Here is a 57,671-nt window from a genome sequence, read left to right on the forward strand (position 1 = left end):
CAGATACAAATGCTGCCCTGGCTGTTTTATCCTATATTTATCCCGTTATCTAAACACCCGATAGTAAAAAATCTGGATGGCATCAGCAGTGAATTTGCCAGTACCATTGATCTCTTGGATACTAAAGATGTCAAGAAAACAATCCTGCTTACCTCGTCGCCCTATAATAAAAAGATGAGCGCACCGCATATGCTGTCGTTACAGGCATTGGAGCAGGAACCCAATCCCAAAGATTTTCAGGGTACACCCAAAACAGTAGGGGTATTGTTGGAAGGTAAATTTGTATCCGACTGGCGCAATCGTCCGTTGCCCGAAGGGCTTACGGAGCAGGTGGCTATACAGCCTGAAAGTGTACCTACTAAAATGATTGTGATCAGCGATGGGGATATCTTGAAAAACCAGGTAGGTAGTGATGGTTCGCCATACCCCTTGGGATATGATCACTATACCCAGCAAACGTACGGCAATAAAAACCTGCTGCTAAATATTGCCGATTATATGACCGACGACTCGGGCCTGATAGCCTTGCGTACCAAGGAAATCAAGCTACGCCTGCTTAACCGTGCCCGTATCCGCAACGAAAAAATGTACTGGCAGCTGGTAAATACAGTTGGGCCTTTGCTTTTAGTGTTAATATGTGCTATTTTTCAACATTACATCCGTAAACGAAAGTATGCGCATTAAATTTTATATTTTTGATTGATTAAATACACCCATATGAGATTTATTGTTTCTACATCAACATTACTCAAACAACTGCAGGCTGTAAGCGGAGCTTTAAGCAATAGCACTGTTTTGCCTATACTGGAAAACTTTTTGTTCGAGATAAAGGATGGAAACTTAACCATTTCTGCAACCGATCTGCAAACCAGCATGACCACATCATTAGCTGTTGAGGCTAAAGAGAATGGCCGTATTGCCATACCATCGCGTATATTGTTAGAGACCTTAAAATCGCTACCAGAGCAGCCGGTGGCTTTTTCTGTAGATGATACTACGTTTGCTATAGAAATAAACGCGGGCGACGGAAAGTACAAATTGAGTGGCGAAAATGGCGAGGATTTCCCGAAGATACCAGTGGTAGAGAACGCGTCGTCGGTAAATTTACCGGCATCAGTTTTAGCCGAAGCGATCAACAAAACAATTTTCGCGGTAAGTAACGACGAGTTGCGCCCTGCCATGACCGGCGTATATTGCCAGTTAAGTACTCAGCATCTTACTTTTGTGGCTACCGATGCGCATAAGCTGGTACGCTATCGCCGTAAAGATGCCAAAGCTGCAAGCACTACTTCATTTATATTGCCCAAAAAAGCATTAACGCTGTTAAAATCGTCATTACCAACCGATGATGTGAATGTATCGGTAGAGTATAACTCCACCAGCGCGTTCTTTAAATTTGGTAATATTAACCTGGTATGCCGCTTAATTGATGAGCGCTATCCGGACTATGAGGCGGTTATACCTCAAGTGAATCCAAATAAATTAAGTATCGACAGGCTTACTTTCCTGGGTTCATTGAATCGTGTGGCTATTTATGCCAACAAAACTACCCACCAGGTAAGGCTTAAAATAAGCGGCAGCGAGCTCAATATATCATCAGAAGATATTGACTTTGCCAATGAAGCGCATGAGCGTTTAAGCTGCCAGTACGAGGGCGAAGACATCGAAATTGGCTTCAATGCACGTTTTTTAATAGAAATGTTGAAGAATTTAAGTTGCGAAGAAGTATCTTTGGAAATGTCGACACCAAACCGTGCCGGATTATTGTTGCCTCAGGGCGGCGATGAAAATGAAGATGTGCTGATGTTGGTTATGCCGGTGATGCTCAATAGCTATGCTTAAGTGTAAACTTAAATTATAAATCCAAAACTAAGTCCGGCTTTAAAAACCGGACTTTTTTGTTCTCCGCAGATAACAAAAATCGCAGGAAACAGTTATATAGATTAATTTTTAGTTAGTGAATTAGTGATTGGGATATCTTTACTCACTAAATCACTAAATCACTAATTTGCCCATATGAATATCAGGATCAAAGCTTTTACTTTTATTATAGCCGCAGCGGCATGCTGGGCATCCTGTAAAAAAAATAATGATAAGCCCACAATTCTGCCCACTGCAAGCCTTAGGGTGATCAACGCAACAAATGATATTATTAATTTTTACCAGAACGGTACCTTGGTCAATAATACATCAACTTATTTTCCGGGTGGTACATTAAGTAGTTTATTAACAGTAAAGGCTGGCTTGCAAAATTATCAGGTTAAGTTAGCGAGCCCGTCAACTCCTAATGCTTTATTTACCACGCCTATTACACTTGATTCTGGAAAGGTGTATTCATTATATGTAAGCAGTCGAGCAGCAGACGGAATTTTTTTTACCAACGATACCGCAACTGCACCTACGAATGGTAGCGCCAAGCTCAGATTTGTAAATGCATCGCCGGATGCCGGGCCTCTCGTGCTTGCTTTTGTAACTCCCGTAACTCAGGTAAGTACCCCGCAGTTTAGTAATATAGCTTATAAAACAACAACAGATTTTTTGAATGTTACGCCAAGTACAACAGCTACACCAGGTACAACACTTGCAGCTGGTTCGCTTATTTTAAGTGTTTACCAGGCTGGGTCTGACATAAGCACCGCCAGAAAGGATACGGTAACAATCAGTACCGGCAGGATTTATACTGTAGTTGGTTATGGCACTATAGGGTCCGGGGGCAACCAGGCACTTGGTACCAGTTTAATAGTTAATCAGTAAATTGAAATTAATGACTAAACCCAATAAAAACAGCTTCCTCGTTTCTTTTCTTTTGGTTATCGTTGGTACCATGTTACTGCCTTTCGTTTCATCATGCGGTAAAGGCGCCAATGCTAATCCCACCGGATTAAATACGCAACTACAGATTGTTAATTTAAGCCCGGATATACAGCCGGTAAATTTATATCTCAATTTTATTAAGGAAAATACAACCAATTATACGTACCCCACTAATTCAGGCTATTTTTTTATATCCACCCTAGTACCACCCTTGCAGTTACGTTCGGTAGGGGTGGCCCCGGTAAACCTGCTTACTATTAATAGCGCATTTAAAGCTAACTCCAAATATACCTTGTTTATTACAGGTTTCAAGAGTGATAGTTCTATAAAAAAATCTATTCTGGTGTTGGATACGGCCACCATTCCTCCACTAGGGAGGGGTATAGTACGGTTTGTTCATTGCTCGCCAACCTCTGCTCCGCTTGATCTGAGAGCTAATGACAGTACAGCAAAACAGTGGAAATCAATCGCTTTTGATTCGGTATCAAAATATGTTCAGTTGCCCGTGGGTAATTACAATTTTACCATTAACTTAAGTAGCTCTCCAGGCAATATTCAATTCCAGCTACCCAATGTTACCATACAGGATGGCCGTGCTTATACCATTTATACACAGGGAATAGTAGGCCGTACAGACTCAGTTGCATTTGGCGCAGCAATCCTTACCAATAATTTATTGTTGAAGACTACGCAGTAGGAAGGCAAAGAATCGAGATCTTAGAGTCAAGAATCAAGAAAAGATTTAAATGGGCTTAACTCTTAACTCTTGGTTCTTAGCTCTTGATTCTGATTTATATTCCTATTTTTGGCCAAAATTTAAATACTGTGGAAGTAATAAAAAGCATTATCGACTTTATACTGCATATTGATGTGCATCTGAGCCAGATTACCAGCGATTACAAGGGCTGGACATATCTCATACTGTTTGCAATCATCTTTGCCGAAACCGGTTTTGTGGTTACTCCCTTTTTACCCGGCGACTCCCTGCTGTTTGCCGCAGGCGCTCTTATCGCTAATGGTAAAACCAGTTTAGATATAGCCTTGGTGGCCATTTTATTGGTTATAGCTGCCTTTACAGGTAATACGGTAAATTACTTGCTGGGTAATTATTTAGGTCCCAAGGTTTTTAAAGAAGATAACAAAATATTAAAACTGGAATATTACCTCAACACCAAAGCGTTTTTTGACAAGCACGGTGGTAAAGCAGTTATCTTCAGCCGGTTTTTGCCTATTATCAGAACCATTGCTCCTTTTGTGGCCGGTGTAGGGCGTATGCCGTTTTTGCGCTATAGTCTGTATAATATTGTCGGAGGCGCTTCATGGGTGCTGAGTTTTTTATTTATCGGTTTCTTTTTTGGCAACATCCCGGTGATCAAACAAAACTTTACCCTGGTGGTGATGGCTATTATACTGATATCTGTAGTTCCGCCAATTTACGCAGCCATCAAGAGCAGGGGAAGTAAAAAAGCCACCACAGAATAATACACCTGAATAAGTTCCCGGGCTTATTTCGTTGTTTGATAAATACATTTTCCGGTTTTGTACATGGCCTCTTCGTGCTGCAGGTTAATGCGCTCTTCTGAACTTAAGGGTTGCGCTATTAGTTTGTTCAGATCGGGCTGCCCGGCATCTACCCAGGCCGAATACCAGAAACTTCCAACCGAGCGTATCGATGCCCGCATTTGCCGCTCTACCATGCCTTTCAGCATTTTATGATAAGCATGGCTGTAAGCCACGGAGTAATCATTGAGTTTTCTTTTACCCCGCATAACCGGGCTGTATTTTTTATCCGGTAGGAAATTTTTGTTGACGATCCGCTCAAATCGTAATACAGAGTCAACACTTTTGAAGGATACCTGGCAAATTTTAAATGCCTCGGTCAGTGGATTATCAATGTAATGGGCATGACCTGCAAAAAGGTTATATTGTTTAATAAACAACTCCGGCAGGCGGGTTTCCCAGAGGCCATGTATGCCAATCTGATCGGTCAATTGTCCATCGTAATTTAAGGTAAGATGAAGCGGTACATGCGCGTCGGCAACATAGTGACCAAGATTAGCGGATGTGTTGAGTATGGCTATGGTGTCATGCGCCTTAAATGCCCTCACCAGCTTATAATATTGGTATTGGATAGTCCAGGGAACGGTGCCGTATTTGTCTAGTGTATCGGCAGAGTATTTGGTGGCGGCATCAGCCCATCGCCGGGGCATAGCAGCAAATGGTTTTTTGCCATAATGATCGGCATCAAAAAAATGATGGGGGATCTCGGTAGAGTCTACATAGCGGCGTTTGTCGGCGCTCACAGCGTGTTCTGTAATATAATCGACGTTGGTCTTGTAAAAACCGGCCATACCCTTAGGGAGCGTAAAAACCGCTAGCCTGTTAATGCGATAATGAGCAAAGAACCCCCAGGATGAACATAGCAGCATTAAACCAATGCCCGATAAACTTAAAATAATGCGGCGCCTTATTAAGTAATGGGTTTTGAGTGATGTGTTTGAAGTTTTTTTATTGCCGGGCATGCTTAATGATTTTGAAATATTACAAGTTGTACTTATCGCGCAGCTGTATGCTTACCTTGTTTGCTTCATCAATAATACTTTCCGGAAAGCCTAGCCCTTTTAAAACAGCTATGCCATTCTTGTTTTTGAGTAAACCTTCTTTGATCTTATAATCAAATATTAGCTGGTCATCACCCATCAATTCTTCGAACGAAAATACTTTGTAATCAATGCCCAACAGTTCGGCAAGTTCCAGATCATGGGTTGATACAAATACAAAGCTTTTGTTTTCAATAAAGTAAGATAACACAGCCTTTGCAGCTGCTATTCTTTCAATAGTATTGGTTCCTCTGAAAATTTCATCAATAATAACCAGGCTGTTAACCGGTTTGCTGGCAGTGGCCTCCATGATAATATTTTTCACCGATGTAGCCTCGGCCTGAAAATAACTTTTATGACCGCCCAGGTCATCGCTCATATTAATACTGGTAAATATTTTTAATGGAGGAGCGCAGTACTCGCTGGCAAAACTGGTATTGATGGTTTGCGATAATAACGCGTTTATAGCCACCGACCTGATAAATGTTGTTTTGCCAGACATGTTTGATCCTGTTACCAGAACACCTTGTTTATTATCAATATTCATAGAGTTGGCTACACAATTTTCAATAAGCGGGTGGTACAGGTTTTTTATCGTGATTCGGTCACCATCGGTCAAAAAGCGCGGTATGCAATACTGTGTCGATCCTGCCCGTACCGATAGTATGGATATGGCCATGTCAACCCGGGCGACAGCCTCATAGAGTATCTTAATATCCTCCAGGTATTTGTTAACACGGCTTATCGAAAAAATGAATATCAGCGGCTCTATCAGCAGGAACATTTTTAACCATTCGCTGAAAAGGAACGTGATGTCTGTAGGGTCGGCAGCGGTTTTGTTTTGCAGGTTAATAAAGCCTAATGATTTTTTTAATTTATCTACGTTAGTCAGGCTTTGGTTAATGTGGTGATCATTTTCAAATAATTGATGGTCGGCCAGCCATTTGGCTACATTGTTTAAAATTAAAAGCTGCGGTAAGGAGTGAGTATAGCTCATTACTTTGGTTTTATTGCCAAAGTGGATAACGACATTGGCAATAAGCAATGCGAAAAGAAACAGAAGGGCAAACTGGTTAGGTACTATGAACAAACTTGCAATAAATAGCAGCGTTAAAAATGGGGCTATCCGAATATATAGTGTGGTTAAGGGATCAAATAATGAACTGTGCACTTTGCCAAATACTTCGGGTAGATAATAGGCGTCGTTGCTGTTTAAGGCTGATAATTTGAATTCGGCAAGTTCCCTTAAAGACGAATCTTTGCTTATCAGTTGGTGTTTTTGTTCGAGGATGTTAAAATAGCTTTCTGAGAGCTCGGGTGCGTGCAGTTTTTTGTATAAATACTGCTGACCGGGTTTGGAGTTGGTACGGTCAATAAAGTTAAATAGATCATCAACATCAAGATCAGCGGAGGTATCGGCCGAAATATAACTTTGGCTATCAGCGGCGGTTAAATAGGTGGCAATGAGTTTAAAATTTCGCTGAGTTATTTTAGGCTTACCCCATTGTTCCTTAATTTCCGAGAGTCGCTTCTTTTTTAAATGACGGCCTTTTAAATAGTCGGCTATTATAAACAGTATGATAAGGGTAAATAAAGCGGATAGCCAGTAATACATATTTAAAAGTAGCATTAAAATTAATAGAAGCGATACCTGTTTAAAAGGAATTAGTTTTTACTTTTAAAGTTCTTGAACAACCTACTTATGAAAGCTCTTAAAGCATTATTATTTGATCTTGACGGTACTCTTATTGATTCGGAGTTTTTTCATTTTGAATGCTGGAACGAAATTTTAGCGGAATTTGATGTACAGTTAACTTATGCCGACTGGCTGAAAACCTATGCAGGTGTACCTCTGCCCACCAATGCCGCCCGCCTGGTCGAAAAATATGATATTATCGCACCATTACCACAAATTATTGATAAAAGGGAAAGGTTAATATTGGAGCGCCTTAAAACAAAAGATGTAAACCTGATGCCGCATGTGGCCGAAGTATTAGAGTATTTTAAAAGTAAAAATCTAACGCTGGCCCTGGTAACTTCGAGCCCGCGGCAGGATGTGGATGCTGTATTTGAAAGGAATGGTTTGGGTAGGTACTTTAAACTGATCATCACCCGTACTGAGGTTACCAAAAGTAAACCCGATCCGGAAAGCTACCTGGTATGTGTTGAAAAGTTGGGCGTACTGAAAAAGGAATGCCTTGTTTTTGAAGATACTATAAATGGTGTGAAATCGGCAAAAGCTGCAGGACTTATCTGTTTTGCCATTCAAAGTAATACCGATGAGCATCATAAACTAACCATTGCCGATAAACTGTTTCTTGATTTTAAAGCAGCAAAAGATCATTTAATTGAACAAGGGTTCATCGCATAATTGCTATAAGCGTCCTACATAAACTTTAGTATCGTAATGAATAGTGATCACACCATCTTGCTGATAACGGTTAAAAAGTTCCTGCAAATCTTTGATCATGGCTGCATATCCAGCATCCACTTTGGTTGGTGCGTACGACGAGGAAAGCAGGCGGCCTTTTAGTCCGTCAAAATTAAAAATCTGTTGGTTTTCAAATACACGTACCGCAAAAGGCTCAGGATCATAAAATGCGCCGATGTGGTCGTAGTCGATATTCCGGTGACCAACTTTTACATAGTCTTGCCCATGTGTGATGATTAATTGATCATATTCCTTTTCAAATGCTGAAGCTGTTTTTCTTTCATTCCAGATTAGTGCCACGATGCCGCCGGGTTTCAGGATACGTTTAAACTCTGCACGGGCGTTTTGTGCATTAAACCAATGGAAAGCCTGTCCCGCAATAACGGCATCAACGCTTTCGCTGGCTAACCTGGTATTTTCCGCGGTACCATCTACGGCTGCAAAGCCTGGGTATGAGTTCAATAGTTCAATAGCTTTATCCCGCATTTCGGCATTAGGCTCCACAGCGGTGGCATGATAGCCGGCATCTAAAAACAATTGAGTGGATATTCCCGTACCTGCACCAATATCTGCAATACGCTTATCGATGGTCAATTGATAGCTTTCCAGTAAAAAGGTAATGATAGCTGTAGGATAGTGAGGGCGGTATTTGACATAATCGGCCACCCGGTTGCTGAATCTTTTAGTGTTGTCCATGGTTTGAAATAGGTTGTTGCTAAATTAACACTTGTGCTGTAGTTTAGTTGCTTTATGAAGTGCAATATTCAATCGCTGGGCTTAAATAAGTTGAGTGAGCACTATTGGTTAAATAGGGCTTTAAAACTTTAATAAAAAAGCACTTGCATATTTAAATTTATCGGCATATATTTGCAGTCCTTAAAATAATAGAAAAAAGAATAACAAAGCTATACAATGGCAAATCATAAATCGTCTTTAAAAAGAATCAGATCAAACGCTGCGAAGCGTCTGCGCAACAGGTACCAGGCTAAAACAACCAGGAACGCTATTAAGAAATTAAGAAACACTACTACTAAAGCTGATGCAAGTGCACTGTTGGGTAAGGTGATCTCTATGTTAGACCGTTTAGCTAAAAAGAATGTTATTCACAAAAACAAAGCTTCGAACAATAAATCAAAGCTTACTAAATTTGTTAATGGCTTAAGCTAATCGCTTAACTAAAAATATATAAAAAGGATCGTACCTAACAGTACGATCCTTTTTTGTTTGGTTTGAAATCCATTATTACACGCGTCATTGCTGAGGTACGAAGCAATCTCTATGCTGTACAGAGCGGATCTGCTTATCGGGGATTGCTTCGTACCTCGCAATGACGCGTGGAGAAAAAGACGCTTACCACACCCACGTCGGTGAGTCGGATACCCTGCCACAATTTTTTTTGTTTGATAGTTTTCTCCATATTTGAATACCGTGGAAAACTACAACGAAAAGATTAGTATTAAATCATGGGCCGAGGAAGACCGCCCGCGCGAAAAGCTGAGCACCCAGGGGCGCCGCGCACTTACCGATGCCGAGCTGATCGCCATCCTAATCGGATCGGGCAGTCGTAGCGAAACCGCTGTTGAACTCAGCAAGCGCATCCTGCACCATTATGAAAACGATCTGAATAAGCTGGGTAAAGCTTCTATCGGCGAACTTTCCAAATTTAAAGGGATAGGAGAGGCCAAGGCTATATCCATTATCGCTGCGCTGGAAATCGGTCGACGCCGCAACGATAGCGAAACCAAAGCCATCGAATACATCAACAGCAGCCGTGATGCCTATAATATTATGCGTCGCCACTTGATGGATCTAAATCATGAAGAATTTTGGATACTGCTGGTTGGCCGTTCGCAAAAAGTACTGGCCAAGGAACTGGTGAGCAAAGGTGGATTATCGGCCACAGTAGCCGATCCCAAGATCATCTTCTATATGGCGCTGCAACAACAGGCCAGCGGTATTATATTAGTTCATAATCACCCCTCTGGTAACCTGAAACCCAGTCACCAGGATATCGATCTCACCAAAAAAATAAGTGCTGCCGGTCGTTTGCTGGATATCAATGTGCTTGACCACCTCATTATCACTGACAATGGGTATTACAGCTTTGGCGATGAGGGAGTGATTTAGGGATTTCGGATTTTAGGAGATTTGTAATTTTTGATTTTGAGAAAAAAAATGTTCGATAAATAAATCCGAAATAGAAATTCCCAAATCCGAAATGCAATTTAAATCCCAAATCCCAAATCCGACTTCCGAAATCTTTATATCTTTGCCGATTATCATTTCTGAATAATGAAGATATCATATAATTGGCTTAAAGAATTTATAGATACAGATAAAACTCCACAGGAAATCTCCATTATCCTTACCGGTACCGGTTTGGAGGTAGAGAGCCTGGAAAAAGTACAAGCAATCCCCGGCGGACTGGAAGGTCTGGTAATTGGTTATGTAAAGGAATGTACCGACCATGCCAATTCCGATCACCTGCACGTAACTAAGGTTGATGTAGGCGGTCCGGAAGATCTGCAGATTGTTTGCGGTGCTGCTAACGTAGCTGCCGGACAAAAAGTAGTAGTAGCCGTGGTTGGTACTACCGTTTATCCCGTTACCGGTGAGCCATTCGCGATCAAGAAATCAAAAATACGTGGTGAAGCATCCGAAGGAATGATCTGCGCCGAAGATGAAATAGGTTTGGGTACCAATCACGATGGTATTATGGTATTGGATGCCGATGCCCCGGTTGGCGCTTTAGCCAAAGACTATTTTAAGGTGAATGACGACTATATGTACGAGATAGGTTTAACACCAAATCGTGCTGATGCCGCGTCGCACCTGGGTACCGCCCGCGATATCGCCGCCTTTTTAAAGATCGCTGTTACCAGGCCAGATGTAAGCGCATTCAAAATTGCCAATACCAACAGAGCTGTTGAAGTTGTGGTAGAGAACGAGCTGGCAAGTCCGCGTTATTCGGGTTTAACCATGACTGGTCTGGAAGTAAAAGAATCACCGAAATGGTTAAAAGAAAGATTGGCTGTTATCGGCATCCGCTCTATCAATAATATTGTGGATGTAACCAACTACGTATTACATGAGCTGGGACAGCCACTGCATGCTTTTGATGCCGACGAAATAAAGGGCAACAAAGTGCTGGTGAAAAACTATCCGGAAGGAACGCTTTTTAAAACTCTGGATGAAGTAGACCGCAAACTATCGGAAAACGATTTGATGATAGGTAACGCCGAAGAACCTATGTGTATTGCCGGTGTGTTTGGCGGTATCACTTCGGGTGTTAAGGCGTCAACCACCAGCATCTTTTTGGAGAGCGCCTATTTTAACTCTGTATCGGTACGTAAAACGGCTAAGAGACATGGCCTAAAAACCGATGCATCGTTCCGATTTGAGCGTGGTACCGATCCGGATATGACTGTTTTTGCCTTGAAACGTGCCGCCTTGCTGATACAACAGGTAGCCGGCGGCGAGGTATCGTCAGAAATTTTTGATCACTACCCTGCACCTGTTGCGCCGTTTGCCTTTGAGGTAAGCTATAAAAATATTCACAGGCTCATAGGTAAAGCCATCCCGCATGCCGAGATCAAAGCCATTATTGAGGCATTGGATATTAAGGTGGTTAATGAAACGGAGGAAACACTTTCGTTACAAGTGCCTCCATACCGTGTTGACGTTACCCGTGAGGTGGACGTTGTAGAGGAGATACTGCGTATTTATGGCTATAACAATATCGAGATACCAACCCAGATCAGGGCATCATTAAATAACTCGCAACGTGCTGAGAAAGATACCGTGCAAAACCAACTGTCGGACTTGCTTACTGCCAATGGTTTTAATGAGATCTTATCAAATTCCTTAACCAAATCGGCATATTCAGATAACCTGGATGCTGCCGTAAAAATACTGAACCCGCTAAGCAGCGACCTGGATGTGATGCGCCAAACCATGCTGTACTCTGGCCTGGAAGCTATTACCTACAACCAGAACCGCCGTGCTGCCGACCTGAAGTTTTACGAGTTTGGCAAGGTTTACAGCGTAAAGGATGATAAATATAATGAGGTACAACGTTTCTCGGTGTTTTTAACCGGGGCAACTACTACCGAGCAATGGAACCAAAAGCCGAAGCCGGTATCGTTCTACAACCTGAAAGCTATTGTTGATAGTATTTTAGAACGCCTGAATATAACAGGTTACGTTGTGGAAGACGCTACCTGCAAAAAAATGGCTTACGGCCTACAATATATGCTGAACGGCAAACAGCTGGTTAAATTTGGCGCGGTTGTCGGCGAAGCTTTGAAAAAGGTTGATGTAGACAAGGGAGTATTTTATGCCGACTTTAATTTCGACCTGATTTTAGCTGCCGTGCGTAAAAATAAGATCGTTTACCAGGAGGTTTCTAAATTCCCGGCGGTAAGGCGCGACTTGTCTATGCTGATAGATAAGGCGGTTACTTTTGGTCAGTTAAAGCAAATTGCCCAGAGAACGGAGCGTAAGCTACTGAAAGAAGTTAGTGTATTTGACGTTTACGAGGGAGATAAACTGCCGGCCGGTAAAAAATCATACGCTTTAAGTTTTATCATCCAGGATATCGAGAAAACACTTACCGATAAAGCGATTGATGCCATTATGCAGAAATTAATTTATAACTTAGGTAAAGAAGCCGGAGCGGAGATCAGAAAATAATTTTGATTTCGGATTTCGGAATTTTGATTTCGGATTTAGAGTTTAAAATTTTAGAATTATAATTCGGTGGCCTACTAATTAAAAAGTCATTAATTCACTAAATCGCTAATTCAATAATTCACTAAATAAAAAATGCCTTCTGTAGCAGAACAGTTAAATAAAATTGTAGATAAAACCGAAAGGTTAATTGAGCTTTGCGCTGCCTTACAGGAGGAAAATGATCTGTTAAAACTGGAAAGCGAGGCTTTAACCGTAGCCTTGGATGCCAGTAAAAACAAGACAAAAGAGTTGGAAGAAAAGCTTCGTGTATTGAAGCTTGCCAAATCATTTTCAGAAACAAATGAGAAAAGTCTTGACATAAAGCAAAAAATTAACGATTTTGTGCAGGAAATAGATAAGTGTATTGTATTATTGAAGAAATAATACAAAAAGTGAAAAGCTCAATGGGAGAAATCTCAATAAAAATAAATATTGCTGACAGAGTTTACCCTTTAAAGGTAAACATGGAGGAGGAAGAAATAATACGCAGGGCGGCTAAACTGATTAATGACCGGATAAAGGAATATCAGGAAAACTACGCGGTAAGAGATAAGCAGGATCTGCTTTCGATGGCGGTGTTGCATTATGCTACATCATCATTAAAAGCCGAGAAGAAAGTTACCGTTGAAGATACCGATGTTGCTGAACAGGTTTACAAGTTGGATCATTTGCTGTCTGAATTTTTCTCGAAGTAATTTACGTTCTTACATAACATACAGAGCACAATTAAGATTTAACCGCAGTTAAATTTTAGGTTTCACTATTAAAAACTTAACGCTTCAATATTAAGCGGATCAAAGAGGCATGCGTTGCTATTTATATTAACGTAACCATGGTCCCAATATCCGAAATGAAGTTTTTAAATACATGATACTTGAAAATTAGTTGCGGTTTTTTTTATTATATAACCTTACACCCTAAAAGAAGATGGACATATTATTATACATTATTATCGGGCTTCTTGTTGGTGCCATTGTTGGCATCGTCATCGGCCGCTTCCTGTTACGGAAGCTTTTTAAAGACCAGGAAACATCGGCGCAGAATAAAGTAAAAAAGATCCTGAAGGATGCTGAAAACAATGCCGAGATCCTGAAGAAAAATAAACTGCTGGAAGCCAAAGAGAAGTTTTTACAAATGAAGGCTGAGCATGAGCAGGAAGTAAATAACAAGAACAATGCGATAAACCAGCGCGACAACGGTGTTAAACAAAAAGAACAATCGTTAAATCAGCGTCTGGAAAACATGAACCGCAAGGAAAGCGAGCTGGACAATTCCCGTAAAAACCTGGAGAAACAAACAGAAATTGTTGTTAAAAAACAGGAAGAGGTGGAAGTACTGAAAAACTCGCACGTACAGCAACTGGAAACCATTGCCGGCTTATCTGCCGATGATGCCCGTAATCAACTGGTGGATACGCTGCGCGAAGAGGCCCGTACCAAAGCCATGATCCAGATTAAGGATATTGTTGACGAAGCTAAACTCACCGCAACCAAAGAAGCTAAAAAGATAGTTATTCAAACCATACAGCGTACTGCTACTGAAAGCGCTATTGAAAACACAGTTTCGATATTTAACATCGAAAATGACGAGATCAAAGGCCGTATCATCGGTCGTGAGGGTAGGAATATTCGTGCACTGGAAGCAGCAACCGGTATTGAGATCATTGTTGATGATACCCCTGAGGCTATCATCCTATCGGGCTTTGACCCGGTAAGGCGTGAGATTGCCCGCTTGGCTATGCACCGCCTGGTAACCGACGGCCGTATACACCCGGCCCGTATTGAAGAGGTGGTTGCTAAAACCAAAAAACAAATTGAAGAAGAAATAGTAGAAATAGGTGAGCGTACCGTGATTGACCTCGGTATTCATGGTTTACATCCGGAGCTGATCCGTATGGTTGGCCGTATGCGTTACCGTTCATCATACGGGCAAAACCTGTTACAGCACTCACGGGAGGTAGCCAACTTCTGCGCTACTATGGCAGCTGAGTTGGGTCTGAATGTGAAAATGGCTAAACGTGCCGGCCTATTACATGATATTGGTAAAGTACCTGATGATAACCCAGAGCTGCCACACGCTATTTTGGGTATGCAACTGGCCGAAAAATATAAAGAGCACCCTGAAGTTTGTAACGCTATAGGTGCCCACCACGATGAAATTGAGATGACCTCGATGTTATCACCCATCATCCAGGCTTGTGATGCCATATCCGGTGCACGTCCGGGAGCACGCCGTGAGGTGGTTGAAAGCTACATTAAACGTTTGAAAGAGCTGGAGGAATTAGCGCTTTCATACCCAGGTGTCGAAAAAACCTTCGCTATACAGGCTGGCCGCGAGCTGCGTGTAGTAGTGGAGAGCGAAAAAATAACCGATGCACAGTCTGAAGTACTGGCAGCGGATATCTCTAACCGTATTCAAACTGAAATGACCTACCCAGGTCAGATCAAAGTTACCGTGATCAGGGAAACCCGCTCGGTAGCGTTTGCTAAGTAAGAAAACCACTTAAGCCCTCTCCCTTCTCAGGGAGGGCTTTTTTTAATCTTTCCCTCCCCGTGCTACTGTGAACACATCTTTTTACATTAAAAAGTCCTTATTATAGTTAAATTAAATGAAAAAGGATGTCATTTCGAACGAGGTACGAGGAGAAATCTTTTGCGACTTCCGATACGAACTTTGCACGCCAAACACACATAGCGGAGAAGATTTCTCCTCTCTCTGCGCATGAGCACACTCTTGTTCGTTCGAAATGATATTTTTCAGAAAGATTCCTTAACCGGGATCATTTCCGTTTCAACAGAAAACGTTTTTTTAGCCATTCGCGAACAGGTTCGTCATAAAGTTTAAGGGATGCATAAGCGATAGCAATGCTAACCATAAACAATAACAGTCCAACCCAGAGACCTTGATTCGCAGGTACCTTATTTTTTACTACCCACCCGGTATACAGATAGATTAGCGGATAATGGGTAATATAAAGGGGGTATGAAATATCCCCAAAAAACTTGCATACTTTCATCGCAAATTTTCCGGTTATGTTCCCTCCCGCACCAATTGAAACAATTAGCGGGAAAAGAATAATGATACTGAATGATTCATACAAGCCGTTCATCCAAAGATGTTCGCTGCCGCCTATCCTCGGAATAAACAGAATAATGATAATCAGCAAGCTACTCACCGCAAAAGCGTTTTTAATATGGATCAGCTTGCCCATGCGACAAAGCAATACGCCTGCAAAGAACGGATATAGCAAACGGGCAAAGCCTATATGAAGCTGGGGCGCGTTAAGGCTCCAGCCCCCGATAACATCGCCTTGCGAACCCATTATTAAGAAATGGATAAGGAGCAGGGCGGATAGCACTACAAACACAGTAAGCAATTTTTTAGAAAACTTACGAATGAAAAGAGCATAGAGAATGTTGGCAACATATTCAAAAAACAATGACCAGGCAGGGCCGTCAAGCGGGTGCATTTCCTGCCAGCCACGGATATCCATGGATACAGGTATGGGAAGCACCGTAAAACCGACTAGCATAACCAGCAGCATTTGCCAAACGGGTGTTGTACTGATTAGTGGAAACACGGGAGAGGCCTGGAAGTAAAATAGCGCAGCCCCGATAAGCGTACCTATAATAACCATTGGCTGCAAACGAATGAGCCTGCGTTTATAAAAATCCCATTGGGTCATCTTTTCCCAACGGTCGTCATAGGCATAAGCCACAACAAAGCCCGATAACAGGAAAAAGAAGTCAACAGCTAAATAGCCATGATTGATGACCTGGTGAAAACGGTCGCCGGAATAGGCTTCTAAAACATGAAAGGCTACTACTATAAGAGAAGCTACGCCACGCAGCCCATCCAGGATCTCATAATGGCTTTTGGATTCGAGGTACTCGGGCGTTTTATTCATAAACTAAAAAAAATAACTGGATATGGTAATGGTTTTATTTGGTTTACAATTTTGTTTGCATTGGCAAACGTTGATTGAAGCGACAAGATGCTTTAATTTTATTGGAAATGCAATAGAAAAACCTCAAATCCTTGCAACCGAAGCTTTCAAATTATCTATCTAAAACAATAGCCTTCGATTTAAAACTTTATTCCGGGGTACAACTGATGCCCTGCTTTTTGATCTGGGCCATTTTCACGTTGTTATATTTGTTTTGTGTTGAGGGGAGCTGCACCCGTTTAAAGGGGGACTTGACGCTTGATTCTTTTCTCCATATATTAGATTAAATTATGGCCTCCACTAATATATCAAATACACCACAAAATGGTACCGGCGGTGCTAACAACATCCGATTGGTGGATGTTTATTTTGCTAAATACGCCGAAAGCCACCGGAACGGAACCAATGAAGCCATACATTTTATCTGTATTCCTCTTATAGTATTCAGCTTGCTGGGTTTGATTTGGTCTATCCCGTTTCCATACTTAAAGTTTCTGGGTAGTTATAATGGTGTTTTTAACTGGGCGTCCTTTTTAATTGCCTTCAGTATTTACTATTATTTGAAATTGTCGCCGGTGCTATCATACATTATGTTGCTGATATTATTTGGCTTTAGTTATGCTATTATACAGCTGGAACACTGGCACCAGGCAGGTGGTCCGGCGCTATGGTTGGTTTCACTCATTATCTTCTTTATATCCTGGGTAGGACAAATTATCGGGCATAAAATTGAAGGTAAAAAGCCATCATTTTTAGATGATATTAAATTTCTGCTCATTGGCCCTATCTACCTGCTTCACCTCGTACTTAAAAAGTTATCAGTTAAGTATTAATTACCCACTTTCACTTAATGTTAACAATTGGGGTTAAAAATAATCTCTTGTTAACATACTGTTAATATTGTAGCCGAACCTTTGTGTTTTAAATAAACACACATGAAAAAGCTTTACTTTATCCTTTTATCAGTGCTTATTATTGGGGTTGCTAATGTTGCTAAAGCGCAAATTACAACTTCTTTAATAAGTGGAAAAGTTACCGACCAAAAGGGGATCACCCTGCCTGGCGTAACTGTAACTGCGCTGAACACCAGTACAGGAACACGTTACGGCGCCCAGACTAACTCTGATGGTCGTTTCACTATCGCCAACATTAACCCAGGTGGCCCTTATACTATTTCGGCTTCTTTTGTTGGGTTTAAAAAAGACGAAAGACCAAATATTACTTTAAGTCTCGGAACCACTACATTTAATTTTGCCCTGGCAGACGAAACTACAACCTTAAAGGAAGTAAAAGTTAAGGCTACTGCAGGTGGTACCAGAACAGGTGCAAGCACCCGCATCAACCAAAATCAAATCCGTACAGCACCTTCTATTAACCGCAGCTTGCAGGATTTAACCAGGAACACACCTCAAAGTAATAACAACTCTTTTCAAGGTACCAACTACCGTTACAATAACGTAACGCTGGACGGTGCTATTAATAACGACGCGATTGGTTTTAGCCCATCATTAGGTGGTCAGAACAACGCATCGGGACAAGTAGGTAGCAGCACTCGTACCAGCCCGGTATCATTAGATGCGATACAGGATATCCAGGTATTGGTTGCTCCTTATGACATTAAAATTGGTAACGTGCTGGGTGGTAGTATCAACGCTGTAACCCGCAGCGGTACCAATGATTTTACCGGTTCGGTATACGGATTTGGCCGTGGCTCATTCATGGTAGGGCCAAACAATGCTCCCGTTGCCTCTGGTGGTGATGGTTCAAAACTTTCTGATTTTCATGATTACCAAACAGGTATTCGTATAGGTTTCCCGATCATCAAAAACAAATTATTCTTCTTTACCAACGAAGAAATTGCCCGCAGACAAGATCCTGTGATCGCTGCGGCAGGTACCGCAGGTTCATCAAAGATCTTAAGCTTACAGGATGCACAGAACTTAGCAGCTGCATTTACCAAATACTCAGGTCAGGATCCTGGTACTTATGGTAATACAAACATTTTCTCCAACTCCAACAAGTTCTTTAACCGTTTGGACTGGAATATTGATGATCATAACCAGTTAACTATTCGTAACAATACCATTATTTCGAAAGCCACCAACTTAGAACGTGATCAGCAAAACTTCCGTTTCAGCGGTATCGATTATACCTCACATAACAACTCAACCTCAACTGTGGCGGAGTTAAAATCAAGGCTCTCTAACAACGTGAGCAATAGTTTGGTATTAGGTTACTCAAGCGTGCATGATTACCGTGACCCTAACTCTAACCCGTCACTGCCGCAAATTGAGATCACTGGCCGTACTCCTGGTACAACCATCTTCATGGGTACCGACCGTGAGGCCGCTATATTTGATATGCACCAGAAAACTGCTGAGTTTACCGATAACTTAACCTGGACAACAGGTAAGCATACTTTTACCTTCGGTACACACAATGAGTTTTACAATATCACTTATAACTTCGTAAACGCATGGAATGGTCGTATTGCTTATAATAGCATCGAAGACTTCCTGAACAATAACCCGGCTCGTGTACGTGCTAACTTTAACTATACTAATAATACACGTGATTACATCTTAGCTAATCCATCAGCCAAGTTTAATGTTAACCTGTTGAGTTTATATGGTCAGGACGAAATTCAGTTAACTGATAATTTTAAACTGACTTTAGCCTTACGTGCCGATTATGCAGATGTGCCAAACAAACAACCATTGAGCAGCAAAACTACGAATGCTCCGGTTGATCCTAACTATGGTACTACCTATACTTATACCAAACCAAAAGACATCAAACAAAACTATCTGGGTAACATCGAGTGGAATCCGCGCGTAGCATTTAACTATGATGTACTCGGCGACCAAAGCGTTATTTTACGCGGCGGTAGCGGTTTCTTTACCGGTCGTGTTCCGTTTGCATGGTTCGGTTACGCATTTTACAACAATGGTGTAACTTATGGTGCTTATGATGTTAAAGCACCAAGTAGTGGTAAATCAGGTCAGGTAGCGGGTACTAATCCTGTACAAGTTGCTCCAAATGGCGGTTTAAATTATGTTAATCAACAAAATTTTAATACTACTCCTAATGGTGCTACCCAGGTGGATATGATTGATAATAACTTCAAAATGCCACAGGTATGGAGAAGCAGCTTAGCGGTTGATTACACTACTGATGACCAGTGGAAATTTACTGCCGAAGGTATCTATACCAAAGTTATTCATGATTTGAAATTTCAACAGGTAAATACTACTGATCAGGTTACCTATTATCCATATGATACCCAGCATCAGCAGCCAATATTTGTTAACAGCAAGATAAACTCTGCTTATACAAATGCTTATTTATTATCAAACACGAGCCAGGGCTACCGTTATAGCGCAACTGCACAGGTAGCTAAATTTACTCAATTTGATCCAAAAAATGCTTTAAACGCTTCAGTTGCCTACACTTATGGACATTCAAAAGATGTGACCAACGGTATTCGTAACTCTATGGAATCAAACTGGCAGTTAAACCAGGCTTTAAATCCTAACAGCCCAGGTTTAGCTAATTCAAACTTTGATATCCGTAGCCGTATCGTATCGAACGTCAACTTCAAACATGATTGGGATTCAAATCATAACTACCCTGCAAACTTTACTTTCTTCTTTAGTGCACAAAGCGGTAACCCATATACCTTTGATACTTATCCTAATGCTATCGACGGAACAGGTCAGCAGTTGAGCTTAGCTTATATTCCGAAGCGTGGCGAAACCGTGAATTTCTTCTCTGATATAGTAGGTGGTCAAACAGCAGCTCAACAAGCTGCAGCCTTTGATGCCTTTATTGATAAAAATTCATATCTGTCATCTCGTCGTGGTAACTTTACTGAGCGTAATGCAGCATTTACACCATGGAATAATCAGCTTGATTTCCGTTTTACTCAGGACTTTAAATTTGGTAATGGTAAACACAAACAGATGATCACTTTTACTTATGATATCATCAACCTAACCAATTTGTTGAATAAAAAATGGGGTCAGTATTATTACTCGGCAAACACATTTAACTCTTCGGCAAGCGTTGGTTTAACGCCAGCTAAAGGCGGTACACCATCATTTGCTAATGCGCCAACAACCTATCCAAAATATACATTTACGGATCCAGGAGTACCATACTCTGTTGATTTGTTCGCATCGCGCTGGCAAATGCAGTTTGGTATACGTTACAGCTGGTAACACCAAACAAAACTCAACTAAAACAATAAATAAACACCCTGCCGGTAAAACGGCAGGGTGTTTTGTTTTATAGCCCTGTTTTAACTTGATTCAGGCAAAAATTTCGTATCTTTATATCAACAAACAGCCCGGCTCTCTAATAAAGGAGAGCCGGGCTGTTTAGTTAAAGGATAAAAGAGGCGAAAATCGATCGTTTTTTTATGTAGTTATTTTATATTTAGATATTTAAAACTTTTTAAACCTTTCAAAACCCATCAAAAATTTGTTAAAAAGTGTTAAAATGGCGTTAAAATTTAGTTAAAGTGGGTAATTATCGAGCTCTTTTGCTCTGTTTTTGACTAAAAAGTGTTAAAATTTGAGGTTTAAAAAGTTTTTTGAGCCATTGTTAACTACAGATTTTTGCCCAGTTTTTCCAAAATATCCTGGGGTACTTTCTCCAGGTCGAGCACCAGGAAACCATCCAGACAATCGGCAAATTTAGGGTCGATATTAAAACTGATGATCTTGGCATTTAGCGCAATGTACTGACGGAGTAATACCGGAACTTTCATATTGCGGGTTTCCACCTCTGATATGAGGTTATCGAGCCCCTTGAAGGTATCCTCGCCGGCCATGAGCAGGTCGGTGTCTATCTTGGCAAAATCAACCTTGAATTTCTTGCGCGGTTTTACATATTGCGCCATTTCATGGTCAAAGTGGTTGCGGTTAATGTAGTCAACAATAAGCGATTTAGAAAATTTGGAGAATGAGTTACTGATACTTACTGGTCCGATAAGGTAGCGGTATCTTGGATTATCGATTAGGAATTTTAGGATGCCTTTCCATAATAAAAACAAGGGAAGGGGTTTAGTCTGATACTCCTTACGGATCCATGAACGGCCTAATTCGAGGCTCTTGCGCAATACCGGTGTAAACTGAGTTTTAAGCTTGAACAGTTCGGTAATATAAAAACCGTTTTTACCCACACTGTAAAATATTTCATCGCCTAAACCTATCCGGTAGGCGCCTACGATCATTTTAGCTTCAACATCCCATATAAACAAGTGGTTATAATAAATATCATATTCATCAAGGTCAATGGCTTTGTTGGTACCTTCGCCAACCTCTCTGAAAGTAATTTCGCGGAGGCGACCTATCTCCCGTATAACATTCGGGATGGTTGAAGTAGGTACAATAAATACCTCATAGTTCTTTTCGGTCCATATCCTATAGTTTTCGCGCAGAGGTTCTATTTCTTTATCCAATACAGCCGAATCTATTTCGGGGGCCACAGCTTCTGGTAGTCGTTTTATTTTAAATAGGTTACGCGGGCTGAATAACTTTTTTTCCTCTTCGAGTCCAGTGCCCAGGGCATAGGTACGGGCACGTAAAAAGTTAAGCAGTTTAGCACTGTTGTTATGATCAGGTATGTCCTCTACATTAATAGGTTTGCCAATGCGCAGTTTAATAGTGTGGCCATGCTTGTTAAACAACTCCGATGGTAATTTGGCCGTACGTAGCGCAGGATGTATGAGACTAAGTAAATTAAATAGCAGGCCATTATTGCCATGAAAATAAATGGGTACTACCGGCACTTTCGCTTTAGCTATTATTTTACCTACAACCGGATGCCAGAGGCGATCAGTTACCTGCTTTTGCTCAACTTTAAAGGTAGATACTTCGCCAGCAGGGAAAATACCGATAGGGGTACCGTTATTTAAAAGCTCCAGTGTGTTTTTTAAACCGCTTATGCTGGATGAATGCTCCACATTTTCAAACGGATTAACGGCTATAAAATAATCACTTAAGTTGGGGATTTTTTTGAGCAGGAAGTTGGCCATCAGTTTAGCATCAGGCCTTACCATGCATAATATTTTTAAAAGTACCATACCCTCAATACCACCATAAGGGTGATTGGCTATGGCAACAAATGCTCCGGTTTTAGGGATGTTTCGTAACTCGCGTTCGTCAAATTCAATATCAATACCGCAGCCCTCTAAAATGGCGTCAACAAACTCAGGGCCTTCTTTGGGCTGGGCCTGCGCAAAAAGTTCATTGACCTGATTAATTTTCATGAGCTCCATCAATAAAGCGGCCAGGCCCGGCATTTTCAACTTATCCAGTTTGGTGGCTTTGGCAAACTCTTCGGTGGTTATTACTTTCATTTTTTATAAAAGAGGTGTTTTAATTAACTTATAAATATCCTGAAAATTTATTTATTTTAACAATCGATAAACGCTATAAATGAAGTCATATTTTAAAAACTACCTGTCTGTAACCAAAAAAGAGTGGAACGGAATGGTGGTGGTTATTATTTTGATGGCTTTGATTTTAGCAGCGCCTTATGTTTATCAAACAATCCGCAAAGATAATATAATAAATTTTAATGAGTTTGACAAAGCCGTTGCCCTGCTAAGTAAGGGCAAAAAAGCAACTGCCACGAGTAACACCTGGGCCAATGAGTCAAAAACGGCAAATGCGGTAATGTTTACCTTCAACCCGAATGAATTATCTGATGCAGGGTGGCAGAAATTGGGTTTAAGTGAACGTCAGATTAAAGTGATCAAAAACTATGAGGAAAAAGGCGGCCGGTTTTATACCAGGACCGATGTAAAAAAAATATACTCCATTACCGATGCCGACTATCAGCGCCTGGAGCCCTATATCAATATCCCGGATACCTATCATCGCACTGAAAAAGCTGCGCCAGGTGAAGTGATTGAGGTGAATAGTGCCGATTCTGTAAAGTTAACCCGTATCAGGGGGATAGGGCCTGCGTTTGCTATGCGCATTATCAGATACCGGGAACGTGTTGGGGGTTTTTACAATAAAGAACAACTAAAAGAAGTGTTTGGTATTGATGAAGCTAAGTACACCGAAATAAAAAGTGGCCTCACTGTAGATAACAAACACATTAACAAAATGAATGTGAACGCAGCTTCTTTGAATGATCTCCGACGTTTCCCCTATTTAAGTTTCAAACAAGCCAACGCTATTTTGGAATATCATAATCAGCATGGTGATTATACATCCATTGCCGATATGAAAAATATTGCCATACTTGATGATGGAATTTTGCGTAAAATTGAGCCATATTTAACTTTCAAATGATAACCCAGCAAATAAAGTCTGCCATTCGCGATATTCCCGATTTTCCGAAACCCGGAATTATTTTTAAAGATATAACTCCTATACTAAAAGATCCTGTTTTGTGCGAGAACATTGTTAACGCCTTTGTTGAGCAATTAAAAGGTAAACGGATAGATGTGATAGCCGGAATCGAAAGCCGGGGGTTCTTATTCGGACTTACACTGGCTACTAAGCTGGGTGTTCCTTTTGTGCCGATCCGCAAGGCAGGTAAGTTACCCTTCACCATTAAGCAGAAGGCCTATAAACTGGAGTATGGTACTGCCATAATCGAATGTCATATAGATGCTTTTGAACCAGGACAGCACGTATTGATTCATGACGATCTGCTGGCGACCGGCGGTACCGTAACCGCTGCAAGTGAACTGATCAAAGAGATGGGTTGCGAAATAGCCGGTTTCTGCTTTGTGGTTGAACTTGGCTTTTTAGAAGGGCGCCAACGGATAGCCCCTATTAGCGATACGTTGGTAGTGCTGGCTGAGTATTAAGATATAAAGTCCCTAAACATGTGAGCCATTTTGTTGCAAAAGTGGGTTTACATGGTTTACACTTTTTATGGTTAACATTGCTTTAATTAATTGATAATCAGTTGTTTTTATTGAATTTGCAATGAAATAGTGTAAACCATGATTTGTCCTATTTTAAGCTTCCAAGGAGCTTGTGCGAGAGAACCCGAGGGGACTCTTTGATTTCGATATTGGAAATTCAGAATTCATTATTCGATATTAATTCCCTTTTCCTTCGGGTTATATCAACAAACGCAATAATTTGTCTAATTCTGAAAAATAATTTCCGCCCTTCTTTTCGTTCCAAAAACAACCCTATTCAAACTAAACCTATAATTTATACCAGATACCACTTCGTACTTTTTTTCGGCCCCAATCCGGGTAAAACTATCTTGATAATTAATCCGTTACTTTGCTAATAACCAATTATAAAACATGGATTCTTTATTAACAGACAGCCCCGTAGGGTTTGATTTTTCTATTAACGATAACCAACGCATGGTGGGCCAGATGGCCAGGGATTTTGCCGAAAAAAATATCAAGCCATATGTGATGGAATGGGATGAGGCACAACATTTTCCGCTTGAATTATTTAAACAAATGGGTGAACTGGGTATGATGGGCGTTGTTGTACCTGAACAGTACGGCGGCTCAGGCTTTGGGTATGCCGAGTATGTAACTGTAATATCAGAGATAGCCAGAGTATGCGGCTCCATAGGTTTGTCGCTGGCTGCACATAATTCTTTATGCACAGGCCATATACTAGCTTTTGGTAACGAAGAACAAAAACAAAAATGGTTACCCAAGCTGGCTACTGCCGAGTGGCTGGGAGCTTGGGGCCTTACCGAATCGAACACCGGATCTGACGCTATGGGTATGGGCACTACAGCCGTATTGGATGGCGATCATTATATAGTAAATGGTTCAAAAAACTTTATAACGCACGGCAAATCGGGTAATGTGGCCGTAGTGATGGTACGGACAGGGGAAAAGGGCGACTCAAAAGGTATATCAGCCTTAGTTATTGAAAAAGGTACGCCAGGTTTTACCCATGGCAAAAAGGAAAATAAAATGGGTATGCGTGCCTCAGAAACTACCGAGCTCATTTTTGATAATTGCCGCGTACCGAAAGAAAACTTATTGGGTAAGCAGGGCGAGGGCTTTAAGCAAGCTATGACTATATTAGATGGAGGCCGTATTTCTATAGCTGCTTTATCTTTGGGTATTGCAAAAGGCGCGTTTGATGCCGCAGTGGCCTACTCTAAAGAGCGTAAACAATTCGGGCAGTCTATTAGTAATTTTCAAGGTATAGCCTTTAAGCTGGCTGATATGGCTACCGAGATTGAAGCCGCCGAGCTTTTGGTGATGCAGGCTGCTGATCTGAAAACCAGGCATCTGCCGGTAACCAAACAATCGGCCATGGCTAAGTATTATGCATCAGAGGTAGCTGTTCGTACGGCTAATGAAGCTGTGCAGATATTTGGCGGGTATGGTTATACCAAAGATTTTCCTGTAGAGAAATACTATCGCGATGCCAAGTTGTGTACTATAGGTGAAGGAACGTCTGAGATACAGAAGATTGTAATCAGTCGGGAAGTATTGAGAGGGTAATGATAGAATTTGTTCTTATTTGCTTTGTATTTTAAGCGCCTGTTTGTCAGTAAGTTGTGATTTGTCATGCTTGCTGACAAACTGGCAATTTTTACCATTCAATGACCAAGTAAAAGAATTCCCTAAACTTTAGGACTTATTTCGACAGAAAAATGAAAAATTAAGGATCGCTTGATTGCTGCCCTTGTTTAATCGTAAAATCTTTTTTTTTAACTTTTTGATTTTAAGTGACTTTACGGGTTCTGTCAGATTTTATTCACGTAAACACTCGTGTTTTTTAATAGATTCAGGATTTATTGCTTTTAAAAAGCCATTTTTTATCGCTTTTTATCAAAAGGTAGTCTTAAAATTAAATAACTCGTCTTTTTTCTGATTGATTTTTAAATTTCAACAAAATCAAAAATTACTCGATTTTCTGATCAACGCAGCTTTTTGGCTATGGCATGTTTTTAGCCGCAATGAATGCGGAAAAGAATTAAATATTAATCAAAAAAATTAAAGTTATGTTAGTTGTATTAGAAGTTGTTGCCTTTTTAGCTGTTATTATATTACCATTGATTCCGGCAAAAAAGTTGCAAAATAAGTAAACAGTATATTCCAAATAAAACAAGAAAAGGATGGGGAAACCCATCCTTTTCTTGTTTTATATTTTTATGAATTAATCTCTGTATAACTGATAGTTACAAAAATAAAGGGAGAAAATACCTCGCGTATTTTCTCCCTTTTTAATTAACTAAATTAACTGTCTTATTATTAACTGAATGAATCAGTAATAGGGGTATAACGAACAAAAAAATAATTTGTTTTCCAATTGCTGAAAATAATAGTCGGTTATAGTTAAAAAAATGTTTGTAAAAGAAATGTTACACAATTTGATTTGTTTTTTTGACCAGTGTAATTAGTTTTACCAGCTTAACTATTAACTAATTTCTTTTCTATGGAAAAAAGAATACTCCTCGTTTTGTGCTGTATCTTATTGGCTGTTACACAGCTTTTTGCGCAAAGCCGAACCATTACTGGTACAGTAACGGCTAAAGAAGATGGGTTACCCTTGCCTGGTGTAACTGTAAAAGTAAAAGGAACAAGTGCCGGTACCCAAACCGGTGTCAACGGTAAGTTTTCCTTAAATGCTCCCCCTAATGCAATTTTATTATTTAGTTTTATTGGTTATACCACTCTGGATGTTCCGGTGGGTAACAACAGTCAGCTAAATGTTGTTTTGGTATCATCAAGCAAAGGCTTAAATGAAGTAATTGTAACGGCTCTTGGTATTTCGCGTCAGCAAAAATCATTGGGTTATGCTGCTCAGGCAGTTAAAGGCGATGATTTAACGGTAACCAAACAATCCGATTTGAATACTGCACTGGCGGGTAAAATTGCCGGTGTGCAGGTATTGGGCGGTTCAGGCGCTAAATTCGGTACTTCAACCATCCGTATTCGTGGTATTAACTCCTTATCAGGTGGTAACCCGATTTATGTGGTTAATGGTGTTATTACAGATCCGAATGCGGTTAATAATGATGATATTGAATCACTTACCGTATTGAAGGGCCCGGCGGCTACGGCTTTATATGGCCAACGGGCATCTGAAGGTGCGGTTGTTATTCAACTTAAAAAAGGTGTTGATAAAGGTATCGGTGTCTCCCTTAATCAATCAACTACTTTTGAAAAAGTTTATCAGCTACCTGATTATCAAAATGAATATGGTGGTGGTACGAGTATTAAATGGAAACCATATGTATATAATCCAGGATCATCGCCGGCAATAAACGCTCAATTTGCAGGTGTAAATACTTATAATTACGGGGTTGATGAAAGTTGGGGCCCTAAAATGGATGGTACTCTGTATGCCCCTTGGTATTTTTGGGATCCTACAAATCCAGGTTTTGGAAAATTAGTGCCATTTGTACCTCAGCCAAACAACGTTCGTGATTTTTACAGAACAGGGGTTACTTATAATACTAATGCTGCGTTTTCAAAAGCGGCCGACAATTATAATTTCCGCGTATCATATACCAATATTGATCGTACGGGTATTACACCAAACACTGATCAAAAGCGTAATAATGTAGGTTTGAATGGTGAGTTAAAGCTTACTAAGAAATTAACGGTAAGTGCAAATGCCAATTTCTCACAAATTAACTCAAACAATATACCTGCGGAAGGTTACGGAACTCAAACTGCCGGTTCATTTAGCCAGTGGTTTCACCGGGATATTGATATGAGTAAACTTAAAAATTACCAGAGAGCTGATGGTACTTTTACTTCATGGAATATTACCAGTCCTGATGATTTAACACCTCACTATTGGGATAACCCTTATACAGAGGTTTATGAAAATACTTCTAAATCAAACAGCAATCGTATATACGGTAATTTGACATTATCTTATCAGATCACTAATGATTTATCTGCATCGATAATTGCAAGAGAAGACCTTTTGAACCGCGATGATAATTCGCAGGTAGGTTCAGGAACGCTTAACCTGGATAAATACAGTCAAAGCCAGTATACTTATAAAGAAAATAACTATGTAGCCAACGTTACTTATAATCATCTTTTCGGTGATCTGTCGGTAAAAGCTGGTGTATACGCCGAAAGTCGCCAGGATCGTTATTTGTATACCGGTGGTAATACCAATGGTGGTTTGGCCATACCTGACCTTTACACATTAGGTAATTCATCAAACGCACCAACATCGATTAGTTATAATGGCTTACAACGCGTAAATAGTTATTACGGATATACTTCATTTGGATATAAGGATTTCTTATATCTTGATTTTAACGTACGTAATGACAATTCGTCAACATTACCTATAAATAATAATTCATACTGGTATGGTGGCCTTTCGGGTTCATTTGTATTTTCGGAGTTAATGCCGAAGAATGATATATTTACTTTTGGTAAATTAAGATTATCAGCAGCTAAGTTAGGTTCAGATGCAGGGCTATATCAAATTTATCAAACATATACGCTGAGCTCAACTCCTTACGGCTTATCGCCTGTACAAACAGTGCCAAATGCCTTGCCAAATGCAAATTTAAAACCATCCCTTTCTACCTCTTATGAAGTAGGTACAGAATTACATTTCATAAATGACAGGGTTAAGTTTGACTTTAATTACTATACCCGTACTCAAAAAGACCAGATATTAGCATTGCCGGTTAACGGAACTTCTGGTTATTCAAGCGCGACAGTAAATGCAGGTTCGATCAGAAACAATGGTATAGAAATTTCTCTTGGCGGTACACCTGTTAAGTCAAAGGATTTTATCTGGAATGCTGATTTCAACATTGCATTTAATCGTAACAAAATTTTATCACTATATCCAGGTACAACTACCTTACCGGTTGCTCCTGATAACCAACCCGCTTATAACTTATCAGGTGGCAATCAACCAGCTGGTGCAACAGGTTTCGGCTTTGTTGGTTCGCCAAGCTTTGGTGTTAATGGTGTAGTTGGTGGCTCATACGGTCAAATCATTGGCTCAGGCTTTACCCGGGATAAAAGTGGCAATATAGTAGTTGACGATACAGGTATGCCAATTGTAAATAACAATGTTAATTTGGGTAGCATGTTGCCAAGTTATACTGGTGGTTTTACCAACTCCTTTAATTATAAAGGGTTTACGCTGGCATTCTCTCTTGATTTTCAAAAAGGAGGCAAATTTGTGTCGGTTACTCAGCAAAACCTAAATGGTTCAGGTCTTGGTGCTGAAACTGTTGGTAATAACGCCAAAGGTAACCCGGTACGTAATGCTGTAGCAGACGGTGGTGGTACCCTGGTAGCAGGTGTTCATGCAGATGGAACGCCAAACACCACTTATGTAGAAACACGTCAGTTATATGAGCAGGTATATAGCTTAATATGGGAAAAATGGACTTATGATGCTTCATACGTTAAATTAAGGGAAGTAAGTATTGGTTACACATTTCCTAAAAAAATGTTGGCTAAAACTCCATTCCAATCTGCGTATTTTGGCATAACCTCTCAAAATCCATGGATGATCTATTCCAAAGTTAAAGGTGTTGATCCGTCTCAACTGCAAACGTCCTTTTATGAAGGCGGGCAGTTACCAAACACAAGAAACTTAGGTTTCAACATTAAGCTAACGTTCTAATAAGTCAGAAATCATGAAAAAAAACTCTTTTTTTAGTAAATATATTATTGGAGCCTGTGTAGTTATTCTGGCTTCATGTAAGGTGGGAGGTGATGTGAACGTTAGCCCCAACCAATCGCCTAATGTTCAAACGGGTTATATGTTAACCAGCGCCATACAGTTTATAGGTGGCATCAATGGTGCGGGTGCAACAACTAATATTAACTCTTTTTGCGGTGAGTTGTATTCGCAGTATATGTCAGAAACATTTTATACTAATGAATCATTGTTTTCATTAAAACAATATGATTATGGAACGTATTATACTGGCCCGTTACAAGATTTGAAAACTATTATAGCCACTAATACCGATCCGGCAAAGAAAAGTTTGTCATCAACTACTAAATTTGGTTCGAATGCTAACCAGATAGCATCTGCGCGTATTCTTACCGCTTTTATCTATCTGACCATCACTGACAGATGGGGAGACATACCATATTCACAGGCTTTAAATGGTGCAGCTAATTTCTCTCCGGCGTTTGATGCTCAAAAAGATATATATACCGCTTTGATGAAAGAGTTGGATGAGGCCCAGGCGCAATTTGACGGCGGGGCAGCATTAACCGGAGATATTTTATTTAGCGGCGATAATACAAAATGGAAACATTGGGCCAATTCTTTACACGCCGTTATGGCTTTAAGGCTTTCAAAAGTTGATCCAACTACCGGAAAAACAGAATATGCTAAAGCTGTAGCGGGCGGCTTAATGACGTCTAATGATGATAACGCGTCCTATGCCTATCTGGGTGCCTCAACTAACGAAAACCCGTACTATACTAATTATCGTAACGGTCGTTATGACTATGCCGTGAGCAGTTTACTGGTAAATACCCTTAGCGGTCTTAATGACCCAAGGTTACCGGTTTATGCAGCTCCAACTGCGTCAACTACGTTTGTAGGTTTACCTTATGGTACTTATGGTGATGCACTGGGTGCCTATGATAAAGGTACGCGTGCTAAGCCTGGGAATATATCATTGATCGGGCTGGCGGTTTCTAACCAAAGTTCACCAACCGTGTGGACATCATATGCTCAAATACTATTTACGCAGGCAGAAGCCGCTCATTTAGGCTGGATATCAGGTGGTGATGGTACTGCTGCTGATTTTTACAATCAAGGCGTATTAGCTTCATTAAATCAAAATGGTGTGGCGCCAGTTGATGCCAGCACTTATGCAGCACAAGCTTCTATACAATTCTCTGCAAGCACCGCTTTAGAGCAAATTCATTTACAAAAATGGATAGCTGGATTTTTAGGAGATGGTTGGGAGTCATGGGCAGAGTACCGTAGAACCGGTTTGCCTAAACTGCTTGATCCGGTACCTGGATCATTAAGCCCAGGCCAGAATATTCCGCGCAGGCAACAGTACCCTCAAACCGAAGTTAATCAAAATCAGGCTAACTACAACGCTGTAATAGCGCGTCAGGGCCCCGATGTGATGAATACCAGGATATACTGGGATAAACAGTAATAAAGCATTATAACGCACAAAGGCCACCATTAGTGGCCTTTGTGCGTTATAATGAATGGTAGACAGATTAGAAAATTTGCGATAAAAAAATACACATCCTGTTTGATTTTCAAATAATTGTACTTACCTTTGACCCTCCTTGAAAGGAGGTATTTTAGGAATTATGATCATTATCAACGTAAAAGAAGGCGAATCATTAGATAAAGCATTGAAACGCTTCAAGAAAAAATTTGAGAAAACAGGTGTGTTGAGAGAACTTCGCAGCCGTCAGGCATTCGAGAAAAAATCTGTAACTCGTCGTCATGTTGTTAAACATGCAATCTACAAGCAAAATATGAATCAGGAAACTGTTTAATTCTTGTAAAAGAATTTTTCAAATTTCTTAACACTATATTAAAACTATTTGTACATTCAATCTCTGGATGTTCAAATAGTTTTTATGTTTTTAGAGCGTTTTATCCAATATATTAAGTTCGAAAAGCGATACTCTCCTCATACAGTATCAGCTTATAAATCGGACCTGGATCAGTTTATGCGCTTTTTAAACAATGCGGGGGAGGCTGGTGGTATCCCAGAGTCTATTATTACCCATCCTAATCAGATAAGCTATCAGGACATCCGTAACTGGTTGGTTGAGCTCATGGGTCAAAAAATTATTGCCCGATCTGTAAACCGCAAAATGGCCACGCTGCGTAAGTACTTTAAATTTTTGTTGCAGGAAGGTATTATTACTGATAATCCAACCTCCAAAATACGGTCGCAAAAGATACCCAAGAACCTTCCAACGGTTGTTGAGGGTGCCCGTTTGACCCAAATGCTGGATGATAACGAAATATTTACAAATGATTTTATAGGTCAGCGTGATAAGTTGGTTGTTGAAATGTTGTTCGGTACCGGTATGCGCCTTGCCGAATTACTTGGCCTTAAAGATCAGGATATTAACGAATACGAAGGCACACTAAAGGTTTTGGGTAAACGCAATAAAGAGCGCATTATACCCGTGAACACCGAACTGCGTATATTGCTGGGTAAATACCTGGACTTAAAGAAAAATCAAAATTTTGATAACAATTCGCTAACATTAATCGTTACAAATAAAGGAGCTGACGCTTATCCAAAACTAATATATTTAATAGTGCATAAATACCTCTCCAACATATCAACCCAGGATAAAAAGAGCCCTCACGTACTCAGGCATACGTTTGCAACAAGTTTGCTCAACAACGGAGCCGATTTAAATTCGATAAAAGAACTTTTGGGCCATGCTAATTTAAGCGCAACCCAAATTTACACACACAATTCAGTTGAAAGATTAAAGTCTATTTACAAACAAGCCCATCCAAAGGCGTAATTCAAGGAGGAAACATGAAAATTACAGTGCAATCAATTCATTTTACCGCAGACAAGAGATTATTAGATTTTATTCAGAAAAAGGCAGATAAGCTTGATACTTTTTATGATCAAATAATTAGCGGGGAAGTTTATTTAAAACTGGAAAATGTAGAAGATGAGGCAAATAAAATAACGGAGATAAAATTGTTGCTTCCGGGTAACCAGATTTTTGCAAAAGAGAAATGCAAAAGTTTTGAAGAAGCCACGGATCTGGCCATGGAAAGCCTTCGTAAGCAGATAGAAAAGCATAAACAGAAGAAAACCATTGCCGACACCGCCGCCAAAAAGGCTATGTTGATGACGGCCGAGGACGATCTATAGTATAAAAAAGCCCTTTTTTAAGCAAAAATCGACGAGTTTTACACTCGTCGATTTTTTTTGATAAAAAATTTTGTGGGGGTTTAATTTTTTGTAGATTTGCAATCCCTTTCAGAGAGGTGCTAAGCACTGAAAAAAAAGTTGGGATTGTTCTTTAAAATATAAAAAAGCTTATTAGTTTTGCCGCTCTCAATTTTGAAACCTATTTAAGGTTTTAAAATAAGAAAAGCTAAATAAATATAAGCCTCCTTAGCTCAGCTGGTAGAGCGACTGACTTGTAATCAGTAGGTCATTGGTTCGATCCCGATAGGAGGCTCAGTTTTTTTCGGATTGAAGTGTTTAGCTTCAACTTTGGACATTTTAAATCCGGAATTAACTAATGGGGGGATACCAGAGCGGTCAAATGGGGCGGACTGTAAATCCGCTGCTTCGGCTACGAAGGTTCGAATCCTTCTCCCCCCACTGGAAATTCCAGAACAAGCTAAATTCTAAATTCTAAATCAATTAGAGTTTAGAGTTTAGTTTTTGGAGTTTAAAAAAGCGGAAGTAGCTCAGTTGGTAGAGCGATAGCCTTCCAAGCTATAGGTCGCGAGTTCGAACCTCGTCTTCCGCTCAAAAGGATATCGGATTTCGAAATTTCGATTTCGGATTTGAGAAATTGGATTACGAGTGTTTGCTTTCAATAAATCCGAAATCAAACATCCGAAATCAAATAATAAGCCGACGTAGCTCAGGGGTAGAGCACTTCCTTGGTAAGGAAGAGGTCATGGGTTCAAATCCCATTGTTGGCTCAATAAAACAAAGAGTAAAACAGAATACATTTTTAAGTATAAATTAACCTACAAAATAATTATAAATCATGGCAAAAGAAAAGTTTGACCGCAGTAAACCGCACTTAAACATCGGTACAATCGGTCACGTTGACCACGGCAAAACAACCCTTACTGCAGCTATCACTAAAGTATTAGCTGATGCAGGTTTATCAGAAGCTCGTTCATTTGATTCAATTGACTCAGCTCCTGAAGAAAAAGAGCGTGGTATCACCATTAATACAGCACACGTTGAGTATTCAACAGCTAACCGTCACTATGCACACGTTGACTGTCCAGGTCACGCGGATTATGTGAAAAACATGGTTACTGGTGCTGCTCAGATGGATGGTGCAATCATTGTTGTTGCTGCTACTGACGGTCCGATGCCACAAACCCGCGAACACATCCTGTTAGCACGTCAGGTAGGTGTACCTGCACTTGTTGTATTTATGAACAAGGTTGACATGGTTGATGATCCGGAATTATTAGAATTAGTAGAAATGGAAATTCGTGAATTATTATCATTCTACGAATATCCAGGTGATGATATTCCAGTTATCCAGGGTTCTGCATTAGGTGGTCTTAACGGCGATCCTACCTGGGTTGGTAAAATTATGGAGTTGATGGATGCTGTAGATAGCTACATCCCTATCCCTCCGCGTTTAACTGAGCTTCCTTTCTTAATGCCGGTTGAAGACGTATTCTCAATCACTGGTCGTGGTACTGTTGCTACCGGTCGTATTGAGCGTGGTGTAATCAACTCAGGTGAGCAAGTAGACATCCTGGGTATGGGTGCTGAAAACTTGAAATCAACTGTAACTGGTGTTGAGATGTTCCGCAAGATCCTTGATCGTGGCGAAGCTGGTGACAACGTAGGTTTATTGTTACGTGGTATTGAAAAAACTGATATCCGTCGTGGTATGGTTATTTGCAAACCAGGTTCAGTAACTCCACACACTGATTTCAAAGCAGAAGTTTACGTATTATCAAAAGCAGAAGGTGGCCGTCATACTCCATTTTTCAACAAATACCGCCCGCAATTCTATTTCCGTACAACTGACGTAACTGGTGAGATTTCACTGGCCGAAGGTGTAGAAATGGTTATGCCAGGTGATAACGTTACCATCACTGTAAAATTGATCAACGCTATCGCTATGGAAAAAGGCTTACGTTTCGCTATCCGTGAAGGTGGCAGAACAGTAGGTGCTGGCCAGGTAACTGAAATTTTGAAATAAAAATTTCAAAAAGGTTAATTGGAAACATAAGTTTTGACTGTAAAAAGCAAACTTATGTTTTCTTATTATAAAATATACACGGGAATAGTTCAACGGTAGAATAGAGGTCTCCAAAACCTTTGATCAGGGTTCGAATCCTTGTTCCCGTGCATAAGCAAACAATAAAAAATGGCAGGCGTAGCTGAATATATTAAAGAATCATACATCGAGTTAACTCAAAAAGTAACTTGGCCAACCTGGCGCGAATTGCAAAGCAGTGCTATTTTGGTACTGGTTGCTGCAATTATTATAGCGTTAGTTATTGTAGGTATGGACCAGATCATTAATTATTTGCTTGGTATATTTTATCATTCACTAACATAACATCAAGGGAGACAACGATGAGTGATCAATTGAAATGGTATGTAGTTAGGGCCATCAGTGGTAAAGAAAAGAAGGTTAAACAATACATAGATGCCGAAATTAGTCGTTTGGGCATTACGCATTTAGTACCTCAGGTATTAATACCTACCGAAAAGTACTATCAAATGCGCGACGGAAAGAAGATAGCTAAAGAGCGTAATTATTTTCCGGGTTATGTACTGATGGAAGCTGTGCTTGATGGTGAAACCGAACACATCATCAAAAATATAAACAGTGTGATAGGGTTTTTAGGCGATAAAGCCGGAAATGCTATTCCATTGCGCCAGGCCGAGGTTAACCGTATTTTAGGTAAGGTTGATGAAATGAGCGCCCAGGGCGAAACAATGAATGTGCCTTATTACATTGGCGAGAATGTTAAAGTTATGGACGGACCGTTCAACGGCTTTAGCGGCGTGATAGAAGAGGTTAACGAAGAGAAAAAGAAACTGAAGGTAATGGTAAAGATATTCGGGCGTCGTACACCGCTTGAATTGAATTACATGCAGGTAGAAAAAGAATAATTTAGTATCAAGTAACTAGTATCAAGTATCAAGATCTTTTGATACCCTTACTAAAGAACGATAAACAACAATATAAGGTTAAAGTAGTTAAAGTCATGATACTTGATACTAGCTACTTGATACCAGAACAATCTTAAATGTTACTTAGCTTCCACTTACTAACATTGAGTTATAATTAAAGTAAATTAAAATGGCAAAAGAAATCGGTGCGATGGTAAAGCTGCAGGTAAAGGGCGGCGCTGCAAACCCATCACCTCCAATTGGACCTGCTTTAGGTGCAAAAGGGGTGAATATCATGGAGTTTTGCAAGCAGTTTAATGCACGTACCCAGGATAAGCCTGGTAAAGTGTTGCCTGTTTTGATTACTGTTTACGTTGATAAATCTTTCGATTTTATCATTAAAACCCCTCCGGTTGCAATCCAGTTATTGGAAGCAACAGGGTTAAAAAGTGGTTCAGCAGAGCCCAACCGTAAAAAAGTTGCCAATGTAAATTGGGAACAGGTTGAAACTATTGCTAAAGATAAAATGGTGGATCTAAACGCATTCACAGTTGAATCAGCCATGAAAATGGTGGCAGGTACTGCCCGTAGTATGGGAATAACCGTATCAGGTACGGCTCCCTGGAATTAATTAATTTATATTAAAATCAGTTTAAGACAGTGGCTAGATTAACAAAAAATCAGAAAGTGGCACTCTCCAAAATTGAGGCTAACAAATCGTATTCATTAGAAGCTGCATCAGCTTTGGTAAAGGAATTAACCCTTACTAAGTTTGATTCATCAGTTGATATAGATGTTCGTTTAGGTGTTGACCCTCGTAAAGCCAATCAAATGGTGCGTGGTATTGCAACATTGCCTCATGGAACCGGTAAAACTGTACGTGTACTGGTGCTTTGTACTCCTGATAAGGAACAAGAAGCAAAAGACGCAGGTGCAGATTTTGTAGGTTTGGATGATTATATTGCCAAGATTGAAGGTGGATGGACTGATGTTGATATTATCATCACTATGCCAAGTGTTATGGCTAAAGTAGGTCGTTTAGGTCGTATATTGGGCCCACGTAACCTTATGCCTAACCCTAAATCAGGAACAGTAACTCCAGAAGTTGGAAAAGCTGTAACTGATGTAAAAGGTGGTAAAATCGACTTCAAGGTTGATAAAACAGGTATCATCCATACTTCAATAGGAAAAGCATCTTTCTCTGCAGATAAAATTTATGAGAATGCATTAGAAGTATTGCAAACTATCTCAAAATTAAAACCATCTGCAGCAAAAGGAACATATTTCAAGAGTATTCACCTCTCTTCAACTATGTCACCAGGAATTGCAATTGAAACTAAAACAGTAGCGGGGATTTAATCATGAATAAAGAAGAAAAACACGATCTTGTTCTTGCCCTTACTGAGCAGATGAATGAGTTTGGTAATTTTTATATTACTGATACCTCAGACCTGACGGTTGCAAAGATCAATGACATCCGTCGTAAATGTTTCGAAAGCGATATTACGATGAAGGTAGCAAAAAATAGCTTAATTAGAAAAGCTATGGAAGCTGCGGGCGGTGATTACACTCCAATATTTGATGTATTAAAAGGTTCATCATCTATCCTTTTCTCTAAATCAGCAACTGCTCCGGCAAAGCTGATCAAACAATTGAGAAAAGCAGGTCCTAAACCAGTTTTAAAAGCAGCTTATATTGATTCAGCGATATTTATCGGTGATGACCAGATCGATACTTTGATCAAACTAAAATCAAAGGAACAATTGATCGGAGAGATAATTGGATTACTGCAATCACCAGCGAAAAACGTTATTTCAGCCCTACAATCAGGCGGAACTATCATTGCAGGTGTTGTAAAAACATTACAGGAAAGAGGTTAACGAACACCTTATTGAAGTTCGATATTAACAAACAAAAAGCATTAAAAGTAAAATTTAAATAAAATGGCGGATTTAAAAGCGTTTGCTGAACAGTTGGTAAACTTAACAGTAAAAGAAGTAAACGAATTAGCTCAGATCTTAAAAGATGAGTATGGTATTGAGCCTGCTGCTGCAGCTGTAGCTGTTGCTGCTGCTCCTGCTGGTGGCGATGATGCCCCTGCTGCTGCTGCAGAACAAACTGCATTTGACGTTATCCTGAAAGAAGCAGGTGGCTCAAAATTAGCAGTTGTTAAATTAGTAAAAGACTTAACTGGCTTAGGCTTGAAAGAAGCTAAAGATCTTGTTGATGGCGCACCAAAAGAATTAAAAACTGGTGTAACTAAAGAAGAAGCTCAATCTTTGAAAGCTCAATTAGAAGAAGCTGGAGCAGTAGTTGAGGTTAAATAAGTTAACCCAATAAAAATATAGCATCAGACTCCGACCTATTTTGGTCGGGGTCTATTGCTGTTTATATACAATAGACTTGAGATATTAGATTTGAGATTTGAGATTTTTTGCAGGATATAGCTTGTGAAATTTTTTTAGTCTCAATACTTACGTCTCATATCTCACTTCTAAACACAGGTTTATTAATAAACTAAAATTATAATACCTTGGCAAACAACAATAATCAAAGAGTAAACTTTGCAACCAGCAGAAAGGTACTTGATTACCCTGATTTCCTGGATGTTCAGTTACAATCTTTCCAGGAATTTTTTCAATTGGAAACCACCTCAGACAACCGTTATAAAGAAGGTTTGTTTAAAGTGTTTGCTGAAAATTTTCCGATATCGGACTCAAGAAACATCTTTGTTTTAGAGTTTCTTGATTACTTTATTGATCCGCCACGTTACGATATACAAGAGTGTATTGAGCGCGGATTAACTTACAGTGTGCCTTTAAAAGCCAAGCTTCGCCTTTCATGTAATGATGAGGAGCACGAAGATTTTGAAACTATTGTACAGGACGTGTACCTGGGAACTATCCCATACATGACCCCAAAAGGTACATTTGTTATAAATGGTGCCGAGCGTGTAATTGTATCACAGTTACACCGTTCGCCAGGTGTGTTCTTTGGCCAAAGCCGCCACACCAACGGTACAAAATTATACTCTGCCCGTGTTATACCTTTTAAAGGTTCATGGATTGAGTTTGCTACTGACGTTAATAACGTGATGTATGCTTACATTGACCGTAAAAAGAAATTCCCGGTTACTACACTACTTCGCGCCATAGGTTATGACTCTGATAAAGATATATTAGAGCTGTTTGAACTGGCCGACGAAGTAAAAGTAAGCAAATCAGGCTTGAAGAAATTCATTGGCCGTAAGCTTGCTGCAAGGGTGCTTAAAAAATGGGTTGAGGATTTCGTGGATGAAGATACCGGTGAAGTGGTTTCTATCGACCGTAATGAGATCATCCTTGAGCGTGAAACCGTATTGGAAGACGATCATATTGATATGATCATTGATGCCGGTGTTAAAACCATCATCCTGAATAAGGAAGATGCTGCCACCAGCGGTGATTATACTATTATATACAATACCTTACAAAAAGATACTTCGAACTCGGAGAAAGAAGCGGTTGAGCATATCTACCGTCAGTTACGTAACGCAGAACCACCTGATGAAGAAACAGCTCGTGGTATCATCGATCGTTTATTCTTCTCTGATAAAAGATATGACCTGGGTGATGTGGGCCGCTACCGCATTAACCGTAAGTTGAAACTGAATACCTCTGATGAAACAAAGGTATTAACCAAGCAGGATATTATTGCCATTGTGAAGTACTTGATCAAACTGATCAACTCTAAAGCTGAGGTGGATGATATTGACCACTTGTCAAACCGTCGTGTTCGTACAGTTGGTGAGCAGTTATATGCTCAGTTTGGTGTTGGTTTGGCACGTATGGCACGTACTATACGTGAGCGTATGAACATCCGTGATAACGAGGTGTTTACCCCAACCGACCTGATCAACGCACGTACATTATCATCAGTGATCAACTCGTTCTTCGGAACAAACCAGTTATCACAGTTCATGGACCAAACCAATCCACTGGCAGAGATCACGCACAAGCGTCGTCTGTCAGCCCTTGGGCCCGGTGGTCTGTCACGTGAGCGTGCTGGTTTCGAGGTTCGTGACGTACACTACACCCACTACGGTAGGTTGTGTACTATTGAAACTCCGGAAGGACCAAACATTGGTTTGATATCATCACTTTGCGTACACGCCAAGATCAACAACTTAGGCTTTATCGAAACTCCGTACAAACGTGTGGTTGAAGGTAAAGTACAAGTTCAAGAGCCGGTTATCTACTTATCTGCTGAAGATGAGGATGGTAAAACAATAGGTCAGGCAAACGCGCATTATGATGATAATGGTGTATTTGCATTACCAAAAGTAAAAGCACGTTTTGAAGGTGACTTCCCGATCATTGATCCGGAGAAACTTGATTTAATGGACATCGCTCCAAACCAGATCACTTCTATCGCGGCTTCGCTGATTCCGTTCCTGGAACATGATGATGCTAACCGTGCATTGATGGGATCAAACATGCAACGCCAGGCCGTACCATTGTTACGTCCTGAAGCGCCAATTGTTGGAACCGGACTGGAAGGACGTGTGGCAAAAGATTCACGTACACTGATCAACGCCGAAGGCGATGGTATAGTGGAGTATGTTGATGCCAACGAAATCCGTATTAAATATGACCGTAATGAGCTTGACCGTTTGGTTTCATTTGATGGCGATTCAAAAAGCTATCGTTTAACCAAATTCAAGAAAACTAACCAAAGCACCACCATGAACCTGAAGCCGATTGTTAAAAAAGGCCAAAGGGTATCAAAAGGAGAGGTTCTTTGCGAAGGTTACGCTACTCAGAATGGTGAGCTTGCATTAGGCCGTAACTTAAAAGTGGCGTTCATGCCTTGGCAGGGATACAACTTTGAGGATGCGATTGTAATATCTGAGCGTGTGGTTTCACAGGATATTTTCACTTCACTTCACGTTGAAGAGTTTGAGTTGGAAGTACGTGATACCAAACGTGGTGAAGAGGAATTGACACCAGATATCCCTAACGTATCAGAAGAAGCTACTAAAGACCTTGACGAAGACGGTATTATCCGTGTAGGTGCCGAGGTTAAAGAAGGCGATATCCTGATTGGTAAGATCACTCCAAAAGGTGAGTCAGATCCATCACCAGAAGAAAAACTGTTACGCGCCATATTTGGTGATAAAGCAGGTGATGTTAAAGATGCGTCTCTGAAAACTCCACCATCTATTGCAGGTGTTGTTATTGATACCAAATTGTTCAGCCGTGCTAAAAAGACCTCTAAGGCCGAAGAAAAAGCACAGTTGGAGAAACTGGATACTAAACACGAAAGAGCTGTAAAAGAACTCAAAAATACTTTGATTGAAAAGTTATTTGAGATTGTGAATGGTAAAACATCACAAGGTGTTTTCAATATTTACAAAGAGCTTTTGGTGCCAAAAGGTGTAAAATTCACGCAGAAAATTTTAGTTGAGCTTAGCTATGAAAATATCAACCCAACTAAATGGACAACCGATGATGATAAAAACGATCAGATCAAACTTTTGCTTCATAATTACAACATCAAGGTTAATGAGGAATTAGGTGCTTATCGTCGTGATAAATTTGCTATCAGTGTAGGTGATGAGCTTCCATCAGGTATCGTACAAATGGCTAAAGTTTACATCGCTAAAAAGCGTAAGCTTAAAGTAGGCGATAAAATGGCCGGCCGTCACGGTAACAAAGGTATCGTTGCACGTATTGTACGTGACGAAGATATGCCTTTCCTTGAAGATGGAACACCGGTTGATATAGTGTTGAACCCATTGGGTGTACCTTCACGTATGAACCTGGGTCAGATTTATGAAACCGTATTAGGCTGGGCCGGTAAAGAGCTTGGTATTAAATTCGCTACCCCGATTTTTGATGGTGCAAGCCATGAAGAAGTGGAAGAGTGGGTTAAAAAGGCAAACTTACCAGAATCAGGCCGTACCTATTTATACAATGGCTTAACAGGCGATCGTTTTGACCAGCAAACTACAGTAGGTATTATATATATGCTGAAACTGGGTCACATGGTTGATGATAAAATGCACGCGCGTTCAATCGGGCCATACTCATTAATTACACAACAGCCATTGGGTGGTAAAGCCCAGTTTGGTGGTCAGCGTTTTGGTGAGATGGAGGTTTGGGCACTTGAAGCGTTCGGTGCATCAAACATACTGCAAGAAATATTGACCGTTAAATCGGATGATGTTATCGGCCGTGCCAAAACTTACGAGGCTATTGTTAAAGGTGAAAACCTGCCAACACCGTCTGTTCCTGAATCATTCAATGTATTGGTTCATGAATTAAGAGGTTTAGGTTTAGATATCACGTTAGAATAATTAGTGATTTAGTGAGTTAGTGAATTAATGATTGAACAAATCATTAATTCGCTAACTCACTAATTCAAACATAGTAAAAGAGTGATTTAACAAAGTAGGTTGACTCACTAATTCACTAACTCACTAATTCAATCATTAAAAAACAAGGAGACTATGTCTTACAAAAAGGATAATAAAATCAAAAGTAATTTCACCACAATTACGATCAGTCTGGCCTCTCCTGAGTCCATCCTGGAACGTTCAAGCGGTGAAGTTTTAAAACCAGAAACCATCAACTACAGGACCTATAAACCTGAGCGCGATGGTTTATTCTGCGAACGTATTTTTGGTCCGGTTAAAGATTATGAGTGCCATTGCGGTAAATACAAACGTATCCGTTACAAAGGTATCGTGTGCGACCGTTGCGGTGTTGAAGTAACCGAAAAGAAAGTACGCCGCGAGCGCATGGGCCACATTAACCTTGTAGTTCCTGTTGCTCATATCTGGTACTTCCGTTCATTACCAAATAAAATTGGTTACCTATTAGGTTTGCCAACAAAAAGGCTCGACCTGATCATATACTACGAGCGTTATGTAGTTATACAAGCAGGTATTAAAGAAACAGATGGTATCAACAAAATGGATTTCCTTACTGAAGAGGAATATCTTGATGTGTTAGATACTCTTCCAAAAGAAAACCAATACCTGGATGACAAGGATCCACAGAAATTTGTGGCTAAAATGGGCGCCGAAGCTTTAGAAGAGCTGTTAAAACGTCTTGACCTGGATGAATTATCATTCAGCTTGCGTCACCAGGCAGCAAACGAAACTTCACAACAACGTAAAAACGAAGCTTTAAAACGTTTACAGGTTGTTGAGGCTTTCCGTGATGCTAAAACCCGTATCGAGAATAACCCTGAGTGGATGATCGTTAAGATCGTTCCGGTTATCCCGCCTGAACTGCGTCCGTTGGTACCACTGGAAGGTGGCCGTTTCGCAACTTCGGATCTGAATGACCTTTACCGTCGTGTAATTATCCGTAATAACCGTTTAAAACGTTTGATCGAGATCAAAGCACCGGAAGTTATATTACGTAACGAAAAACGTATGTTACAGGAAGCTGTTGACTCGTTATTCGATAACTCACGTAAAGTAAACGCGGTAAAAACCGAAGGTAACCGTGCCCTGAAATCACTTTCAGACATCCTGAAAGGTAAACAAGGCCGTTTCCGTCAAAACTTATTAGGTAAACGTGTGGATTATTCTGCCCGTTCGGTAATTGTTGTAGGTCCAAACCTTAAATTACATGAGTGCGGTTTACCAAAAGATATGGCTGCCGAGCTGTTTAAACCATTTATCATCCGCAAAATGATTGAGCGTGGTGTGGTTAAAACAGTAAAATCTGCCAAAAAGATAGTTGACCGTAAAGACCCATTGGTTTGGGACATTTTGGAAAACGTATTGAAAGGACACCCTGTATTACTAAACCGTGCGCCTACGCTGCACAGATTAGGTATCCAGTCGTTCCAGCCAAAACTTGTTGAAGGTAAAGCAATCCAATTGCACCCATTAACTTGTACGGCCTTCAACGCGGATTTTGACGGTGACCAGATGGCCGTTCACGTACCTCTAGGTAACGCGGCAATTTTGGAAGCCCAAATCCTGATGCTGGCATCACACAACATCCTTAACCCTGCCAACGGTACACCTATTACTGTACCATCACAAGACATGGTGCTTGGTTTGTACTACATAACCAAAGGTCGTAAAACTGATGCAGGCCGTGTTGTAAAAGGCGAAGGCTTAACTTTCTATTCTTCTGAAGAAGTAATTATTGCTTACAATGAGCGCATGATCGATTTGCACGCCTTTATTAAGGTTAAAGGTTTGATCAAAGAAAAAGATGGCAGCATTGTAAGCAAGATCATCGATACTACTGTAGGCCGTGTATTATTTAATGAGCACGTACCTGTTGAAGTAGGTTATATTAATGAATTGCTGACCAAAAAATCACTGCGTGATATTATTGGTGAAGTTGTTAAAATTACCGGTATGGCTCGTGCAGCCCAGTTCCTTGATGATATTAAGGAATTAGGTTTCAGAATGGCATTCCAGGGTGGTTTATCATTTAACCTGAAAGATATCAATATCCCAGCTGAAAAAGTTACACTGATCGAAACAGCTTCTAAACAAGTTGAAGAGGTAATGGGTAATTACAACATGGGTTTCATTACTAATAACGAGCGTTATAACCAAATTATCGATATCTGGACACGTATCAACAACCGCTTAACTGCGAATGTGATGGATATCCTGAGTAACGATAATCAGGGCTTTAACTCGGTATACATGATGCTTGATTCAGGTGCCCGTGGTTCAAAAGAGCAGATCCGTCAGCTTGCAGGTATGCGTGGTTTGATGGCTAAGCCTCAGAAATCAGGTTCAGGTGGTGAGATCATCGAAAACCCGATTCTTTCAAACTTTAAAGAAGGTTTATCAGTATTAGAGTACTTTATCTCTACTCACGGTGCCCGTAAAGGTTTGGCGGATACAGCGTTGAAAACAGCCGATGCGGGTTACTTAACCCGTAGGTTGCATGATGTTGCCCAGGATATGATTGTTGGTATGGTTGATTGCGGTACTTTAAGAGGTATCTATACAACAGCCCTGAAAGACAATGAAGATATTGTTGAGCCATTATATGACCGTATTTTAGGCCGTACCTCTTTACATGATGTTCATGACCCTATCACCAGCGAACTGTTGGTATCAGCCGGTCAGGATATTACTGAAGAAGTAGGTAAAAAGATTGAAAACTCTCCATTAGAAGGTATTGAAATACGCTCGGTATTAACTTGCGAAAGCAAGCGTGGTGTTTGTGCATTATGCTATGGTCGTAACCTTGCCAGCGGCAAACGCGTGCAAAAAGGTGAGGCTGTAGGGGTAATTGCTGCACAGTCAATTGGTGAGCCGGGTACACAGTTAACATTACGTACATTCCACGTGGGTGGTACCGCCTCGAACATTGCTGCTGAATCACAGATCAATGCAAGGTTTGATGGTATCATTGAATTTGAAAACGTACGTACTGTTCAATACAAAACCGAAGAGGGTGATGTAGATGTGGTATTAGGCCGTTCTGGTGAGTTCCGTATTGTGGAAGAGGGAAGTAACAAGATCATTGTTACCAACAATATCCCTTATGGTTCATACCTGTACATTAAAGATGGTAGCAAAATAACCAAAGGCGACCGTATCTGTTCATGGGATCCGTATAATGCGGTGATTATATCTGAATTTGCAGGTTTAACTCAATTTGAAGCTGTATTGGATGGTATCACTTTCCGTGAAGAGTCTGATGAGCAAACTGGTCACCGTGAAAAAGTAATTATCGATACCAGGGATAAAACAAAAAATCCTGTTATTCAAATTACTGATACAAAAGGTAACGTCATAAAAGGATATAACATTCCTGTAGGAGCACACATCGCCGTTGAAGAAGGCGAAAAACTACAAACAGGTCAGGTTATTGCCAAGATTCCTCGTTCAACTGGTAAAACCCGGGATATCACCGGTGGTTTACCACGTGTAACCGAGTTATTTGAAGCACGTAACCCGTCAAATCCTGCTGTAGTAACAGAGATTGATGGTGTGGTAACCTTGGGTGGTGTTAAACGTGGTAACCGTGAGATCACTATCGAATCAAAAGACGGTCAGGTTAAAAAATACCTTGTTCCATTGTCAAAACACATCCTGGTACAGGATAACGACTTTGTGAAAGCCGGTATGCCGTTATCTGATGGTTCTATATCTCCTGCTGATATCCTGGCTATTAAAGGCCCGGCTGCGGTACAGGAATACCTGGTAAATGGTATTCAAGAGGTTTACCGTTTACAGGGTGTGAAGATCAACGATAAGCACTTTGAGGTGATCGTTCACCAGATGATGCAGAAAGTAGCGATCGAGGATGCAGGTGATACCCGCTTCCTGGAAAGAGAATCTGTTGATAGCTGGGATTTCATGACCGAAAACGATGAGATATTTGACAAAAAGGTTGTAGTTGAGCCAGGTGATTCAACTACATTAAAAGCTGGTCAGATAGTTTCATTAAGAAAACTGCGTGATGAGAACTCAATTCTAAAACGTAGGGATCTGAGATTGGTTGAAGTTCGTGATGCTATCCCTGCAACTTCAAGTCCGATACTGCAAGGTATTACCAGGGCATCTTTAGGTACCAAATCGTTTATCTCTGCTGCATCATTCCAGGAAACTACTAAAGTACTGAATGAGGCTGCTATAGCTGGTAAAAAAGATTTGATGCTTGGCTTGAAAGAAAACGTTATTGTTGGTCACCTGATTCCTTCTGGTACAGGCTTACGTGAATATGAAAATATCCGTGTAGGTTCACAGGAAGAGTTTGATCGCTTAATGGCTTCAAAAACTGAGGAAGTAGAAGCGTAGTTTACTTCAATATATTAACAAGCCCTTCGGTAAAAACCGAGGGGCTTTTTCGTTTAATGATAGGAATATATCAGATTGGCAAAAAGTAAAAAAAATGAAACAAAAATAAAACACGACTGTTTTGAGTTTCATTGCTTACGATAAAGCATTTTTAAGGCATGAATTGAAATGCAGTTAAAGGTTGAACAATATTTGTTATTATTGGAAAGCCTTTTGATAAATGAATGGCTTTATTATTTTAATAAAATGGAAGAACAAAATGAAAATCAACTGAATATTGAACTTTCTGAAGAAATAGCGGAGGGAATTTATTCAAATCTGGCGATAATTACTCACTCGAGCTCAGAATTTGTGCTTGATTTTATCAGGGTAATGCCCGGAATACCTAAGGCAAAAGTAAAGTCGCGGGTTATTTTAACTCCCGAACATGCTAAACGTTTGTTAACCGCATTGGAAGACAATCTGGAAAAATTTGAATCGATTAATGGCCGTATTAAGGTTCAGCAAGAGCCTTCAGGCTTCCCAATGAATTTTGGTGGAACAATGGGGCAAGCATAATTTATTGCTTGTTGAATTGGGAAAAGTGAACTTTAAATTAATATTAGATTATTTCATTATTAATAAAAAAACCGGCAAAATATAAATAAGTTGTTAAAAAAAGGATAGTTTGTTGAATGATTTTGTATATTCGGCCTCGACAATTGTTTTTTATTAATATTGCCAGCATACTAAATAATTACCAGTAAAAAAAGAAGGCTGTAATGTATCTTCTATAATTTAAAAACAATCTAAATGATAAAAAATAGTTTCTTAAAGATTTTTTTAGCTATTGTTTCCGTAATTCTTATATCTTCCTGTAGCAATGAGAAAAAGCTAGTTTATTTTCAAAAAACAAAAGGTTTTACTGATACGCTTGATTTAGCTAAAGTTTATATCCCCAAAATTCAACCAGGAGACATTCTCTCCATTTATGTAAATTCATTAAACCCAGAAGCCAGTAGTTTTTTTAATCCTTATTCGGTTAGTGCGAGCTCTGGTGGGACTTCTTCAGCAAGCAGTGGTTCTGCCGTACTAAGTCAGTCTGCAGCCCCGGGATATTTAGTTAACTCATCTGGTGTTATACAATTGCCTTTGATAGGGAATCTAAAAATAAGTGGACTTTCAACTACGCAAGCAAGCGATACGATAAAAGTTTTAGTAAGTAAATATTTAAAAGAACCAACCGTAAACGTTAGGTTCTTAAATTATCGTATTTCCGTTTTAGGAGAGGTAGCCAAGCCCTCAATTTATACTATCCCAAATGAAATGATAACATTACCTGAGGCGTTGAGTTTAGCTGGGGACTTAACGGTATTTGCCAGAAGAGATAGTATAACGATTGTTAGGGATATGAACGGGAAGAAGGTTTTTGGGAATGTTGATTTGAGAGGGAGGGACGTTTTTAATTCTCCTTATTATTATTTGCACGCTAACGATGTTATATATGTAAAAACAGGAAAGGCCAAAGCTCAATCAATTGATAGAACTTATCAGGTAATACCAATTGTGGTAAGCTTACTTACTTTAATACTTTACATTGTAAGGAGATAGTTATATAGTTTTTATGCAAGAAGAAAAAAAATTTTCCGAATATATTGTTAGTGGTGCTGAAGAACCCGAAGTAAATCCTCGAGAGATATTATTTAAATATTTAGTTCATTGGAAATGGTTTGTTGTTTCTTTGCTATTAGCATTGGTGCTTGGTTATTTGTTTATCCAAACGCAAATTCCTCAGTATAAAATTCAGACTACTTTATTAATTAAAGACGATAAAAGCGGTGCAAGCAGCGATGCTAAAGATTTGTTAAATCAGCTCGATCTAAATTCTTCAAGTAAGATCATAGATAATGAAATACAAATACTGAAGTCAAATTCTTTAATGACTAAAGTTATAGAAGCATTACATCTTCAAACAAATTATTATATACAGCATCACTTAGCAAAATATTATTTGTACAAAAACTCTCCATTCAAAGTGGAAGTTCTAAAGCCGGGCCCGCTTACTTATTCTAAGGAATGGCTTGTTAATTTGGTTGATGAACAAAAAGCCTTGTTTAATGGGAAACCGGTTTCACTAAATAAACCTGTACAAACAGACGCTGGTCTTATACTCATTACCCGTGCTAAAAGTGTACGATTTTCTAATCAGCCTATTTATGTTACTTTTAGTACAACCGCAAATCTTGCTGCTGCTTACTCCGGTAACATAAAAATTGATCCAGCAAGTAAGGAGGCTACTGTATTACTAATTAGTTTAGAAGATGCTATCCCTCAGCGCGGAAAAGACATTTTAGATAACCTAATAGACGAATACAATATTGCCGCCATTGATGATAAAAATAAAACGGCAACAAATTCATTAAACTTTATTCAAAGCCGATTGGTATCAATAGCCAATGATTTAAGTTCTGTTGAAAAAAAAGTACAGGATTATAAATCAAGCAATAGCATCACTGATATAACTGCTGAATCAGGATTGTTTTTGAGCAGTGTGAAGGATAACGACGATCAATTAAGCAAAATAAACTTACAGCTTGCATCGTTGGATAATCTGGAGTCTTATTTAAATGAAGGCAATGATAATACGGGAGTAAAATTACCATCAATGCTGGGTATACAAGACCCTTCTTTATTGGCCTTGGTACAACAATTGGGTCAGGCACAAATAACAAGAACAAGCTTATTACGAACTACACCTGAAACAAATCCAATTGTTAATTCTATAAACGACCAGATACAAAGTATTAAAGAAACATTACTGCCTACATTAAAGAACGTAAGGAGTGGCTTACTATTAAATAAAGAGCAGTTAATAAGCGAAAGCAAAAAGTTTTCGGGAATAATAAAAAATGTACCTGCTAAAGAAAGAGGTTTACTTGATGTAATGAGGCAGCAGGATATAAAAAATAATCTGTTTAATTTCTTATTACAAAAGCGCGAATCAACAGAGCTTTCTTTAGCTACAACTATTTCAGATAGTAGAACAATTGATAAAGCGATAAGTGATAACACTCCTTTGAAGCCGGTTAAGGGTGTAATTTATTCTTTTTTTATACTATTAGGATTACTTCTGCCAATTATAGTAATATATCTGAAAAACGTATTAGATTATAAAATCAGGGATAAATCTCAAATTGAAAAGCTTACGAGAACACCAATTCTTGCTGAGATAGCCCACTCTGATGACTCGGTTCCTCTTATTGTATCTGAGCGCCCTCGTTCAATGATTGCCGAACAAATGAGAGCTTTTCGTACCAATCTTCAATATATTGATTTCAATAATGATCATAAAGTGATTTTATTTACTTCAAATATAAGCGGTGAAGGAAAGTCATTTATCTCATTGAACTTAGGCGCAAGTTTAGCAACTGCAAATAAAAAAGTAGTTGTTTTAGAGCTGGATTTGCGTAAGCCCAAACTTCACTCGGCCCTTGGGTTAGAAAATTCAGTAGGTTTATCAAATTATTTTATAGGCAAGGTAAGTTCTAAAGACATTATAAGGTCTATCCCACAACAAGAGAATTATTATATCATAACAAGCGGTCCTGTGCCGCCAAATCCTGCGGAATTATTGACCAACGGACGAATGGATATATTAATAGCTGAGCTTAAAAAAGAATTTGATTTTATAATTCTTGATGCTCCTCCTGTAGGCTTGGTTACCGATGCCCAAATACTAAGCAAGTGGGCTGATGCAACAATGTTTGTAATTAGAAATAACTATAGTATCAAAGCCCAGGTTAGTTTAATTGATAATCTGTATCGTAAGCAAATATTTAAAAACCTAAACATTGTATACAACTCTGTTGATAGAGGAAATGGGTATGGCTACGGCTACGGCTATGGTTATGGCTATGGTTATTATGAAGAGGACTTAAATAAAAAAAGGATATTGAGTCCGTTTAGTAGATTCTTCAAAAAAGATTAAAGACCTCTTAGGCAATAATGGCTGAGTGGTATAAAGTCATAGATATGACATTTACTTGTTTACTTTAACAATATATTATGTTAATTTATACTTTAAAAATTATAGAGTTAAGATACGAAACGGTAGATACTCTAACCATTTGTTTCAAGCAACCTGGCTTGAAAAAAGTGAAGTATTTAGCTGGGCAGTATTTAACGCTAATTTTTCGTATAAATGGCCGTAGATACATTAGGCCTTATTCTTTCTCATCTGCTCCGGGGATTGATTCAAATATTGAAGTAACAGTGAAGCGTGTAACAGGGGGGATTGTATCAAATCATATCCATGACAAATTATCAGTTGGAGATATTGTTGAAGTTTTTGAACCTTTAGGGGATTTTACTTTAGATAAAGTAACTAATTTGGCTAATTCACATCTGGTTTTATGGGGAGCAGGCAGTGGTGTTACACCTTTAATGTCAATAGCAAAATTTGTTTTACATAATGGACTTTGTAATCACCTAACGCTGGTGTATGGAAATAAAAGCTTTGAAAGTGTTATTTTTTCTAACCAAATAAACGAACTTAAAAAAACGTTTAAAAATCTTTCATTATTTCATTTTTATTCAAAACTTACAATAAGTGCTACAAATAGTAATATTATAGAAGGAAGAATTGATCCGAAGAAAATTCTTTCTGTCATGAAAAGCGAACGTCCCTTGGAAAATACGGTCCACTATATATGCGGACCTACAGGTTTAAAAGAGTCCGTTAAAGATCAATTATATAAATTAGGTATAATTGATGAAAATATCTATACTGAAGATTTTGAAATTGTTCGAGACCCTAAGGAGTTTGAATTAATACTAACTCAGAATGTAGAAATTATTATGGGCAATTCGAATCAAAATATTGAAGTAGTGAAAGGAAAAAGCATCCTTGAGGCTGGCCTCGATGCATCTCTGGAGCTTTCTTATTCCTGCCAAACCGGGAGCTGTCTGATATGTAAAGGAAAACTACTTTCAGGAGAAGTCAAGATGATTGGTGCACATAAAAAGAACGAGTTATTACCAGACGAATGTTTGTTGTGTTGTAGTTTTCCAGTAACCAATAATGTTAAGGTTTTAGTAACAGATTAATCAATTAAAATAATTAGATGAAAGTTGTATTATTAGCAGGAGGACTGGGCACCAGACTATCCGAAGAAACAGTATTAAAACCTAAACCCATGGTTGAGATAGGTGGAATGCCTATTTTGTGGCATATCATGAAAATCTATTCCAGCTATGGCTATAATGATTTTATTGTTTGTCTTGGGTATAAGGGCTACGTTATTAAAGAGTATTTTGCCAATTACTTTTTGCACAAGTCCGATGTTACTATTGACCTTGCTGATAACTCAATTAAAGTGCATGATTCGCAGGCTGAGCCGTGGAAAATAACGTTGGTTGATACTGGTAATGAATCAATGACAGGAGGACGTATAAAACGTATTCAGCCTTTTGTTGGTGATTCTCCGTTTATGCTTACTTATGGTGATGGAGTATGTGATATTGATATAAAGGCTTTGGTAAAATATCATGAAGAACATGGTAAATCATGTACAGTTACATCAGTGCAGCCATCAGGCAGATTTGGTTCATTAAATATTCTTGAAGATTCCACGGTTCACTCATTTATGGAAAAACCTAAAGGTGATGGTGCCTGGATCAATGGTGGATTCTTTGTTTGCCAACCAGAGGTTTTTAATTACATAAAAGAAGGTGATAGTACAGTTTGGGAACAACAGCCTATGGAACAAATAGCTAATGCCGGTCAAATGAACGCATATAAACATACTGGCTTTTGGCGACCAATGGATACACTTAAGGATAAGCAGGATTTGAATGCAATGTGGGAAACAAATAAGGCACCCTGGAAAATTTGGTAATGATGTATAATAATTTAGCTTCAGTATACAAAGGCAAGAAAGTTTTTTTAACCGGCCATACCGGTTTTAAAGGTTCCTGGATGCTTAAAGCCCTATCTATGTTGGGTGCTGATGTAAAGGGCTATGCGTTAGCTCCGGATAACGACAAAAATTTATATCATTTAATAAAAGGCGATCAGTTGTGTGAATCAACTATAGCGGACTTGAGAAACAAACAAAAATTAATTGACGATATAAAAGAATTTCAACCAGATTTTGTATTTCATCTTGCAGCCCAGCCTCTGGTAAGATTATCATATGAGCTTCCGACAGAAACTTTTGAGATAAATGCTATTGGCACGGCAAATTTGCTTGAGGGGGTAAGGTCGATAAATAAACCTTGTAACGTGATACTGATCACTACGGATAAGGTTTATCATAATAATGAATGGATATACCCATACCGTGAAAATGACCGGCTTGGTGGTTATGATCCTTATAGCGCAAGTAAAGCATGTGCGGAATTGGTGATTGATTCATACCGTAACTCGTTCTTTAATACCAAAAACTATCAGGAACACCAAAAAGCTATAGCTGTTACCAGAGCAGGAAATGTTATAGGCGGCGGCGATTGGTCAAAGGATCGTTTAATACCAGATATAGCAAGAGCAATTGGTAACAATGAAAAAATAATCATCCGAAATCCTACCTCTATAAGACCATGGCAACATGTTTTAGAACCAGTTTTGGGTTATTTATTACTTGGAGCTAAATTAGTAACCGATCCGGTTAAATATGCTCAGGCATATAACTTTGGGCCATACGGAGAAGATGCTCTTACCGTTAAAACAATGGTAGAACTTTCGATCGCTACCTGGGGCATGGGTGAGTACGAGGTGCCTGAATTTATAAACCAACCGCATGAGGCTGGTTTGCTAAAACTTGATATCAGTAAGGCAACGGATCAATTGGGATGGAAGCCTCAGCTGAATGCAAAAAAAGCTGTTGAATATACAATAGACTGGTATAAAAACTTTTTTGAAAACGAGGGAAGTTCAGAAAGATATACCGAAACGCAGATAACCTATTTTCTCAATGGCTAAGGTTTTTATTACAGGTGTTACCGGATTTTTAGGCTCAAATATAGCGAACTATTTAGTAGAGCAAGGGCATACCATAGCCGCTACTTATAGGGATGGCTCCTCAAGACATTTATGTAAGAATTTTGAGGGCAGAATTATCTGGATATTGCAAGATGGGAATAGTTGGATGGAGAAGGTTATAGATTTTGAACCGGAAATAATTATTCATTCAGCGTGGATAGGAGTTGGCCATTTGGAGAGGAATGTATGGGAAATACAATCAGCTAATATTATTTTTACTGAACAAGTATTGTCTGTAGCGCAAAGGTCAATGACAAAAAAAGTTATTTCTTTAGGATCGCAAGCCGAGTATGGCGTTTTTGACGGTTGCATAACGGAGGAACATGTTTTAAATCCGACAGAAGCTTATGGTTGTGTTAAGCTGGTTTGTGCCGAACTTGTAAAACAATTTTGTAATCACAATAAAATAGATTGGTTTTGGCTTAGGTTATTCTCATTTTTTGGAATAGGTGAATCTGAGAAATGGTTAATCCCAACTTTAGTTAATAAATTACTAACTACTGATCATATGGATTTAACGCCTGGTGAACAAAAGTATGCTTATTTATATGTTGAGGATTTAGGAAGGGGTATTAATCAGATTATTAATGTTAACGGGTCTTCAGGCGTATATAATATCTCTGGGAAAAACTTAGTTAGTCTTAAAAGTTTGGTAGAATTTATACGAGATCAAATAAATCCTTTATTTCAGTTAAATTTTTCTAAATTATCATATAGAGAAAATCAACCTATGCATATGCAAGGTAATGTTTCAAAATTTGTTAATGAATTTGGCGAATTTGAAGTTTCAGATTTTAATGAATCACTTATTCTAACAGTAAACCACATTAAAGAACAGGTAAAAAAACATCAATAATGAAAGCATCTGATTACATAGCGAAATTTTTGGAGCAAAAGGGAGTCCAGTATGTTTTTGAACTTTCTGGTGGGATGATTACTCATCTTTTGGACTCTTTAAATCAAAAAACATCAATCAATATAATTTCAATGCACCATGAACAAGCAGCAGCTTTTGCTGCCGACGCTTATGGACGTGTTACAGGTATACCAGGAGTGGCTCTGGCCACCAGCGGCCCTGGTGCAACAAATTTAATTACAGGCATAGGAAGTTGTTATTTTGATTCAACCCCCGCAGTTTTTATAACCGGACAAGTTAATAGACATGAGCAGAAGGGCGATCGCCCTATCAGGCAATTGGGGTTTCAGGAAACAGATATCATCTCCATGGTGAAGCCTATAACAAAAGCCTGTTATAAGGTGGAACATCAGGATGATTTACCATTAATTTTAGAAGAAGCATTTGCAATAGCTGTTGAAGGAAGACCAGGGCCTGTACTAATTGATATTCCTATGGATGTTCAAAGAGCACTAATTACAGTTCCTGCCCCTAATTTAGATGTAGCGCCTACATTGGCTCCAACCAAGGCAATTTTAGAAGATATTGTTGAAGATATTAAAAATGCTCAACGCCCGTTACTTTTAGTTGGCAGAGGAGTAAGGTCGGCTTTTGCAATAGATGCGATGAAAGTATTTATTGAAAAAACCAATGTTCCTGTTATTACAACGTTACTTGCTGTTGATGCTTTAGAATATACCCACCCCTCAAGAGTAGGTTTTATTGGAAGTTATGGTAATAGGTGGGCAAATATTGCGTTTGGAGAAAGTGATTTATTAATAGTAGTTGGTAGTCGCCTTGATATCAGACAAACAGGAGCAGACACTAAATTTTTTGAAAACAGAAAGATTTACCATATAGATTGCGAGCCCGGAGAGATCAATAACAGAATAAAAGGGTGTGTTCCGGTTGTTGCAGATGCTAAGCAATTTTTTGAAGACTTTAATACATTTTCAGCAGATGGTGAATTTCCAAATCCAACATCCTGGTATGAATATATTAACGGACTAAGGGAACAATGGCCCGATGTTAAGGAGCTTGATCCCAACGGTATAAACCCAAATGTATTTATTCATAGTTTATCAAAAAACTCCCCTCTGTCTAAATGTTTTATTGCTGATGTAGGAAGCCATCAAATGTGGACAGCACAGTCAATAGAATTAAAAAAAGATCAGCTGTTTCTTACATCTGCAGGGATGGGTGCTATGGGATATGCTTTACCGGCGGGTATTGGTGCCAGTTTTGCCCTTGGCATAAAACCTGTAATTACTATAATTGGCGATGGTTGCATGCAAATTAATATACAGGAGTTACAAACCATTGCGCGCAATAAACTTCCAGTCAAGATCATTATCATGAATAATAAGAATTTGGGAATGATTCGGCAGTTTCAGGATAGTTATTTTGAGTCAAGATATCAATCAACTTATTGGGGCTATAGTGCTCCAGACTTTGAAAAGGTAGCCTTGGCATATGGAATAAACAGTATCACAATTTCAAAAGAAGATGAAATTGAGGATGCGGTAAAGTGGATGTGGAATGATGTTAACAGGGATGCCCCTGTTTTATTGCAAATCATGATAGATCCCTATACAAATACTTACCCCAAAATAGCCTTTGGCAAGCCTATAACAGAAATGGAACCTTTTGCCAAACCTATTGAAATGGAAAGTACTTGATCTCAACAATAAATATATTATACTATAAACAAGATAAATTGTCATGTTAAAAAATATCACCGACCCTCAACTGGAAAAAAGCCTCAGAGAGATTGCTCAAAGAAAAACAACTCAAATTATAATTCCAGGTCAAAATTACATACCTGTTACAGGGAAAGTACTTGACGAGGATGATATATTGTTAGGCGTTGATGCTACACTTGATGGATGGTTAACGGCAGGTCGTTTTGCTAATGACTTTGAATATAAATTTGCACAATACTTTGGTGCGGTTAAAGCGCTTTTAGTAAATTCAGGTTCGTCGGCAAATTTGGTTGCTTTTTATGCACTAACATCGCCCAAATTAGGCGATAGAGCTATTAAGGCTGGCGATGAGGTAATTACAGTTGCAGCTGGTTTTCCAACTACAGTTAACCCAATTGTTCAATTTGGAGCTATCCCGGTTTTTGTAGATGTAGATGTAGCGACACACAATGTTAAGGCTGAGTTGATCGAAGCTGCCGTTTCTCCTAAAACAAAAGCTATCATGATTGCTCATTCCTTAGGCAATCCGTTTAATCTGGATGAAGTAATGCGGGTGGCAAAAAAATATAACTTGTGGGTGGTAGAAGATGACTGTGATTCATTAGGAGCTACGTACAGAGATAAAAAGACCGGTACATTTGGTGATATTGCTACTTTCTCATTTTATCCGGCACATCATATTACTATGGGTGAAGGTGGAGCGGTTCTGATAAATAACCCAGAATTAGCTAAAGTTGCAGAAAGCTTTAGGGACTGGGGCAGAGACTGCTATTGTGAACCTGGAAAAGACAATACATGTGGTTGCCGCTTTTCACAGCAATTAGGATCGTTGCCATACGGTTATGACCATAAATATACTTATTCGCATATTGGATTCAATCTAAAGGTTACCGATATGCAGGCTGCATTTGGCGTATCACAATTAAATAAGGTTGATCGTTTTGTGGAGAAGCGCCGTCAGAATTATAAGTTATTGTATG

45 protein-coding genes and 5 tRNA genes (2 of these 50 running past the window's edge) are annotated in these 57,671 nt (G+C 39.5%); 45 read left to right on the forward strand and 5 right to left on the reverse strand.

The window, feature by feature from the left end:
- The 5 genes from gldG to BW976_RS17670 form a co-directional block, all read left to right on the forward strand.
- Positions 1-684, forward strand: partial view of a gliding motility-associated ABC transporter substrate-binding protein GldG gene (gene gldG / locus BW976_RS17650; RefSeq protein WP_076374840.1) — the end only. It extends 1,713 nt beyond the left edge of the window; 684 of the gene's 2,397 nt are visible here — the last part of the coding sequence; its start codon lies off the left edge, out of view; the stop codon is at positions 682-684.
- 33 nt (positions 685-717) lie between these two features.
- On the forward strand, positions 718-1,842 hold the full coding sequence (gene dnaN, locus BW976_RS17655) for a DNA polymerase III subunit beta (protein ID WP_076374842.1): 1,125 nt from the start codon (positions 718-720) through the stop codon (positions 1,840-1,842).
- Positions 1,843-2,016: 174 nt separating this feature from the next.
- On the forward strand, positions 2,017-2,754 hold the full coding sequence (locus BW976_RS17660) for a DUF4397 domain-containing protein (protein ID WP_076374844.1): 738 nt from the start codon (positions 2,017-2,019) through the stop codon (positions 2,752-2,754).
- A gap of 10 nt (positions 2,755-2,764) precedes the next feature.
- Positions 2,765-3,511, forward strand: coding sequence for a DUF4397 domain-containing protein (locus BW976_RS17665; protein WP_076374846.1), 747 nt, complete (start codon positions 2,765-2,767; stop codon positions 3,509-3,511).
- Positions 3,512-3,639: 128 nt separating this feature from the next.
- Complete coding sequence (locus BW976_RS17670) at positions 3,640-4,296, forward strand: DedA family protein (protein WP_076374976.1); 657 nt, start codon at positions 3,640-3,642, stop codon at positions 4,294-4,296.
- Between the two features lie 23 nt (positions 4,297-4,319).
- Here BW976_RS17670 and BW976_RS17675 read toward each other — a convergent pair whose 3' ends face one another.
- Together BW976_RS17675 and BW976_RS17680 are read right to left on the reverse strand one after the other, a co-directional pair.
- Positions 4,320-5,336, reverse strand: a complete 1,017-nt coding sequence (locus BW976_RS17675) for a zinc dependent phospholipase C family protein (protein ID WP_076374848.1) — start codon at positions 5,334-5,336, stop codon at positions 4,320-4,322.
- Between the two features lie 19 nt (positions 5,337-5,355).
- The gene (locus BW976_RS17680; RefSeq protein ID WP_076374850.1) at positions 5,356-7,029 is read right to left on the reverse strand and encodes a MutS-related protein; all 1,674 of its coding nucleotides are present in this window, start codon (positions 7,027-7,029) and stop codon (positions 5,356-5,358) included.
- Between the two features lie 87 nt (positions 7,030-7,116).
- Here BW976_RS17680 and BW976_RS17685 point away from each other — a divergent pair, with 87 nt between their 5' ends.
- Positions 7,117-7,785 carry an HAD family hydrolase gene (locus BW976_RS17685; protein ID WP_076374852.1) on the forward strand — a complete coding sequence of 223 codons (669 nt, stop codon included), beginning with the start codon at positions 7,117-7,119 and terminating at the stop codon, positions 7,783-7,785.
- Positions 7,786-7,788: 3 nt separating this feature from the next.
- On the opposite strand, the gene BW976_RS17690 is transcribed toward BW976_RS17685, so the two are convergent.
- Positions 7,789-8,541, reverse strand: a complete 753-nt coding sequence (locus BW976_RS17690) for a class I SAM-dependent methyltransferase (protein WP_076374854.1) — start codon at positions 8,539-8,541, stop codon at positions 7,789-7,791.
- Between the two features lie 216 nt (positions 8,542-8,757).
- Between BW976_RS17690 and rpsT the strand changes: the two genes are divergently transcribed.
- The 6 genes from rpsT to rny all read left to right on the forward strand — a co-directional run bounded on the left by rpsT (position 8,758) and on the right by rny (position 15,069).
- The gene (gene rpsT, locus BW976_RS17695) at positions 8,758-9,012 is read left to right on the forward strand and encodes a 30S ribosomal protein S20 (RefSeq protein WP_076374856.1); all 255 of its coding nucleotides are present in this window, start codon (positions 8,758-8,760) and stop codon (positions 9,010-9,012) included.
- A gap of 261 nt (positions 9,013-9,273) precedes the next feature.
- Positions 9,274-9,972, forward strand: a complete 699-nt coding sequence (radC, locus tag BW976_RS17700) for a RadC family protein (protein WP_076374978.1) — start codon at positions 9,274-9,276, stop codon at positions 9,970-9,972.
- A 165-nt stretch (positions 9,973-10,137) separates the two neighbouring features.
- Complete coding sequence (pheT, locus tag BW976_RS17705) at positions 10,138-12,537, forward strand: phenylalanine--tRNA ligase subunit beta (RefSeq protein ID WP_076374858.1); 2,400 nt, start codon at positions 10,138-10,140, stop codon at positions 12,535-12,537.
- Between the two features lie 132 nt (positions 12,538-12,669).
- Positions 12,670-12,960 (forward strand): hypothetical protein, encoded by a 291-nt coding sequence (locus BW976_RS17710; protein ID WP_076374860.1) that lies wholly within the window; start codon positions 12,670-12,672, stop codon positions 12,958-12,960.
- A 20-nt stretch (positions 12,961-12,980) separates the two neighbouring features.
- Complete coding sequence (locus BW976_RS17715; protein WP_076374862.1) at positions 12,981-13,271, forward strand: cell division protein ZapA; 291 nt, start codon at positions 12,981-12,983, stop codon at positions 13,269-13,271.
- Positions 13,272-13,503: 232 nt separating this feature from the next.
- Positions 13,504-15,069 (forward strand): ribonuclease Y, encoded by a 1,566-nt coding sequence (rny, locus tag BW976_RS17720; protein WP_076374864.1) that lies wholly within the window; start codon positions 13,504-13,506, stop codon positions 15,067-15,069.
- A 286-nt stretch (positions 15,070-15,355) separates the two neighbouring features.
- Here the strand turns inward: rny and BW976_RS17725 are convergent, their stop codons facing one another.
- On the reverse strand, positions 15,356-16,483 hold the full coding sequence (locus tag BW976_RS17725; protein WP_076374866.1) for an acyltransferase family protein: 1,128 nt from the start codon (positions 16,481-16,483) through the stop codon (positions 15,356-15,358).
- Positions 16,484-16,812: 329 nt separating this feature from the next.
- Between BW976_RS17725 and BW976_RS17730 the strand changes: the two genes are divergently transcribed.
- Both BW976_RS17730 and BW976_RS17735 read left to right on the forward strand, forming a co-directional pair.
- Positions 16,813-17,355, forward strand: a complete 543-nt coding sequence (locus BW976_RS17730; protein ID WP_076374868.1) for an Mpo1 family 2-hydroxy fatty acid dioxygenase — start codon at positions 16,813-16,815, stop codon at positions 17,353-17,355.
- A gap of 102 nt (positions 17,356-17,457) precedes the next feature.
- Positions 17,458-20,742 carry a TonB-dependent receptor gene (locus BW976_RS17735; protein WP_076374870.1) on the forward strand — a complete coding sequence of 1,095 codons (3,285 nt, stop codon included), beginning with the start codon at positions 17,458-17,460 and terminating at the stop codon, positions 20,740-20,742.
- Positions 20,743-21,131: 389 nt separating this feature from the next.
- On the opposite strand, the gene BW976_RS17740 is transcribed toward BW976_RS17735, so the two are convergent.
- Positions 21,132-22,886, reverse strand: a complete 1,755-nt coding sequence (locus BW976_RS17740) for a lysophospholipid acyltransferase family protein (RefSeq protein WP_076374872.1) — start codon at positions 22,884-22,886, stop codon at positions 21,132-21,134.
- Between the two features lie 79 nt (positions 22,887-22,965).
- On the opposite strand from BW976_RS17740, the gene BW976_RS17745 reads away from it, so the two are divergent.
- From BW976_RS17745 to rfbH, 31 genes are all read left to right on the forward strand, one after another.
- Entirely contained in the window at positions 22,966-23,832 is an 867-nt protein-coding gene (locus tag BW976_RS17745; RefSeq protein ID WP_076374874.1) for a helix-hairpin-helix domain-containing protein, read from the forward strand.
- On the forward strand, positions 23,829-24,356 hold the full coding sequence (locus tag BW976_RS17750; protein WP_076374876.1) for an adenine phosphoribosyltransferase: 528 nt from the start codon (positions 23,829-23,831) through the stop codon (positions 24,354-24,356). The genes BW976_RS17745 and BW976_RS17750 overlap by 4 nt, the downstream gene beginning before the upstream one ends.
- Positions 24,357-24,809: 453 nt before the next feature.
- Positions 24,810-25,985 (forward strand): acyl-CoA dehydrogenase, encoded by a 1,176-nt coding sequence (locus tag BW976_RS17755; protein ID WP_076374878.1) that lies wholly within the window; start codon positions 24,810-24,812, stop codon positions 25,983-25,985.
- A 937-nt stretch (positions 25,986-26,922) separates the two neighbouring features.
- Positions 26,923-30,108, forward strand: coding sequence for a SusC/RagA family TonB-linked outer membrane protein (locus tag BW976_RS17760; protein ID WP_076374880.1), 3,186 nt, complete (start codon positions 26,923-26,925; stop codon positions 30,106-30,108).
- 13 nt (positions 30,109-30,121) lie between these two features.
- Entirely contained in the window at positions 30,122-31,618 is a 1,497-nt protein-coding gene (locus tag BW976_RS17765; RefSeq protein WP_076374882.1) for a SusD/RagB family nutrient-binding outer membrane lipoprotein, read from the forward strand.
- 163 nt (positions 31,619-31,781) lie between these two features.
- Positions 31,782-31,973: a 30S ribosomal protein S21 gene (gene rpsU / locus BW976_RS17770; protein WP_076374884.1), complete on the forward strand. Its 192-nt coding sequence runs from the start codon at positions 31,782-31,784 to the stop codon at positions 31,971-31,973.
- A 48-nt stretch (positions 31,974-32,021) separates the two neighbouring features.
- The gene (locus tag BW976_RS17775; protein WP_317042946.1) at positions 32,022-32,969 is read left to right on the forward strand and encodes a tyrosine-type recombinase/integrase; all 948 of its coding nucleotides are present in this window, start codon (positions 32,022-32,024) and stop codon (positions 32,967-32,969) included.
- Between the two features lie 14 nt (positions 32,970-32,983).
- Complete coding sequence (gene hpf, locus BW976_RS17780) at positions 32,984-33,331, forward strand: ribosome hibernation-promoting factor, HPF/YfiA family (RefSeq protein ID WP_076374888.1); 348 nt, start codon at positions 32,984-32,986, stop codon at positions 33,329-33,331.
- Positions 33,332-33,571: 240 nt separating this feature from the next.
- Positions 33,572-33,644 (forward strand) — tRNA-Thr (locus tag BW976_RS17785).
- A gap of 65 nt (positions 33,645-33,709) precedes the next feature.
- Positions 33,710-33,790: transfer RNA gene (locus BW976_RS17790), tRNA-Tyr, on the forward strand.
- A 78-nt stretch (positions 33,791-33,868) separates the two neighbouring features.
- Positions 33,869-33,941: transfer RNA gene (locus BW976_RS17795), tRNA-Gly, on the forward strand.
- Between the two features lie 106 nt (positions 33,942-34,047).
- Positions 34,048-34,119, forward strand: a tRNA-Thr gene (locus BW976_RS17800).
- Between the two features lie 68 nt (positions 34,120-34,187).
- Positions 34,188-35,375: an elongation factor Tu gene (tuf, locus tag BW976_RS17805; RefSeq protein WP_076374890.1), complete on the forward strand. Its 1,188-nt coding sequence runs from the start codon at positions 34,188-34,190 to the stop codon at positions 35,373-35,375.
- A 78-nt stretch (positions 35,376-35,453) separates the two neighbouring features.
- Positions 35,454-35,524 (forward strand) — tRNA-Trp (locus BW976_RS17810).
- 19 nt (positions 35,525-35,543) lie between these two features.
- Positions 35,544-35,738 (forward strand): preprotein translocase subunit SecE, encoded by a 195-nt coding sequence (gene secE / locus BW976_RS17815; RefSeq protein ID WP_076374892.1) that lies wholly within the window; start codon positions 35,544-35,546, stop codon positions 35,736-35,738.
- 17 nt (positions 35,739-35,755) lie between these two features.
- Positions 35,756-36,298 (forward strand): transcription termination/antitermination protein NusG, encoded by a 543-nt coding sequence (gene nusG / locus BW976_RS17820; RefSeq protein ID WP_076374894.1) that lies wholly within the window; start codon positions 35,756-35,758, stop codon positions 36,296-36,298.
- 190 nt (positions 36,299-36,488) lie between these two features.
- Complete coding sequence (gene rplK, locus BW976_RS17825) at positions 36,489-36,929, forward strand: 50S ribosomal protein L11 (RefSeq protein ID WP_076374896.1); 441 nt, start codon at positions 36,489-36,491, stop codon at positions 36,927-36,929.
- A 29-nt stretch (positions 36,930-36,958) separates the two neighbouring features.
- Complete coding sequence (gene rplA / locus BW976_RS17830) at positions 36,959-37,657, forward strand: 50S ribosomal protein L1 (protein ID WP_076374898.1); 699 nt, start codon at positions 36,959-36,961, stop codon at positions 37,655-37,657.
- A 2-nt stretch (positions 37,658-37,659) separates the two neighbouring features.
- A complete protein-coding gene (gene rplJ / locus BW976_RS17835; protein ID WP_076374900.1) occupies positions 37,660-38,178 on the forward strand; it encodes a 50S ribosomal protein L10 in 519 nt (172 codons plus the stop codon).
- A gap of 63 nt (positions 38,179-38,241) precedes the next feature.
- On the forward strand, positions 38,242-38,625 hold the full coding sequence (gene rplL / locus BW976_RS17840; RefSeq protein WP_076374902.1) for a 50S ribosomal protein L7/L12: 384 nt from the start codon (positions 38,242-38,244) through the stop codon (positions 38,623-38,625).
- A 206-nt stretch (positions 38,626-38,831) separates the two neighbouring features.
- A complete protein-coding gene (gene rpoB, locus BW976_RS17845) occupies positions 38,832-42,635 on the forward strand; it encodes a DNA-directed RNA polymerase subunit beta (RefSeq protein WP_076374904.1) in 3,804 nt (1,267 codons plus the stop codon).
- Between the two features lie 153 nt (positions 42,636-42,788).
- Positions 42,789-47,075: a DNA-directed RNA polymerase subunit beta' gene (gene rpoC, locus BW976_RS17850; protein WP_076374906.1), complete on the forward strand. Its 4,287-nt coding sequence runs from the start codon at positions 42,789-42,791 to the stop codon at positions 47,073-47,075.
- A 246-nt stretch (positions 47,076-47,321) separates the two neighbouring features.
- Entirely contained in the window at positions 47,322-47,633 is a 312-nt protein-coding gene (locus tag BW976_RS17855) for a DUF3467 domain-containing protein (RefSeq protein WP_076374980.1), read from the forward strand.
- Between the two features lie 234 nt (positions 47,634-47,867).
- Positions 47,868-48,665, forward strand: coding sequence for a polysaccharide biosynthesis/export family protein (locus BW976_RS17860; RefSeq protein WP_076374908.1), 798 nt, complete (start codon positions 47,868-47,870; stop codon positions 48,663-48,665).
- A gap of 13 nt (positions 48,666-48,678) precedes the next feature.
- Entirely contained in the window at positions 48,679-51,042 is a 2,364-nt protein-coding gene (locus BW976_RS17865; protein WP_076374910.1) for a polysaccharide biosynthesis tyrosine autokinase, read from the forward strand.
- Positions 51,043-51,119: 77 nt separating this feature from the next.
- Positions 51,120-52,160 (forward strand): FAD-binding oxidoreductase, encoded by a 1,041-nt coding sequence (locus tag BW976_RS17870; protein ID WP_076374912.1) that lies wholly within the window; start codon positions 51,120-51,122, stop codon positions 52,158-52,160.
- Between the two features lie 17 nt (positions 52,161-52,177).
- Complete coding sequence (gene rfbF, locus BW976_RS17875; protein WP_076374914.1) at positions 52,178-52,951, forward strand: glucose-1-phosphate cytidylyltransferase; 774 nt, start codon at positions 52,178-52,180, stop codon at positions 52,949-52,951.
- A complete protein-coding gene (gene rfbG / locus BW976_RS17880; RefSeq protein WP_076374916.1) occupies positions 52,951-54,033 on the forward strand; it encodes a CDP-glucose 4,6-dehydratase in 1,083 nt (360 codons plus the stop codon). Before rfbF ends, rfbG begins: the two co-directional genes overlap by 1 nt.
- On the forward strand, positions 54,026-54,949 hold the full coding sequence (locus BW976_RS17885) for an NAD-dependent epimerase/dehydratase family protein (RefSeq protein WP_076374918.1): 924 nt from the start codon (positions 54,026-54,028) through the stop codon (positions 54,947-54,949). Before rfbG ends, BW976_RS17885 begins: the two co-directional genes overlap by 8 nt.
- Positions 54,949-56,667 (forward strand): thiamine pyrophosphate-binding protein, encoded by a 1,719-nt coding sequence (locus BW976_RS17890; protein ID WP_076374920.1) that lies wholly within the window; start codon positions 54,949-54,951, stop codon positions 56,665-56,667. Before BW976_RS17885 ends, BW976_RS17890 begins: the two co-directional genes overlap by 1 nt.
- A 43-nt stretch (positions 56,668-56,710) precedes the next feature.
- Positions 56,711-57,671, forward strand: the 5' portion of a protein-coding gene (rfbH, locus tag BW976_RS17895) for a lipopolysaccharide biosynthesis protein RfbH (RefSeq protein ID WP_076374922.1). It continues 344 nt past the right edge of the window; only the first 961 of its 1,305 coding nucleotides appear in the window; it begins with the start codon at positions 56,711-56,713; its stop codon lies beyond the right edge, outside the window.

It is taken from the genome of Mucilaginibacter lappiensis (genome assembly GCF_900155965.1).
Taxonomy (GTDB): domain Bacteria; phylum Bacteroidota; class Bacteroidia; order Sphingobacteriales; family Sphingobacteriaceae; genus Mucilaginibacter; species Mucilaginibacter lappiensis.

Excerpts from the sequence above, each read along its gene's own strand:
- dnaN (WP_076374842.1), top strand. The coding sequence starts at position 718 with ATGAGATTTATTGTTTCTACATCAACATTACTCAAACAACTGCAGGCT.
- BW976_RS17660 (WP_076374844.1), top strand. The coding sequence starts at position 2,017 with ATGAATATCAGGATCAAAGCTTTTACTTTTATTATAGCCGCAGCGGCA.
- BW976_RS17665 (WP_076374846.1), top strand. The coding sequence starts at position 2,765 with ATGACTAAACCCAATAAAAACAGCTTCCTCGTTTCTTTTCTTTTGGTT.
- BW976_RS17675 (WP_076374848.1), bottom strand. The coding sequence starts at position 5,336 with ATGCCCGGCAATAAAAAAACTTCAAACACATCACTCAAAACCCATTAC.
- BW976_RS17680 (WP_076374850.1), bottom strand. The coding sequence starts at position 7,029 with ATGTATTACTGGCTATCCGCTTTATTTACCCTTATCATACTGTTTATA.
- BW976_RS17685 (WP_076374852.1), top strand. The coding sequence starts at position 7,117 with ATGAAAGCTCTTAAAGCATTATTATTTGATCTTGACGGTACTCTTATT.
- BW976_RS17690 (WP_076374854.1), bottom strand. The coding sequence starts at position 8,541 with ATGGACAACACTAAAAGATTCAGCAACCGGGTGGCCGATTATGTCAAA.
- rpsT (WP_076374856.1), top strand. The coding sequence starts at position 8,758 with ATGGCAAATCATAAATCGTCTTTAAAAAGAATCAGATCAAACGCTGCG.
- pheT (WP_076374858.1), top strand. The coding sequence starts at position 10,138 with ATGAAGATATCATATAATTGGCTTAAAGAATTTATAGATACAGATAAA.
- BW976_RS17710 (WP_076374860.1), top strand. The coding sequence starts at position 12,670 with ATGCCTTCTGTAGCAGAACAGTTAAATAAAATTGTAGATAAAACCGAA.
- BW976_RS17715 (WP_076374862.1), top strand. The coding sequence starts at position 12,981 with ATGGGAGAAATCTCAATAAAAATAAATATTGCTGACAGAGTTTACCCT.
- rny (WP_076374864.1), top strand. The coding sequence starts at position 13,504 with ATGGACATATTATTATACATTATTATCGGGCTTCTTGTTGGTGCCATT.
- BW976_RS17725 (WP_076374866.1), bottom strand. The coding sequence starts at position 16,483 with ATGAATAAAACGCCCGAGTACCTCGAATCCAAAAGCCATTATGAGATC.
- BW976_RS17730 (WP_076374868.1), top strand. The coding sequence starts at position 16,813 with ATGGCCTCCACTAATATATCAAATACACCACAAAATGGTACCGGCGGT.
- BW976_RS17735 (WP_076374870.1), top strand. The coding sequence starts at position 17,458 with ATGAAAAAGCTTTACTTTATCCTTTTATCAGTGCTTATTATTGGGGTT.
- BW976_RS17740 (WP_076374872.1), bottom strand. The coding sequence starts at position 22,886 with ATGAAAGTAATAACCACCGAAGAGTTTGCCAAAGCCACCAAACTGGAT.
- BW976_RS17745 (WP_076374874.1), top strand. The coding sequence starts at position 22,966 with ATGAAGTCATATTTTAAAAACTACCTGTCTGTAACCAAAAAAGAGTGG.
- BW976_RS17750 (WP_076374876.1), top strand. The coding sequence starts at position 23,829 with ATGATAACCCAGCAAATAAAGTCTGCCATTCGCGATATTCCCGATTTT.
- BW976_RS17755 (WP_076374878.1), top strand. The coding sequence starts at position 24,810 with ATGGATTCTTTATTAACAGACAGCCCCGTAGGGTTTGATTTTTCTATT.
- BW976_RS17760 (WP_076374880.1), top strand. The coding sequence starts at position 26,923 with ATGGAAAAAAGAATACTCCTCGTTTTGTGCTGTATCTTATTGGCTGTT.
- BW976_RS17765 (WP_076374882.1), top strand. The coding sequence starts at position 30,122 with ATGAAAAAAAACTCTTTTTTTAGTAAATATATTATTGGAGCCTGTGTA.
- rpsU (WP_076374884.1), top strand. The coding sequence starts at position 31,782 with ATGATCATTATCAACGTAAAAGAAGGCGAATCATTAGATAAAGCATTG.
- hpf (WP_076374888.1), top strand. The coding sequence starts at position 32,984 with ATGAAAATTACAGTGCAATCAATTCATTTTACCGCAGACAAGAGATTA.
- tuf (WP_076374890.1), top strand. The coding sequence starts at position 34,188 with ATGGCAAAAGAAAAGTTTGACCGCAGTAAACCGCACTTAAACATCGGT.
- secE (WP_076374892.1), top strand. The coding sequence starts at position 35,544 with ATGGCAGGCGTAGCTGAATATATTAAAGAATCATACATCGAGTTAACT.
- nusG (WP_076374894.1), top strand. The coding sequence starts at position 35,756 with ATGAGTGATCAATTGAAATGGTATGTAGTTAGGGCCATCAGTGGTAAA.
- rplK (WP_076374896.1), top strand. The coding sequence starts at position 36,489 with ATGGCAAAAGAAATCGGTGCGATGGTAAAGCTGCAGGTAAAGGGCGGC.
- rplJ (WP_076374900.1), top strand. The coding sequence starts at position 37,660 with ATGAATAAAGAAGAAAAACACGATCTTGTTCTTGCCCTTACTGAGCAG.
- rplL (WP_076374902.1), top strand. The coding sequence starts at position 38,242 with ATGGCGGATTTAAAAGCGTTTGCTGAACAGTTGGTAAACTTAACAGTA.
- rpoC (WP_076374906.1), top strand. The coding sequence starts at position 42,789 with ATGTCTTACAAAAAGGATAATAAAATCAAAAGTAATTTCACCACAATT.
- BW976_RS17855 (WP_076374980.1), top strand. The coding sequence starts at position 47,322 with ATGGAAGAACAAAATGAAAATCAACTGAATATTGAACTTTCTGAAGAA.
- BW976_RS17860 (WP_076374908.1), top strand. The coding sequence starts at position 47,868 with ATGATAAAAAATAGTTTCTTAAAGATTTTTTTAGCTATTGTTTCCGTA.
- BW976_RS17865 (WP_076374910.1), top strand. The coding sequence starts at position 48,679 with ATGCAAGAAGAAAAAAAATTTTCCGAATATATTGTTAGTGGTGCTGAA.
- BW976_RS17870 (WP_076374912.1), top strand. The coding sequence starts at position 51,120 with ATGTTAATTTATACTTTAAAAATTATAGAGTTAAGATACGAAACGGTA.
- rfbF (WP_076374914.1), top strand. The coding sequence starts at position 52,178 with ATGAAAGTTGTATTATTAGCAGGAGGACTGGGCACCAGACTATCCGAA.
- rfbG (WP_076374916.1), top strand. The coding sequence starts at position 52,951 with ATGATGTATAATAATTTAGCTTCAGTATACAAAGGCAAGAAAGTTTTT.
- BW976_RS17885 (WP_076374918.1), top strand. The coding sequence starts at position 54,026 with ATGGCTAAGGTTTTTATTACAGGTGTTACCGGATTTTTAGGCTCAAAT.
- BW976_RS17890 (WP_076374920.1), top strand. The coding sequence starts at position 54,949 with ATGAAAGCATCTGATTACATAGCGAAATTTTTGGAGCAAAAGGGAGTC.